This is a genomic window from Corynebacterium tuscaniense DNF00037 (genome assembly GCF_000759055.1).
Classification (GTDB): Bacteria; Actinomycetota; Actinomycetes; order Mycobacteriales; family Mycobacteriaceae; genus Corynebacterium; species Corynebacterium tuscaniense.
Genome location: NZ_JRNG01000021.1, coordinates 1 through 56,967, shown reverse-complemented (window position 1 = coordinate 56,967; position 56,967 = coordinate 1). Strand labels below are relative to the sequence as shown.

At 59.4% G+C, this 56,967-nt stretch carries 53 protein-coding genes and 2 tRNA genes (1 of these 55 only partly in view); 38 read left to right on the top strand and 17 right to left on the bottom strand.

Annotated elements, in window-relative coordinates:
* Both HMPREF2129_RS06255 and HMPREF2129_RS06250 read right to left on the bottom strand, forming a co-directional pair.
* Window positions 1–888 carry the 5' portion of an NAD(P)H-dependent flavin oxidoreductase gene (locus tag HMPREF2129_RS06255; protein ID WP_034664375.1) on the bottom strand. Its footprint begins 96 nt before the window's first position, so only the first 888 of its 984 coding nucleotides appear in the window; the start codon lies at window positions 886–888; the stop codon falls past the left edge of the window.
* Window positions 889–962: 74 nt separating this feature from the next.
* A complete protein-coding gene (locus tag HMPREF2129_RS06250) occupies window positions 963–1,706 on the bottom strand; it encodes a hypothetical protein (RefSeq protein ID WP_034664373.1) in 744 nt (247 codons plus the stop codon).
* 117 nt (window positions 1,707–1,823) lie between these two features.
* Here HMPREF2129_RS06250 and HMPREF2129_RS06245 point away from each other — a divergent pair.
* The 5 genes from HMPREF2129_RS06245 to HMPREF2129_RS06225 all read left to right on the top strand — a co-directional run bounded on the left by HMPREF2129_RS06245 (window position 1,824) and on the right by HMPREF2129_RS06225 (window position 4,998).
* Window positions 1,824–1,898 (top strand) — tRNA-Gly (locus HMPREF2129_RS06245).
* A 173-nt stretch (window positions 1,899–2,071) separates the two neighbouring features.
* Window positions 2,072–2,145 (top strand) — tRNA-Pro (locus tag HMPREF2129_RS06240).
* Window positions 2,146–2,215: 70 nt separating this feature from the next.
* Window positions 2,216–3,574 (top strand): trigger factor, encoded by a 1,359-nt coding sequence (gene tig, locus HMPREF2129_RS06235; RefSeq protein ID WP_034664371.1) that lies wholly within the window; start codon window positions 2,216–2,218, stop codon window positions 3,572–3,574.
* Window positions 3,575–3,764: 190 nt separating this feature from the next.
* Entirely contained in the window at window positions 3,765–4,346 is a 582-nt protein-coding gene (locus tag HMPREF2129_RS06230; protein WP_034664370.1) for an ATP-dependent Clp protease proteolytic subunit, read from the top strand.
* Between the two features lie 31 nt (window positions 4,347–4,377).
* Window positions 4,378–4,998, top strand: coding sequence for an ATP-dependent Clp protease proteolytic subunit (locus HMPREF2129_RS06225; protein ID WP_034664368.1), 621 nt, complete (start codon window positions 4,378–4,380; stop codon window positions 4,996–4,998).
* Window positions 4,999–5,074: 76 nt separating this feature from the next.
* Here HMPREF2129_RS06225 and HMPREF2129_RS06220 read toward each other — a convergent pair whose 3' ends face one another.
* Complete coding sequence (locus HMPREF2129_RS06220) at window positions 5,075–5,548, bottom strand: hypothetical protein (RefSeq protein ID WP_034664367.1); 474 nt, start codon at window positions 5,546–5,548, stop codon at window positions 5,075–5,077.
* 249 nt (window positions 5,549–5,797) lie between these two features.
* Here HMPREF2129_RS06220 and clpX point away from each other — a divergent pair, with 249 nt between their 5' ends.
* Complete coding sequence (gene clpX, locus HMPREF2129_RS06215) at window positions 5,798–7,069, top strand: ATP-dependent Clp protease ATP-binding subunit ClpX (protein ID WP_034664365.1); 1,272 nt, start codon at window positions 5,798–5,800, stop codon at window positions 7,067–7,069.
* 35 nt (window positions 7,070–7,104) lie between these two features.
* On the opposite strand, the gene HMPREF2129_RS06210 is transcribed toward clpX, so the two are convergent.
* Window positions 7,105–7,959, bottom strand: coding sequence for a TetR/AcrR family transcriptional regulator (locus HMPREF2129_RS06210; protein ID WP_084576609.1), 855 nt, complete (start codon window positions 7,957–7,959; stop codon window positions 7,105–7,107).
* A 257-nt stretch (window positions 7,960–8,216) separates the two neighbouring features.
* On the opposite strand from HMPREF2129_RS06210, the gene HMPREF2129_RS06205 reads away from it, so the two are divergent.
* From HMPREF2129_RS06205 to HMPREF2129_RS06165, 9 genes are all read left to right on the top strand, one after another.
* Entirely contained in the window at window positions 8,217–9,200 is a 984-nt protein-coding gene (locus HMPREF2129_RS06205; protein WP_034664363.1) for a malate dehydrogenase, read from the top strand.
* Window positions 9,201–9,256: 56 nt separating this feature from the next.
* Window positions 9,257–12,028 carry a valine--tRNA ligase gene (locus HMPREF2129_RS06200; protein WP_052092876.1) on the top strand — a complete coding sequence of 924 codons (2,772 nt, stop codon included), beginning with the start codon at window positions 9,257–9,259 and terminating at the stop codon, window positions 12,026–12,028.
* Window positions 12,029–12,065: 37 nt separating this feature from the next.
* The gene (gene folC / locus HMPREF2129_RS06195) at window positions 12,066–13,511 is read left to right on the top strand and encodes a bifunctional tetrahydrofolate synthase/dihydrofolate synthase (protein ID WP_034664403.1); all 1,446 of its coding nucleotides are present in this window, start codon (window positions 12,066–12,068) and stop codon (window positions 13,509–13,511) included.
* Window positions 13,511–13,960 (top strand): DUF4233 domain-containing protein, encoded by a 450-nt coding sequence (locus tag HMPREF2129_RS06190; RefSeq protein ID WP_034664362.1) that lies wholly within the window; start codon window positions 13,511–13,513, stop codon window positions 13,958–13,960. Before folC ends, HMPREF2129_RS06190 begins: the two co-directional genes overlap by 1 nt.
* Before the next feature lie 136 nt (window positions 13,961–14,096).
* A complete protein-coding gene (locus tag HMPREF2129_RS06185; RefSeq protein ID WP_034664360.1) occupies window positions 14,097–15,248 on the top strand; it encodes an acetyl-CoA C-acyltransferase in 1,152 nt (383 codons plus the stop codon).
* A gap of 3 nt (window positions 15,249–15,251) precedes the next feature.
* A complete protein-coding gene (locus HMPREF2129_RS06180) occupies window positions 15,252–17,459 on the top strand; it encodes a 3-hydroxyacyl-CoA dehydrogenase/enoyl-CoA hydratase family protein (RefSeq protein WP_034664358.1) in 2,208 nt (735 codons plus the stop codon).
* Between the two features lie 137 nt (window positions 17,460–17,596).
* On the top strand, window positions 17,597–18,511 hold the full coding sequence (locus HMPREF2129_RS06175) for a DUF2262 domain-containing protein (RefSeq protein WP_052092873.1): 915 nt from the start codon (window positions 17,597–17,599) through the stop codon (window positions 18,509–18,511).
* A gap of 61 nt (window positions 18,512–18,572) precedes the next feature.
* Window positions 18,573–19,067, top strand: a complete 495-nt coding sequence (locus HMPREF2129_RS06170) for a GNAT family N-acetyltransferase (RefSeq protein WP_052092871.1) — start codon at window positions 18,573–18,575, stop codon at window positions 19,065–19,067.
* A gap of 185 nt (window positions 19,068–19,252) precedes the next feature.
* Window positions 19,253–20,170: a hypothetical protein gene (locus HMPREF2129_RS06165; RefSeq protein WP_034664355.1), complete on the top strand. Its 918-nt coding sequence runs from the start codon at window positions 19,253–19,255 to the stop codon at window positions 20,168–20,170.
* A 233-nt stretch (window positions 20,171–20,403) separates the two neighbouring features.
* On the opposite strand, the gene HMPREF2129_RS06160 is transcribed toward HMPREF2129_RS06165, so the two are convergent.
* From HMPREF2129_RS06160 to HMPREF2129_RS06150, 3 genes are all read right to left on the bottom strand, one after another.
* Window positions 20,404–21,606, bottom strand: a complete 1,203-nt coding sequence (locus HMPREF2129_RS06160) for an acyl-CoA dehydrogenase family protein (protein ID WP_052092870.1) — start codon at window positions 21,604–21,606, stop codon at window positions 20,404–20,406.
* Between the two features lie 5 nt (window positions 21,607–21,611).
* The gene (locus tag HMPREF2129_RS06155; RefSeq protein ID WP_052092867.1) at window positions 21,612–22,805 is read right to left on the bottom strand and encodes an acyl-CoA dehydrogenase family protein; all 1,194 of its coding nucleotides are present in this window, start codon (window positions 22,803–22,805) and stop codon (window positions 21,612–21,614) included.
* Between the two features lie 178 nt (window positions 22,806–22,983).
* On the bottom strand, window positions 22,984–24,498 hold the full coding sequence (locus tag HMPREF2129_RS06150) for an AMP-binding protein (protein ID WP_034664353.1): 1,515 nt from the start codon (window positions 24,496–24,498) through the stop codon (window positions 22,984–22,986).
* A gap of 185 nt (window positions 24,499–24,683) precedes the next feature.
* Between HMPREF2129_RS06150 and HMPREF2129_RS06145 the strand changes: the two genes are divergently transcribed.
* The 19 genes from HMPREF2129_RS06145 to HMPREF2129_RS06055 all read left to right on the top strand — a co-directional run bounded on the left by HMPREF2129_RS06145 (window position 24,684) and on the right by HMPREF2129_RS06055 (window position 42,115).
* Window positions 24,684–24,989, top strand: a complete 306-nt coding sequence (locus tag HMPREF2129_RS06145; RefSeq protein ID WP_034664350.1) for a hypothetical protein — start codon at window positions 24,684–24,686, stop codon at window positions 24,987–24,989.
* 17 nt (window positions 24,990–25,006) lie between these two features.
* A complete protein-coding gene (gene ndk / locus HMPREF2129_RS06140) occupies window positions 25,007–25,417 on the top strand; it encodes a nucleoside-diphosphate kinase (RefSeq protein ID WP_015381795.1) in 411 nt (136 codons plus the stop codon).
* 270 nt (window positions 25,418–25,687) lie between these two features.
* Entirely contained in the window at window positions 25,688–28,525 is a 2,838-nt protein-coding gene (locus HMPREF2129_RS06135; protein WP_052092866.1) for a translation initiation factor IF-2 N-terminal domain-containing protein, read from the top strand.
* A gap of 211 nt (window positions 28,526–28,736) precedes the next feature.
* Window positions 28,737–29,042 carry a 50S ribosomal protein L21 gene (gene rplU / locus HMPREF2129_RS06130; RefSeq protein ID WP_034664346.1) on the top strand — a complete coding sequence of 102 codons (306 nt, stop codon included), beginning with the start codon at window positions 28,737–28,739 and terminating at the stop codon, window positions 29,040–29,042.
* 26 nt (window positions 29,043–29,068) lie between these two features.
* Window positions 29,069–29,401 carry a 50S ribosomal protein L27 gene (gene rpmA / locus HMPREF2129_RS06125; protein WP_034664344.1) on the top strand — a complete coding sequence of 111 codons (333 nt, stop codon included), beginning with the start codon at window positions 29,069–29,071 and terminating at the stop codon, window positions 29,399–29,401.
* Between the two features lie 337 nt (window positions 29,402–29,738).
* Window positions 29,739–31,253 (top strand): GTPase ObgE, encoded by a 1,515-nt coding sequence (gene obgE / locus HMPREF2129_RS06120; RefSeq protein WP_034664342.1) that lies wholly within the window; start codon window positions 29,739–29,741, stop codon window positions 31,251–31,253.
* 3 nt (window positions 31,254–31,256) lie between these two features.
* The gene (proB, locus tag HMPREF2129_RS06115) at window positions 31,257–32,369 is read left to right on the top strand and encodes a glutamate 5-kinase (RefSeq protein WP_034664340.1); all 1,113 of its coding nucleotides are present in this window, start codon (window positions 31,257–31,259) and stop codon (window positions 32,367–32,369) included.
* A gap of 3 nt (window positions 32,370–32,372) precedes the next feature.
* Window positions 32,373–33,293, top strand: a complete 921-nt coding sequence (locus HMPREF2129_RS06110; RefSeq protein ID WP_034664338.1) for a D-isomer specific 2-hydroxyacid dehydrogenase family protein — start codon at window positions 32,373–32,375, stop codon at window positions 33,291–33,293.
* An 18-nt stretch (window positions 33,294–33,311) separates the two neighbouring features.
* Window positions 33,312–34,604 (top strand): glutamate-5-semialdehyde dehydrogenase, encoded by a 1,293-nt coding sequence (locus HMPREF2129_RS06105; RefSeq protein ID WP_232218113.1) that lies wholly within the window; start codon window positions 33,312–33,314, stop codon window positions 34,602–34,604.
* Between the two features lie 143 nt (window positions 34,605–34,747).
* Complete coding sequence (locus HMPREF2129_RS06100) at window positions 34,748–35,212, top strand: hypothetical protein (RefSeq protein ID WP_034664336.1); 465 nt, start codon at window positions 34,748–34,750, stop codon at window positions 35,210–35,212.
* A gap of 14 nt (window positions 35,213–35,226) precedes the next feature.
* Window positions 35,227–35,850 (top strand): nicotinate-nucleotide adenylyltransferase, encoded by a 624-nt coding sequence (gene nadD, locus HMPREF2129_RS06095; protein ID WP_034664335.1) that lies wholly within the window; start codon window positions 35,227–35,229, stop codon window positions 35,848–35,850.
* A 94-nt stretch (window positions 35,851–35,944) separates the two neighbouring features.
* Entirely contained in the window at window positions 35,945–36,421 is a 477-nt protein-coding gene (gene rsfS, locus HMPREF2129_RS06090) for a ribosome silencing factor (protein ID WP_034664333.1), read from the top strand.
* 25 nt (window positions 36,422–36,446) lie between these two features.
* Window positions 36,447–37,088 carry a histidine phosphatase family protein gene (locus HMPREF2129_RS06085; protein WP_034664332.1) on the top strand — a complete coding sequence of 214 codons (642 nt, stop codon included), beginning with the start codon at window positions 36,447–36,449 and terminating at the stop codon, window positions 37,086–37,088.
* The gene (locus HMPREF2129_RS06080) at window positions 37,085–37,909 is read left to right on the top strand and encodes a DegV family protein (RefSeq protein WP_034664330.1); all 825 of its coding nucleotides are present in this window, start codon (window positions 37,085–37,087) and stop codon (window positions 37,907–37,909) included. The genes HMPREF2129_RS06085 and HMPREF2129_RS06080 overlap by 4 nt, the downstream gene beginning before the upstream one ends.
* 139 nt (window positions 37,910–38,048) lie before the next feature.
* Window positions 38,049–38,729, top strand: coding sequence for a ComEA family DNA-binding protein (locus HMPREF2129_RS06075; RefSeq protein WP_034664329.1), 681 nt, complete (start codon window positions 38,049–38,051; stop codon window positions 38,727–38,729).
* On the top strand, window positions 38,729–40,096 hold the full coding sequence (locus HMPREF2129_RS06070) for a ComEC/Rec2 family competence protein (RefSeq protein WP_034664327.1): 1,368 nt from the start codon (window positions 38,729–38,731) through the stop codon (window positions 40,094–40,096). Before HMPREF2129_RS06075 ends, HMPREF2129_RS06070 begins: the two co-directional genes overlap by 1 nt.
* A gap of 5 nt (window positions 40,097–40,101) precedes the next feature.
* The gene (gene holA, locus HMPREF2129_RS06065; RefSeq protein WP_408605826.1) at window positions 40,102–41,037 is read left to right on the top strand and encodes a DNA polymerase III subunit delta; all 936 of its coding nucleotides are present in this window, start codon (window positions 40,102–40,104) and stop codon (window positions 41,035–41,037) included.
* Between the two features lie 101 nt (window positions 41,038–41,138).
* Complete coding sequence (locus tag HMPREF2129_RS06060) at window positions 41,139–41,471, top strand: ankyrin repeat domain-containing protein (protein WP_146014923.1); 333 nt, start codon at window positions 41,139–41,141, stop codon at window positions 41,469–41,471.
* Window positions 41,468–42,115: a LysE family translocator gene (locus HMPREF2129_RS06055; RefSeq protein WP_034664323.1), complete on the top strand. Its 648-nt coding sequence runs from the start codon at window positions 41,468–41,470 to the stop codon at window positions 42,113–42,115. Before HMPREF2129_RS06060 ends, HMPREF2129_RS06055 begins: the two co-directional genes overlap by 4 nt.
* Here HMPREF2129_RS06055 and HMPREF2129_RS06050 read toward each other — a convergent pair.
* The 3 genes from HMPREF2129_RS06050 to HMPREF2129_RS06040 all read right to left on the bottom strand — a co-directional run bounded on the left by HMPREF2129_RS06050 (window position 42,112) and on the right by HMPREF2129_RS06040 (window position 44,146).
* On the bottom strand, window positions 42,112–43,047 hold the full coding sequence (locus HMPREF2129_RS06050) for an alpha/beta hydrolase family esterase (RefSeq protein ID WP_052092864.1): 936 nt from the start codon (window positions 43,045–43,047) through the stop codon (window positions 42,112–42,114). The genes HMPREF2129_RS06055 and HMPREF2129_RS06050 overlap by 4 nt on opposite strands.
* A 134-nt stretch (window positions 43,048–43,181) precedes the next feature.
* Window positions 43,182–43,448, bottom strand: a complete 267-nt coding sequence (gene rpsT, locus HMPREF2129_RS06045; protein WP_034664322.1) for a 30S ribosomal protein S20 — start codon at window positions 43,446–43,448, stop codon at window positions 43,182–43,184.
* A 179-nt stretch (window positions 43,449–43,627) separates the two neighbouring features.
* Entirely contained in the window at window positions 43,628–44,146 is a 519-nt protein-coding gene (locus HMPREF2129_RS06040) for a type II toxin-antitoxin system PemK/MazF family toxin (RefSeq protein ID WP_084576607.1), read from the bottom strand.
* Window positions 44,147–44,300: 154 nt separating this feature from the next.
* Between HMPREF2129_RS06040 and lepA the strand changes: the two genes are divergently transcribed.
* The 3 genes from lepA to HMPREF2129_RS11315 all read left to right on the top strand — a co-directional run bounded on the left by lepA (window position 44,301) and on the right by HMPREF2129_RS11315 (window position 47,705).
* On the top strand, window positions 44,301–46,172 hold the full coding sequence (gene lepA / locus HMPREF2129_RS06035; RefSeq protein WP_034664320.1) for a translation elongation factor 4: 1,872 nt from the start codon (window positions 44,301–44,303) through the stop codon (window positions 46,170–46,172).
* 79 nt (window positions 46,173–46,251) lie between these two features.
* Window positions 46,252–47,547: an alpha/beta fold hydrolase gene (locus HMPREF2129_RS06030; RefSeq protein WP_034664390.1), complete on the top strand. Its 1,296-nt coding sequence runs from the start codon at window positions 46,252–46,254 to the stop codon at window positions 47,545–47,547.
* Between the two features lie 23 nt (window positions 47,548–47,570).
* Window positions 47,571–47,705, top strand: coding sequence for a hypothetical protein (locus HMPREF2129_RS11315; protein WP_257997204.1), 135 nt, complete (start codon window positions 47,571–47,573; stop codon window positions 47,703–47,705).
* 17 nt (window positions 47,706–47,722) lie between these two features.
* Here HMPREF2129_RS11315 and HMPREF2129_RS06025 read toward each other — a convergent pair whose 3' ends face one another.
* Window positions 47,723–48,616, bottom strand: a complete 894-nt coding sequence (locus HMPREF2129_RS06025) for a ribokinase (protein ID WP_034664318.1) — start codon at window positions 48,614–48,616, stop codon at window positions 47,723–47,725.
* Window positions 48,617–48,714: 98 nt separating this feature from the next.
* On the opposite strand from HMPREF2129_RS06025, the gene HMPREF2129_RS06020 reads away from it, so the two are divergent.
* The gene (locus HMPREF2129_RS06020; RefSeq protein ID WP_034664316.1) at window positions 48,715–49,983 is read left to right on the top strand and encodes an acid phosphatase; all 1,269 of its coding nucleotides are present in this window, start codon (window positions 48,715–48,717) and stop codon (window positions 49,981–49,983) included.
* A gap of 6 nt (window positions 49,984–49,989) precedes the next feature.
* Here the strand turns inward: HMPREF2129_RS06020 and HMPREF2129_RS06015 are convergent, their stop codons facing one another.
* The 6 genes from HMPREF2129_RS06015 to HMPREF2129_RS05990 form a co-directional block, all read right to left on the bottom strand.
* Window positions 49,990–51,372: an ATP-binding cassette domain-containing protein gene (locus HMPREF2129_RS06015; protein WP_034664314.1), complete on the bottom strand. Its 1,383-nt coding sequence runs from the start codon at window positions 51,370–51,372 to the stop codon at window positions 49,990–49,992.
* Window positions 51,369–52,187: an ABC transporter permease gene (locus tag HMPREF2129_RS06010; protein WP_034664313.1), complete on the bottom strand. Its 819-nt coding sequence runs from the start codon at window positions 52,185–52,187 to the stop codon at window positions 51,369–51,371. Before HMPREF2129_RS06010 ends, HMPREF2129_RS06015 begins: the two co-directional genes overlap by 4 nt.
* Window positions 52,184–53,125 carry an ABC transporter permease gene (locus tag HMPREF2129_RS06005; RefSeq protein WP_156959246.1) on the bottom strand — a complete coding sequence of 314 codons (942 nt, stop codon included), beginning with the start codon at window positions 53,123–53,125 and terminating at the stop codon, window positions 52,184–52,186. The genes HMPREF2129_RS06010 and HMPREF2129_RS06005 overlap by 4 nt, the downstream gene beginning before the upstream one ends.
* A 5-nt stretch (window positions 53,126–53,130) precedes the next feature.
* Entirely contained in the window at window positions 53,131–54,636 is a 1,506-nt protein-coding gene (locus HMPREF2129_RS06000) for an ABC transporter substrate-binding protein (RefSeq protein ID WP_408605825.1), read from the bottom strand.
* A gap of 47 nt (window positions 54,637–54,683) precedes the next feature.
* The gene (locus HMPREF2129_RS05995; RefSeq protein ID WP_269544919.1) at window positions 54,684–55,412 is read right to left on the bottom strand and encodes a GntR family transcriptional regulator; all 729 of its coding nucleotides are present in this window, start codon (window positions 55,410–55,412) and stop codon (window positions 54,684–54,686) included.
* 136 nt (window positions 55,413–55,548) lie between these two features.
* The gene (locus tag HMPREF2129_RS05990; RefSeq protein ID WP_034664385.1) at window positions 55,549–56,529 is read right to left on the bottom strand and encodes an LLM class flavin-dependent oxidoreductase; all 981 of its coding nucleotides are present in this window, start codon (window positions 56,527–56,529) and stop codon (window positions 55,549–55,551) included.
* Between the last annotated feature and the right edge of the window lie 438 nt (window positions 56,530–56,967).

Here is a 56,967-nt window from a genome sequence, read left to right as displayed (position 1 = left end):
GATGATGCCCTGGACCGGACCTGCGGACCAGATGCCTGCGTCGATATCGCCGGTTTCGTAAACTTGTGCGCCACGCTTGCCGGCCACGAGGTCGCGGATCTCGGGGAAAGTTGCGCCAGCATTGAGCTTTTCGACGACCTCATCACTCACCGCGTTCTTCGCCACACGCGCGGTGTTGTTGAGCGTGCGCAGGATGAGATTGGTGTCCAGCTCGGAGCGCTCAACGATGGCTTCCTTCACATTCTGGTGAACTGGGGCCTCCTTCGTGGCCAGGAAGCGGGTGCCCATGTTGATGCCTTCGGCGCCGAGGGAGAGGGCGGCGGCCATGCCGCGGCCGTCGGCAATACCCCCGGAAGCGACGAACGGGATCTCTAGTTTGTCAGCTGCTGCCGGCAGGAGGATGAGGCCTGGAATGTCGTCCTCACCAGGGTGACCAGCGCACTCGAAGCCGTCGATAGAAAGAATGTCAACGCCCTTGTTCTGCGCGCTGATGGCGTGGCGCACAGAGGTGCACTTGTGGATGACGGTGACACCCGCAGCCTTCAGTGACGGCACGAGCTGAGCCGGGTTCGCACCTGCGGTTTCAACGATTCGGATGCCCTTTTCAATAGCCACGCGGAGGTATTCCTCGTACGGCGGGGGCGTGATCGTCGGCAGAATGGTCAGGTTCACGCCGAACGGCTTGTCCGTCATCTCACGGCAGCGATCAATTTCCTTGCCCAGATCCTCCGGGGTCGGCTGGGTCAGTGAGGTGATAATGCCCAGGCCACCCGCGTTGGACACGGCTGCTGCGAGCTCAGCCTTACCGACCCACTGCATGCCTCCCTGGATGATGGGGTGCTCGATGCCGAGCATCTCATTAATACGGGTATTGATCTTTGCTGCCATAATCGTGCTCTCCTTAAGTCTGAAGACGTAATGAGAGCTACATTACACCGGGGGACTCATTGTAGTGCGCGTTACTAGAAAAAGTCGAAGCCGTCACCACCGCCGAAATCACCGAAGTCTCCGAATCCGCCGAGGTCTTCGCCACCACTGTCAGCGCCACCGAGTTCATCGGCATTGCTGACGTCCCCGGCAGCAAACTGATCAGCACTGGGGGTGCCGGCCATTCCGGCGAACATTGTGGAGTAGAACATCATGGAACTTGCAGCCCACACGCCGGTCATAGCTGCCGGCGCCCACCAGGCGGTGGAGTACCAGCCGGCAGGGACTGGGCGGCCAGCAACGGCGCCGCCGGGGTAGTAGTGCGGGGTCTGAGAGCTGGCGTAGGGCGAGGCCTGGATGGTTTGGCCATCGAATTCTGCGGTGCGCGCTTCAGTGACCCGCCCCGCCTGACGTTGAGCTTCCAGCTCGGGCAGCTGCGGGCCTGGAGCCAGGCCGAGGATCTCGCGGGCGGCGTTCACGTAGTAGAGGCCTTCAAGAGCAGATTCGCGGGCGAGCTGAGCTTGGCGCACCGTCGTCGCCTGGGTGAGGGCGGAATGTGCGGCGTTATAGCGTTCCGACGCATCCGCCATCGCCTGCGTTGACGCAGCGTCCGTGCCAGAAATGGTGAGGACTTGGTGGCCGAGGCGATCGATCCACCGTCGGGCGTCGGCAAGCTCATCGTCGAGATTTGCGTCCTGACCTTTCTTTTGGGCATTTCCGATTGTCCTTATGGCACCGAGCAAAAGGGCACCGACAGCTAGCAAGATGACGAGTTCCACGTGCTCTCTTTTCTTTTGGATTTTCAACTACTTCCCCAACGAATCGTGGACAAGAAGAGTTCCTTTTTGGAGCGGACCGTGCAGTGGGATATGCTGTTGAGCGCGCTTTGCGCAGCTGGGAATGTCGTATAGTGGCTAATACCTCAGCCTTCCAAGCTGAAGACGCGGGTTCGATTCCCGTCATTCCCTCCAAGGGGGCCGGCTCCCACGAAAATGCGGGGCCGGCTTTTTATTGCACTAGCTGCGGTGATGGGTGTGTATTGCACCACTACTGGCCCCCAATGATGTGGCGTGTTTTCAGGTCACGCTAGAATCGTCTTCCGTGAGCAAGCCGGTGCTTCATCGGTAGGCTTGAGGTCACCTTACGGGGCGTGGCGCAGTTTGGTAGCGCACCTGCTTTGGGAGCAGGGGGTCGCAGGTTCAAATCCTGTCGCCCCGACAAAGGGACGCGGATGGCGTCCCTTTTAATTCTTAGAACGATTACGCAATCTAGCCAGGAGAGAATTTCCGTGAAGACTTCTGTGGACAAGCTCAGCGACACTCGCGTGAAGTTGAACGTGACCGTACCGTTTGAGGAGCTCGGCCCGGAAATTGACCAGGCGTACGCGGCAATTGCTCAGCAGGTAAATATTCCGGGTTTCCGTCGTGGCAAGGCTCCTCGCCAGCTTATTGACGCACGGTTTGGCCGTGGCCCGATTCTTGAGCAAGTTGTCAATGACATGCTGCCAACGCGTTATGAGGCTGCTGTGACTGAGCATGACCTGAAGGTTATTGGTCAGCCAGAGATTGACGTTACCAAGATTGAGGACAATGACGTTGTGGAGTTCACCGCTGAGGTGGACATCCGTCCGGAGATTGAGGTGCCGGACTTCTCCAAGATTAAGGTCACTGTGCCGGCATTGAAGGTTGACGATGAGGCAGTGGATGCTGAGCTCGACAACCTGCGTGCGCGTTTCGGTGAGCTGAAGGACACTCGACGTAAGTTGAAGAAGGGCGATTTCGCTGTTCTTGACCTTGAAGCCACGATCGATGGTGAGAAGGTTGAGGAGGCATCGACCGAGGGTATTTCTTACGAGATTGGCCGCGATGACTTGATCGAGGGATTGGACAAGGCTGTCAAGGGTCTCAAGACCGGTGAGGATGCTGAGTTCACCTCCGAGATCCAGTATGGCGACCATAAGGGCGAAGAGGCCACCATCAAGGTCACCGTTCAGCAGACCAAGGAGCGCAAGCTGCCGGAGCTGGATGAGGAATTCGTCCAGATGGCGTCTGAGTTTGACACGGTTGAGGAGCTACGCGAGTCCACTAAGACTCAGCTAGAGGAGTCCAAGAAGGCTGAGCAGGCAGCAGCCATCCGCGATGAGGTGCTCAAGGCTGCGCTGGAGGAGACTGAGTTCGAGCTGCCCACCTCTGTTGTGGATGAGCAGGTGCACAACCAGCTCCACCAGATCCTGGGCCAGCTGGCACACGACGAGAATGCTTTCGCTCAGCTGCTTGAAGCGCAGGGCACCACTCGTGAAGAATTTGAGAAGGAGTCCCGCGAGAACGCTGAGAACTCCGTACGCACCCAGCTTTTCCTCGATGCCGTTGCTGACCAGGAGCAGCCGGAGGTGTCCCAGCAGGAGCTGACGGACCACATCCTGTTCACCGCACAGTCCTACGGCATGGACCCGAATCAGTTCATCATGCAGCTGCAGCAGTCCGGCCAGGTTGCAAACCTGTTCGCCGATGTCCGTCGTGGCAAAGCTTTGGCCGCTGCTATTTCCCGCACTTCCGTTAAGGATGACGAGGGCAAGAAGGTTGACCCGAACGAATACTTCGGTGAGCTCGACGAGGACGAGAACGCTGAGGCAGCAGACGAGAGCTAGTCGCGTCAGCGCTTGAGAAACGCAACGACCCCGGATGGTCGGAGGAAACTCCCGCCCCGGGGTCGAATGCGTCAGTGTGGGCGCCATGCATGCTGTCAGCGAACACGCACCACAAGGCGGGAATCCGCGACTAGGGTGGGGCGTTATTAACAGAACAACGTAAAAGCATTGATGATAAGGAGCACACCGCATGACTACGCCAGCAGCCGGTATGAATTTGGGTGACTCGGTCTACGAGCGCCTGCTGCGCGAGCGCATTATCTTCCTGGGTCAGGAAGTGGACGACGAGATTGCTAATAAGCTCTGCGCGCAGATCTTGCTGCTATCTGCGGAGGATCCAACGCGGGACATTTCGCTGTACATTAACTCTCCGGGTGGCTCTGTCACGGCGGGTATGGCTATTTATGACACGATGAAGTACTCCCCGTGTGACATCGCTACGTACGGCATGGGTCTGGCTGCATCGATGGGCCAGTTCCTGCTTTCCGGCGGTACCAAGGGGAAGCGTTTCGCGTTGCCGCATGCGCGGATTATGATGCACCAGCCGTCTGCAGGCGTGGGCGGTACGGCGGCGGATATTGCTATTCAGGCTGAGCAGTTCGCGCAGACGAAGGAAGAGATGGCACGTCTCATTGCGGAGCACACGGGCCAGACCTTCGAACAGATCACCAAGGACTCGGACCGTGACCGCTGGTTCACGGCGGAGGAGGCACGTGAGTACGGCATCGTCGACCATGTGATCTCCAGCGCGCAGGGCAGCATCAGCAATTAACCGGCAGACACAGAGAATTAAGGAGAAAACAATGTCTTTCCAGATGCCTAACTCCCGTTACGTGCTGCCGAGCTTTATTGAGCAGTCCTCGTACGGCACAAAGGAAACGAACCCGTACTCCAAGTTGTTCGAGGAACGCATTATCTTCCTGGGCACCCAGGTGGATGACACGTCGGCGAATGACATTATGGCGCAGCTGCTCGTCCTTGAGTCTCAGGACCCGGACCGGGATATCACGATGTATATCAACTCCCCGGGTGGTTCTTTCACCTCGTTGATGGCTATTTACGACACGATGCAGTACGTCCGCCCGGATGTGCAGACGGTGTGCCTGGGCCAGGCGGCGTCTGCTGCAGCTGTGATTTTGGCTGCTGGTGCGCCGGGCAAGCGCGCAGCTCTGCCGAATTCCCGTGTGCTCATTCACCAGCCGGCAACGGAAGGCACCCGTGGTCAGGTCTCTGATCTGGAGATTCAGGCGAAGGAGATCGAGCGTATGCGTCGCCTCATGGAGGAGACGTTGGCGCGTCACTCTGGCCGCACCGCTGAGCAGGTGCGCATTGACACGGACCGTGACAAGATCCTTACCGCTGATGAGGCCGTTGAGTACGGCATCATTGACCAGGTGTTTGATTACCGCAAGCTCAACGCATAAAGCGTGTGCATTAACTAAGGCCAAGCTCGTCGTAGCTTGGCCTTTTTGCTACTTAACCCCTACACCATCTCACGGACTAGTCGCACGTAACCATGCGATCAATGATCTGTTTGGGGAACCCTTGGCGTTTGGCTTTGGCTGTGTCGTAGCAGGCGAATCCGGTGTATGTGGTGTCTGAGCTCTCGAAGAGCATCCAGTCTGTGCCGTCCCAGGAGAAGTATTGGACGTGGTCGGTGGCGTAGGTGCCGATGGAAGCGTGCTTGCCATCGCAGTACATGGACACGAGTTCGCCTGGTTGGCCCTGTTCGAAGGGTGTCCAGTCGCATGGCCCGGTGGGTTGGGTGTCGGGTTCGGGTGTTTCTTTCTTGGGCACCGTTTCTTCGGACACCGTTTCACTGACGGTGCTGACCGTGGTGGAGGGGTTTTCTGAGCTGCTGGCGGGGGGTTCCGCGGTCAACTCTGGTTCGGGGAGGGATTCAGAGCATGCGGAGAGTAGCAAGGGGAGGGTGATGGCGTGTGCAATGGCTCGCAGGGTGCGGTGTATGGTCACGTGTGTTTCCTAAAACTCATCGGCTTTGTTGGCGCCCACCTTGATGGTTGCCGGATCGTCGGGTTTCTCACCGCGCAGGTAGGCGGATAAAGTGGCCTATACAAGTTGAGGCACGTTCGAAGATAGCCTTTTTGCTTATCGACGAGCCGTTGCGCCCCGCCCCACCGGCCACTTAGCGGAAATATCGGGTGGGTGGGGTAGCGTTTATACAGTTAGAAATCCACCAAGCGAGGGTTGAAGAGACACACAATGGCGGTTACGCAAGATAGCTCCGATCTACTCAAGTGCTCCTTTTGTGGCAAGAGTCAAAAACAAGTGCGGAAGCTCATCGCTGGCGGCGGAGTGTACATCTGTGATGAGTGCATTGAGCTGTGTAACGAGATTATCGAGGAGGAGCTTGCTGGCAGCCAGACGCAGGAGTCGCAGGAGGATGCGAAGCTGCCTCGTCCGTCGGAGATCACGGCATTTCTGGATCAGTATGTGATTGGCCAAGATCAGGCTAAGCGCACTCTTGCTGTTGCGGTGTACAACCATTACAAGCGCGTTCGTACGGAGCTGGAGGGCATTCGGAAGAAGGACGAGGATGTTGAGATTGCTAAGTCCAACATCCTTCTGCTGGGGCCAACAGGGTCCGGTAAGACCTACTTGGCGCAGACCTTGGCGCGCATGTTGAATGTGCCTTTCGCCATCGCGGATGCAACCTCGCTGACGGAAGCCGGCTATGTGGGCGAAGATGTGGAGAATATCCTGCTCAAGCTCCTTCAGGCGGCTGATTTTGATGTAAATCGTGCGCAGAACGGCATTATTTATGTCGATGAGGTGGACAAGATTTCCCGTAAGTCAGAGAACCCGTCGATCACGCGTGATGTCTCGGGTGAGGGTGTTCAGCAGGCACTGTTGAAGATCCTGGAGGGAACCGTTGCCTCCGTTCCGCCGCAGGGCGGGCGTAAGCACCCGAACCAAGAGTTCATCCAGCTGGACACCACCAACATCTTGTTTGTTGTAGCTGGTGCGTTTGATGGCTTGGACAAGGTCATCGCTGAGCGCGTGGGCAAGAAGGGCATTGGTTTCGGGGCGGAGATTGATTCGGCTTCAGAGCGTGATGCGGCGAATCTGCTGTCCAAGGTGCAGCCAGAGGATTTGGTTAAGTTCGGTTTGATCCCTGAGTTCATTGGGCGTCTGCCTATCTTGGCTGCAGTGGAGAACTTGGATGAGGATTCGATGGTGAAGGTGCTCACGGAGCCGAAGAATTCTTTGGTGAAGCAGTACCAGCGCCTATTTGAAATGGATGGTGCGCAACTTCGTTTCACGGATGCCGCGTTGCATGCGGTGGCGAAGAAGGCTGCTGAGCGTGGCACTGGTGCGCGTGGCCTGCGGGCCATCATGGAAGAAACTCTCGTACCTATCATGTATGACTTGCCGGACCGTGATGATGTCCGTGAAGTGGTCATTGGCAAGGCGGTTATTGATTCGGGGGCCAACCCTGAATACGTGTTGCACGATACGAAGAAGACGGCTTAAAACGTCTTCACCGGCGGATGGTTATTCGCCGGTGTCTACTCGCCGGAGGGTTCGAGGTCGTCGTCGTAGATGTCGTCGATAAGCGGTTCGGCGATGGAGGTGCCTGAGAGGTAGTCCTTCGTGTAGCCATCATCATCAGAGTGGATAGCGTGCGGGGTGCCGGTGGTGTGGGTGAGGTAGGACTCATAGCCCGAATCCGGGATGTTGGACGTGAGGAATGTCAGCACAGCATCAATGGTCAGGCGCCGCATGCCTTCGGTGTTGGCGGGGCTGAGCAAGTTGATGGCGCTGAATTCATCCAGCGTGATGCTGTTGCTCGTGCGGAAGAAAGATAGGGAAGCGATGAGTACCACCACATCCGCAGCGCTGATACCTGGGCGGAAAGCGCCCACATCCTGCCCCATGAGCAGGAGGCGTTCGAGCTGCAAAATCACCTCGGATTCACTGCGTAGTGAGGTGGCTTCGCCGGGGGTGAGTACCGGATCGAGGTTCTCACGCAACAGCAGGCGGATGGCCTCAGGGTGCTGCACCATTCCGTGGTAGATAGCATCAACGAAACGACGAATGCCTTCCACCGGTGCGGCGTAGGAGCGTTCCAGGAAATCTTGAGGTGGGGAGAAACTCCACACGGCATGGACAAGACAGCGACGATACAGCTCTTTCTTATCCCCGAAGTGGTAGTGCAGCATGCGCTTAGACATGCCTACTTCCTTGGCTATCGCATCCAGCTTGGTGGCTGTATAGCCCTCTTGAGCAAAATGCGACAAGGCGACAGTGATGGCGCGGTCGAGGGTCGTTTTGTTTGCCCCTTCGGCCGCGCTAGTGGGGGCAGCTGGACCCGCGGGTGTATTCCCGTCGGGGTGGGCGCTGCCGACACTGGGTTCTGTCACGTCTGTGTCCTTTGTCCTTCTGCTTTTATTCCGTGGTCTTTTGTTCCATGGCCTTTAGTTGAACCAAAAACCACTCTTGTTCATCGTGCCTAACAGTGGGCCTTTTCGCCCGTTGCATCGCGCAAGATGGGGCATTGGTGGGGAAAAGTCCTAGAGGTTCGGGGGTAGCATGGGGCATGTAGATGGTCCGGATGCGCCTATTCGGGGGTATGCGGCCATGCACGTTACCCCAAGCGGCCCAATTCCTAGGAGGAGATATGACCACCACACCCAACAAGGTCAAAGTCACCGTCACCGGCGCTGCCGGCAACATTGCTTACTCGCTGCTGTGGCGAATCGGAGCAGGCGAGGTCTTCGGTCCTAATACCATCGTGGACTTGGCACTGCTGGAGGTGCCAGACCACGTGAGCAACGCTGAGGGTGTTGCCATGGAGCTGTCCGATTCCGCGTTGGAGCGCGTGGGCAACATCACCGTGACGGATGATGCGGCGAAGGCTTTTGACGGTGCGAATGCAGCGTTCCTTGTTGGTGCGAAGCCACGCGGTAAGGGTGAGTCCCGCGCTGACATGCTGCAGGCAAACGGCCAGATTTTCATTGGTCAGGGCCGTGCGATTAATGACCACGCGGCGGATGACGTGCGCGTCCTCGTGGTGGGCAACCCGGCGAATACGAATGCGTACATTGCTAACAAGGCAGCGCCGGATGTGTCGGCAGAGCACTTCAATGCGCTTATGCGCTTGGACCACAACCGCGCGATTTCGATGTTGTCACAGAAGCTGGGCAAGCACTCCAGCGAGTTTGAAAACATAGCGGTGTGGGGCAATCACTCGGACACCCAGTTCCCGGATATTGCGTATGCCACGGTGGGCGGCCAGCCGGTGAAGGATCTGGTGGATGAGGCCTGGTACGTCGATGAGTTCATCCCGCGTGTGGCCAAGCGTGGTGCGGAGATCATTGAGGTCCGTGGGCGTTCTTCTGCTGCCTCCGCGGCATCCGCAGCCGTTGATCACATGCGCGATTGGGTTGCTGGAACGGAAGGGAAGTGGGCGACGACGGCGGTGCCGTCGACAGGCATCTACGGCGTGGATGAGGGCCTGGTTTTCGGCTTCCCGGCTATCGCGCGTGATGGTCGCTGGACTGTTGTGGAAGGCCTTGAGCTGACTGATTTCCAGCGTGCGCGCATCAACGCGAATATTGAGGCGCTGCGCGAGGAAGCAGCGATCGCGGACCGTCTGTTCTAGAGAGCTTTGCTTATCGACGAGTCCCGGAAAACCAGCCCGCGTTAGACTATCTAACCGTGACTGACACTTCCGGGACTTTTAGCGCATTCAATGAGAGCCTCATCGGCGTCAACCGGGCAGATAGCCTGCCTAAGAGTTGGGAGCCACAAGAGCTTGAGCAAGGAATTTACGATGATTGGGTAGCCCGTGGTTACTTCACGGCGGACCCGTCTTCGGAAAAGCCTGCGTACTCGATCGTGCTGCCTCCGCCGAATGTAACGGGTCAGCTGCACATGGGGCACGCGTTGGACCACACGCTCATGGATTCTCTGGTGCGCCGTAAGCGTATGCAGGGCTATGAGGTCCTGTGGTTGCCGGGCATGGATCACGCGGGCATTGCCACTCAGACCAAGGTCGAGGCCATGCTCAAGGAGACCGAGGGGAAAGACCGCTACGACTACGGCCGTGAAGAGTTCATCTCGCGCGTGTGGGAGTGGAAAGAAAAGTACGGCGGCACCATCACCTCGCAGATGCGTGCGATTGGTGATTCCGTGGATTGGTCGCGTGAGCGGTTCACGCTCGATGAGGGTTTAAACCGCGCCGTTGTGACCATTTTCAAGCAGCTGTATGACGCGGGCATGATCTACCGCGATTACCGCCTGGTCAACTGGTCCCCGGTGTTGGAGACCGCGGTGTCAGACATCGAGGTTGTCTACAAGGATGTCGAGGGCGAATTCGTCTCCATCCGTTACGGCTCGTTGAACGACGATGAGCCGCACCTCATCGTCGCCACCACCCGTGTAGAAACGATGCTCGGTGACGTCGCTATTGCCGTCCACCCGGATGATGAGCGTTACCAGCACCTCATCGGTGAAAAGTTCCCGCACCCTTTCCGCGATGATCTGACCATTGAGGTCATCGCGGATGATTACGTGGACATGGAGCTGGGTACCGGTGCGGTGAAGATCACCCCAGCGCACGACCCGAATGACTATGAGATGGGCCTGCGCCACAACTTGGACATGCCGATCATCATGGACAAGACCGGGCACATTGCCAATACCGGTACCCAGTTCGATGGCATGGAGCGCTTTGAGGCGCGCGTGCGAGTTCGTGAATCACTGGCGGAGCAAGGGCGCATCGTCAAAGAAGTCCGCCCGTACGTCCACTCCGTTGGGCACTCTGAGCGCACCGGTGAGCCAATCGAGCCACGCTTGAGCCTGCAGTGGTTTGTCAAGGTGGATGAGCTCGCGCGCATGTCCGGTGAGGCTGTCCGTGAAGGCGATACCGTCATCCACCCGCAGTCCCTGGAGAAACGCTACTTCGACTGGGTGGACAATATGCACGACTGGACCATTTCACGCCAGCTGTGGTGGGGTCACCGCATCCCGATTTGGTACGGCCCGGAGGATGAAAACGGTGAGCGTGACATCATCTGCCTCGGCCCAGATGAGGAAGCACCGGCAGGATACGAGCAGGACCCGGATGTTCTGGACACCTGGTTCTCCTCTGCCCTGTGGCCGTTTTCCACGATGGGCTGGCCGGACAAGACCCCGGAGCTGGAAAAGTTCTACCCAACGACGGTACTGGTCACCGCCTACGACATTCTCTTCTTCTGGGTTGCCCGCATGATGATGTTTGGCACCTTCGCTGGAACTCAAACGCCAGAGATCCTTGGGGGCGGAGCGGATCGTAGACCCCAAGTTCCGTTCGACAATATCTTCCTCCATGGCCTCGTCCGCGATGAGAAGGGCCGGAAGATGTCCAAGTCCTTGGGCAACGGCATTGACCCGATGGATTGGGTGCGTGACTACGGCGCGGACGCTCTACGCTTTGCACTTGCGCGTGGCGCGAACCCGGGTATTGATCTACCGATCGGCGATGACAATGCCGCATCCGCCCGCAACTTTGCCACCAAGCTCTACAACGCCACCAAGTTCGCTCTCATGAACGGAGCTGCACCCGGGGCATTGCCCGAGCGCAGCGAATTGACGGATGCGGACAAGTGGATCCTCGATCGCCTGGAAACGGTCCGCGGCCACGTGGATAAGCTTCTCGACGACTACCAGTTCTCCAAAGCCAACGAAGAGCTCTACCACTTCGCGTGGGATGAGCTGTGTGACTGGTACTTGGAGATTGCCAAGACCCAGATCCCCCGTGATGCCGCTGAAGCATCATCCGAAGAGCAGAAGCGTGGTCGCACCACTCAGATCGTGCTTGGTCGCGTGCTTGATGTGGTCCTGCGACTGCTGCATCCGACGATGCCGTTTGTCACCGAGGTGCTGTGGAAGGCACTCACGGAGAAGGACTCTCTGTGCTTGGCACCGTGGCCGACGGCGGACGACACCAATGGTGCTGTGGAGGTGGATGAAACCGCGCAGCGCCGCATCGAGGATGCCGTGAAGCTCATCACCGAGTTGCGTCGTTTCCGTTCAGACCAGGGGGTGAAGCCGTCCCAGAAGGTTCCGGCTCAGATTGATTTCGCTGCGGCTGATTTGGCTGGTCAGGAAGATATGGTTCGCTCCATCGCGAAGGTGGAAGCACCGGACGATGACTTCACGTCGTCCGCGAGCGTAGAAATGCGTTTGAGTACGGTCACCCTGGACGTGGCGCTGGATACCTCAGGCACCGTCGATATTGCGGCAGAGCGCAAGCGCCTGGAAAAGGAACTCGCTGCAGCTCAGAAGGAACTGAATACCACCGGTAAGCAGCTTGGCAATGAGAACTTCCTGGCCAATGCACCGGCTGAGGTTGTGGAGAAGATCAAGGCCCGCCAGCAGATTGCACAGGAAGAGGCAGCCCGTCTCACCGCACGCCTGGAGTCCTTGCCTGCTCAAGGAGCGAAGTAGCGTGGCCCACGAAGATGACGCGAACTACGAGGTCCGGATGGACGAGGACGGCTTCGTGTTGGACTTGGGTGGGGGAGAGGCCACGGGGGCGCGTATAAGCGAAGATACAGTCGAACGCCCCGTGTCCGACAGTGACCTTGCGGAGCTTGCTCGCGTTGAGGCGGAGCTGCTCGCGCGCTGGCCGGAGACGAAGATTGATCCGAGCCTGGAGCGCATTGAGCTGCTCATGGACCTGCTGGGGCACCCCGAGCAGACTTACAAAGTCATCCATGTGGCGGGCACGAACGGCAAGACCTCCACGGTGCGGATGATCGAATCCCTGCTGCGTGCTTTTGGTGCACGCGTGGGACGAACAACGAGCCCGCACCTGCAATCCATCACCGAACGCGTGGGCATTGATGGTGAGCCGATCCACCCGGCGGACTTCGTGCGCATCTACGAAGAGATCAAGCCGTTCGTGGAGATGGTGGACGCGCAAAGTGATCACCCGATGTCCTATTTCGAGGTCACTGTGGCAATCGCATTTGCCGCTTTTGCCGACGCCCCCGTGGACATCGCAGTTGTTGAAGTCGGCATGGGAGGCCGCTGGGATGCAACCAACGTGGTGCACGCGGAGGTGGATGTGATCACTCCCATTGGGCTTGATCACACGGACTACCTGGGTGACACCCTGGAGGAAATTGCCGGGGAGAAAGCAGGTATCATCACCAACCCGGAATCTGTCACCGTGGTGGCTAACCAGGAACCTGAAGCGATGCGCGTGATCCTGGAACGCACCGTGGAGCTAGGCACTGCTGTCGCGCGCCTCGACCAAGAATTTGGTGTGGAATCCGCAAACGTTGCCGTCGGCGGACAAACCGTGACGCTACGCGGACTCTCCGGCACATTTGAGGAAGTCTTCCTGCCACTATCGGGACCACACCAAGCGCGGAATGCGGCCGTAGCCCTAGCCGCAGTCGAAGCATTCTTCGGCGCTGGTAGCGGACGCCAACTCGACGCCGAGATTGTGCGCGCTGGGTTTGCTAACGCAATTTCGCCTGGCCGGTTGGAGCGCGTGCGATCCACGCCCACGACCTTCATCGATGCCACCCACAACCCCCAGGGAGCACAGGCTCTGGCGGCCGCATTGGCCAATGACTTTGATTTCACCCGCCTCATTGGTGTGCTGGGCATCCTCGGGGACAAGGATGCCTTGGGCGTGCTCCAGGCGCTGGAGCCGGTATTGAGCGAAGTGGTGATCACGCAGAACTCATCACCGCGGGCGAAAGATGCCTACGAATTGGCCGAAATCGCTCGCGACGTCTTCGGTGAGGAGCGCGTCCACGTAGAAGAACACCTCCCGTCGGCGTATACGCTGGCAGTAGAACTAGCTGAAGAGGCACTTGAGGCTGTTGGCGTGCAATCCGGCTCCGGTGTGATCATCACCGGCTCTGTTGTCACCGCTGGCGAGGCCCGCGCGATGTTTGGAAAGGACCCTGAGTAATGGCCCGCACATCCCGTACCGATAAAAACGGTCCGGCAGAATACGGACCCCTCGGCCCCGGATCAGAACCGGTTAAGGACCCGATAAAGGGCTTATCCGGTGTGTTGGTTGGCACGTTGGTGATGGAATCCATCACCATCCTGCTGTGCCTCACCGTGATCCTGAAAATTAATGACGGTGAACTCTGGACCACCTTCAACTGGGTGTTCATCACCGTGATGGGTTTGGTGCACTTCTTCGTCGCTTTCATGCAGCGCCGCCCGTGGGCGCTGTGGCTTGATCTTGCGCTGCAGGTCCCACTGATCATTCCCGGATTTTTTATTCACTGGTCCGTCGGCGCGGTGGGCGTGATGTTCGGAATCGTTTGGTTCCTCATTGTGAAGATGCGCGCCGACATACTTGAACGCCAGCGACGTGGCCTGCTGGTTACTCAGCATTTGGGGACGTAATTGGATCGTGGGGGCACCCAAAAAATGTGATCGAGGATACGTGGCCTAAGAAAAGTGATTTAGGTTGGATACTCCAGTGTGATCTTCCCTATAATTGTGGAGATGTGTAATCCAGCACAATTAATGAAGGAGATCCATGTCTGAGCCGATCTACATCACCCAGGCCAAGCGCACCCCGGTTGGTACCTTCGGAGGTTCGCTATCCCAGATGGCCACGATCGACCTTGGTGCCCACCTTGCTAAGTCCGTGATCGAATCTTCCGGCGTTTCGGCCGACCAATTTGATTCCGCTGTGTGGGCCAACGTTGTCACCACCATTCCGCGCGATAACTACACCTCCCGGGCCGTTTCGCTTGAGGCCGGCATGCCACAAAGTTCTCACGCATATGGTGTGAACCGTTTGTGCGGTTCCGGTGTTCAGGCGATCATTTCCGCTGCCCAACAACTGATCACGGGTGATGCGAAGCTGTCCATCGCCGGTGGCGTTGAGGTGATGAGCCAGGCGCCGTACTCCGTTGAAGGCATGCGTCAGGGCCGCAAGATGGGCGACGGCCGCCTGATTGACTGGCTGACCGGCGCGCTGACGGATCCGATGGGCAACGGCGGCATGGGCATTACTGCGGAGAACATCGCTGAGAAGTTCGGCATTTCCCGCGAGCGCCAGGACGAGTACGCGCTGCAGTCCCAGGAGCGCGCAGCGGCTGCTATTGCCAATGGCGAGTTCGTGGACCAGATCGTTCCGGTCGGCGAGTTCACCACCGATGAGCACCCGCGTCAGACCACGCTGGAGAAGCTCGCTGGTCTGCGCCCGACCTTCAAGAAGGACGGCACAGTCACCGCTGGTAACGCGTCCGGTATTAACGACGCGGCGGCGGCCACCGTCATGACCACCGAGTCTGGCCTGAAGGAGTTCGGCCTGGAGCCACTGGCCAAGGTTGTCTCCTGGGGTCTTGCTGGCTGCGACCCGGCCACGATGGGCCTTGGCCCGGTTGGCGCTGTGCCGAAGGCACTGGCTAAGGCTGGTCTGGACCTGAAAGACATCAAGCTCATCGAGTCCAACGAGGCATTCGCTGCCCAGTGCATCGCTGTTGCTGATCAGCTCGGCTTCGACAATGAGAAGACCAATATTCAGGGTGGAGCTATCGCACTTGGCCACCCCATCGGCGCCACCGGCGTCATTTTGACCACCAAGCTCATCCACCAGCTGAAGAACGCTGGTGGCGGCTATGGCCTTGTCACCGCGTGCATCGGTGGCGGCCAGGGCATCGCACTCGTACTGGAGGTTTAAAACATGGCAGTAAATGACATCAAGACCGCAGCTGTTCTCGGCGCCGGCTCCATGGGTGCCGGCATCGCCGCACACATGGCTAACGCTGGCATCAAGGTTCACCTCCTTGATCTGCCGGTGGAGGGGGCTGAAAGAGACGAGCGTAACGCTCGCGCCCAAAAAGGCATTGACACCCAGCTCAAGCGCTACGGTTTCCAGCGCCCTGAGTACGCCAAGCTGGTCACCCCGGGTAACACCGAGGACCACCTGGACCGTCTCGGCGAGGTTGATTGGATCGTTGAGGCCGTCTTCGAGGACATCAACGTCAAGCGCGACACCTTCGCCAAGGTCGACGCGCACCGTAAGCCGGGCACCCCGGTGTCGTCCAACACCTCCACCATCCCGCTCGAGGTTCTGCTCGGCGAGGCATCGGATGAGTTCAAGCGCGACTTTTCCATCACCCACTTCTTCAACCCACCACGCGTGATGCGTCTGGTGGAGTACGTCGAGGGCCCGGACACCTCCGCTGAAGTCAACGAGAAGATGCACCACGTGCTGGAGCGTCAGTTGGGCAAGGTCGTGGTGGATTGCCGCGATACCCCGGGCTTCATTGCCAACCGAATTGGTAACTTCTGGATGGCAGCTGGTGCCAAAACCGCTTTCGACCAGGGTATTAAGCCGGAGCAGGCAGACGTCGCATTTGGCCGCCCGTTTGGCGTTCCGCGCACCGGTATCTTCGGCCTGTTCGACTACGTGGGTATCCAGCTCGTCCCCGGTATCTGGGGCTCCCTGCTGAAGGCGCTGCCACAGTCGGATGCGTACCACGATTACAACATCGTGGAGCGCGATGAGTTCAAGACCTTGCTGGACAAGGGCTTTACTGGCCGCACGGCCGAGTCCGGCTTCTTCCGCGGCCGCGATGAGGTCTACGACTTCGCCGCCGGCGATTACCGCCCGAAGGAGTCCTTCGAGGTTCCCAAGGATGCCAAGGAGCTCATGGAATCCGGCACTCCTGAGGGCAACTACGCTAAGGAAGTCTTCAAGGTCTTCATCAAGTACTGCTGCGACACCGCACCGGAAATCGCGGATTCCGTCGACCAGATCGACATCGCCATGCAGCTCGGCTACGGCTGGAAGCAGGGCCCATTCCAGCTCGCGGATTCCATCGGGCTGGACTATGTTGCATCGCTTTTCGACGATGCCCCTGAGCTGCTCAAGGCAGCCCAGGAAGCAGGTGGTTTCTACGCCGATGGCAAGGTGCTGGGTACCGACGGCAAGCTGACGGACCTGCCGGCCCGCGAAGGTGTCATCCGTGTTGCTGACCTGGTTGCTGGTGCCGAGGAGATCGCTGGCAACGCCGACGTTTCGGTGTACAAGCTCACCGACGGTGATTACGCAGGCTTCGGTGTCTTTGTGTACAAGACTCCGATGAACTCCAACTCCAACAACGTCACTGAGCTACTCACCCACGCCGGTGAGTGGGACCTCAAGGGCCTGGTCATTGCTAACGACGAGGAGCGTGCCTTCTCCGCCGGCGCTGACCTGGGCACCTTGGCCAAGCTCTCCGGCCCGGAGGGCGACAATGAGGAGCTGGCCCGCACCATCAAGCAGGGCATCGACGGCTTCCGCGCACTGCGTGGCGCACCGTTCCCGGTCGTTGGTGCTGTCCGCGGTGTCGCCCTGGGTGGTGGCATGGAGCTCCTCCTGCATACCGATGCTTCCGTGATCCATGCGGAGGCCCGTGTTGGCTTCCCGGAGCGCAACGTCGGCCTGTTCCCGGCATGGTCGGGCCCGGTGCGCCTTTTGGAGCGCCTGGTGGACTTGGGTGTGCCGAACCCGCACAAGGTCGCTTTCGACGCACTGCTGGGCACCGTCAAGCCGGTTCCGGCCATCAACATCGACTTCTGGCGCAAGGATGACCAGCTGATCCAGTCCCCGGACCACGTTGTTGAAGGCGCACTGGCGCTGGTGAAGAAGCTCGCTGAGGGCTACTCCGCCCCGGCTGAGGCACAGCTGCCGCTGACCACCGAGACCCTCGAGTACACCGATGGTTCTGACACTGACAAGGCAATCGGTGAGGCCCTTGCCTCCGTCTACACCGGTGAAGGCACCGCGGACGAGGACGAGTTGGGCAACCGCCAGGTTGTCGCCGCGGCCAAGGTTCTGGCACGCCAGGAGAACCATGACCGCGCCGTGGCTATGGCCACCACGCGTCGCCCGCTGAACAACTAACGTTCACCGGCCTAAGGCCGGCCCCGGATTTCTTCGGGAGCCGGCTTTCTTTTTAAGTAGTGGCAGAGGACGGCGCTCCATACTGTGATCAGTAGAGGCAGCGAGGGGTAAGAACTACCGCGTTTATAATCGGCGCCATGCTTTCGTTTTATCAAGAGTTCCCCGATGAATCTACTGTTAAAACACTGTTGGAGGGGGATGCGAAGGAATTTCTCTTTGTGCTCGCGCGGGTGCCTGAGCGGTACACGGTAGATAATCCTTTCGGTAAGGAAGAGATTTCAGTCTCCCAAGAGCGACTTGATGGGCTCGCTGTGAGACTGCTTCCTGACGGTGCGGTAACCACAGGCCGAATTAGGATCGTGTATCCGCATGTGAGGCGCTCGGAAAACGGAGAAGTCACGTTTGACCCCGGTGAAATCGCTGATCTGAAGCCGTTTACGGTGTACCGGACGAGGGGGACAGAGTCTTCTTTCTTGCCCTACTCGGGAAGCGGTACTGAGCCAATTTTTGCAGTGTGGGACGTTCCCTCCCTTCTGTCAGATCCGGAATTGGAGGAGCTCGCTGCGTTCGCCCGAAAGAATCAAGTGATCAACACAGATTTAGGTGATCTAACCATCCATCGCGACATTGAGTCTTTCCTAGGCCGCGCAGAATCGCTCGGGGTCAACATCAGCATCAGTTATGAAGGGAAGGATCCCCTGCTGCAGGAACCGGTTGAGCGAGAGGAACGCTTCGCTCCGGCAGTGGATGTTATGAATCGCGTTGTCACACAAGAGATGCTTGATAATGCCTGCAGGTTTGCGGCTAAGGAGGCGTTGCCCACCGCGAACGAATGGCGCCACGATGTCGCTGAGGCTGAGGGCCGCCCAACTCCTGCCCCGGAGTGGACCGTCGAGGATGTGGTTGAGCGCTTCCGTGCGGTGTACGTATCGGTTATGGAAAGTGGTGAGATTTGCATCGAACTCGACGATGGTTACCTGTTCGGTGGACATCCAGTCACGGTTTTCGCAGATGAGGACGGTATGTCCACGGAGGTTGAGCTCGACGTTTAACTGAGACGCGACTTTCGCTTATCTAAGCCCCGGATGACTTCAGCCTGTTACCGTTGCCCCCATGAAGGTTGTGCCTTGGGACCAGGTCGCGCAGATACCTCACGTTGAAGAAGACATCTTGAAGTCAGTCACAGATGAACAGACAGTGCGCTTCACTCATGTTCCGGATCCATATACAGAAGACCATCTGCGTGAGTTTCTGGCAGCGCCACCCACAGGGGTGAGACGCTACGCCATCGTTCTTGATGGGCGCTACGCCGGAAATGTCGAGTTAAGAAGCATGTCGGATGATGTGGCCGATCTCGGATATACAACTGCGCCGTGGGCGCGGGGGCGTGGCATCATGACACAGGCGGTCCGTATCGTGACGCAGGGAGCACACGAGGAAGGCGTCCACCGTGTCGAACTTCGCGCAGCTGTACACAACCATGCTTCGCGTCGAGTTGCCCAGCGCGCCGGCTTCACTTTCGAAGGGATTAGCAGGCACGCTGAGTTGCTGCGCGGCACATACAACGACGTGGCGGTGTACTCGCACCTCGCTACAGACAACAACTAGAGGATAGGCAGATGCACGTCGATCTGCTCTGAGCATGAAAAACCGGACCATGTCTTCGGGTTCTTATGATGGGAGCCGCTTCTTGTGTGTTCCTGTTTGTATCTCAGGCCCTTGAGTAGTCCTCTTAGTTTCTTCTCAGATACTATTATGCGACCGATCCGAACCGACTAAAGGAGCACACGAGCATGCAGATTCCCTTCACCCTTAATGCGTGCGCTATAGCGTTAGCGAATCTTGGGCAGCACGTTCTCATTGGCGACGAGAGGGCTCAGGCCACCGGGTCATATCCGGTGGACGGGATGGCGGCGTTTATCGCGGTCAAAGATGAGCACGCGTCGATCGAAGCGACCTTTTTGCTGCCGGGTGTGGTCTCCCAGGAATCTGATGTTCTTATGCGCAGCAATGCTCTACAAATGTCCGCCTTGGGGGTGTGCCGGTTCGTCTTCTATGAGGACCGGGTGATGGCAAAATCGACGATGTTCGCCAGCGAAAGCCTCACGGCGGGGCAGGTGCAGTCGTGGTGGAACACCTGCCTCCGCGAGATTGACACGTGGTACCGCGAGATCGCTGAGCAGGGATTCATCGATGTCACGGTTCCCGTCACTATCCCTGAACAGTTCGCGCTGAACACCGATATTTATGACGTGTATAAGGATGAATGTTCTCCCGACGACGAGTTCGGCCCCCTGGTAACTACGGCCCGTGTGGTGCACAGCATGACGCAGCTAACCGGGGCGATTCCGCAGGTACGCACCACAAACATCGGGGAAGTCGTCGAAGCCAGTATCGGCGGCCAGAAGATGGACATCGAAGTTATCGACGGTGCGCTGCGGTTTATCATCGGATCTTCACTACAGTCTTTGCCCGGTTTGGGGGAGGCGCTTGCGCACTCGATTAACTGGCTGAGCATGCAAGCGGCGGCTCCCTCAGCTTGTATTTACGATTATGGTGACCACATCGAGATGTTCACGCGCGGGGTCGTGGACACCAGCACAGGTTTAGATGATGGTGCTTTGACCACCGCTATTAAAAAATGGGGTCCTTATGTTTACGATTTCAACGAGCAGATTTTCAATGATCTGCAAGGCCTGCAAAGCAAGTAAGCGATGCCCCCGTTGATCGTCGCAGATCATTTTGGCGACGGGTTGCGCAGCGCGCTAGTTTCATTTTCGAAGGAATGAGCAGGTATGCTGAGTTTCTTCGCGGCGCATATTAGGATCTGGCGGTGTACTCGCACCTCGCTACAGACATCGACGAAGATAAGGCGACGCACTTCGATCTGTTCGGAGCATGAAAAACCGGGCCCAGCACGTTGCCAGGCCCGGTGTTCGTGTTCTTATGAGCGGTACGCGCTCACGCCGGTGATCGACTTGCCCACGATGAGGGACTGCATGGTGTCCGTGCCCTCGTAGGTGTGCAGGGATTCGATGTCGGCGTGGTGGCGCGCAACGTCGTTCTCGAGCAGGATGCCGACGCCGCCGAACATGTCGCGCGCGTCGGCGGACACCTTGCGTGCGCCGCGGGTGTTGTGCACTTTAGCCAGGGCTGCCTGCTTCTCGTTGAGCTCTCCGGCTTCCTCCAGTTCGAGGAGGCGACGGCAGTACAGCGCCATGGAGGTGACTTCCTGCAGCATGTCAGCGAGGCGCTGCTGGATGACCTGGTTCTTCACCAGTGGGCGGCCGAACTGGACGCGGCGCTGGGCGTAGTCAAGAGCCTTCTCGTAGCAGTCGATCGCCATGCCGAGGGCCACCCACGCGACCGCGATGCGGGTGCCGGTGAGCACCTTCGCGGTGTCGCGGAAGGAGTGGGAGTTGGGCAGACGGCGGTCGTCGGACACGCGGACGTCGTTAAGCTTGATGTGCGCTTGCGGAATGCCGCGCAACGATGCCTTACCGACGATCGTTTCCGCCTCATACCCCTCCTGGTCCTGGTCAACGATAAAGCCCTTGACTTCACCGTCTTCCTCATCACGTGCCCAGACGATGGAGATGTGGCCCACGGAGCCGTGGCCGATCCACTTCTTCTCACCGTTGATGACCCACTCGTCGCCCTCGCGGCGAGCAGAGGTCTCCAGTCCGATGGAATCGGAACCGTGATCTGGCTCAGTCAAGGCGAAGGCGCCGCGGATCTCCATGCGGGACATCGGGCCCAGGTACTTGGCCTTCTGCTCCTCGGAGCCGCACATGTCGATCGAGCGCATCGCCAGGCCGGACTGAACGATGTGCGCGGTGGCCGTTGATGCGTCGGTGCGCGCGAATTCCATCTGGATCAGGCGGTTTGCACGAATGGAAATGCCGGGCTGGCCGTCGATAGAAATGCCGTCGGTGACAAGGCCGCGGCGTGCCGCTTCCTCAACACCGGGGATGTTGTACTCGGCCTTCTCCCACGCCTCATTGATGGAGGGGCGGGCGAATTCCATGAACTCGCGGGCCTTCTTCCACCACTCAAGGTCCTCACCATCAACATCGGCGAAGACCTGGTAGTAGTCCGTCTTCGGGTCCAGCAGTGCTGCGACCTCATTCACATTCTGATCTGCCATGGCGATTAACCTGCGAATGCGCCGACACCGGTGATGGACTTGCCCACGATGAGGGACTGCATGGTGTCCGTGCCCTCGTAGGTGTGCAGTGCCTCGATGTCGGCGTGGTGGCGTGCCACATCGTTCTCGAGCAGGATGCCCACGCCGCCGAACATGTCGCGCGCGTCAGCGGAGATCTTGCGTGCTGCACGGGTGCAGTGAACCTTCGCCAGAGCTGCCTGCTGCTCGGTGAGCTGGCCGGACTCCTCGAGCTCAAGGAGGCGACGGCAGTACAGGAACATGGAGGTCAAATCCTGCAGCATGTCAGCGAGACGCTGTTGGATGATCTGGTTCTTCACCAGCGGGCGACCGAACTGGACGCGGCGCTGGGCGTAGTCAAGAGCCTTCTCATAGCAGTCGGTGGCAAGACCGAGGGATGCCCATGCGACGGACACACGCGTACCGGTGAGCACCTTCGCGCAGTCGCGGAAGGAGTTCGCGCCCGGCAGACGGCGGTCATCAGAAACGCGGACGTTGTTCAGCTTGATGTGTGCCTGCGGGATGCCGCGCAGCGATGCCTTACCGACGATCGTCTCCGCCTCATAGCCCTCCTGGTCCTGGTCCACGATGAAGCCCTTGACCTGACCATCGGCGGTGTCGCGTGCCCAGACGATGGCGATGTGGCCGACGGAGCCGTGGCCGATCCACTTCTTCTCGCCGTTGATGACCCACTCGTCACCATTCTTCTCAGCGGTGGTCTCCAGAGCAATGGAGTCGGAGCCGTGATCCGGCTCAGTCAGAGCGAATGCACCGCGGATCTCCAGGTGGCACATCGGCTTCAGGTACTTAGCCTTCTGCTCCTCAGAACCACACATGGCGATGGACTGCATAGCCAGGCCAGCCTGAACGCCGAATGCGGTGCCCATGGAGGCATCCGTACGTGCGTACTCGAAAGCCATTAGGCGGGCAGCACGCACGGACATGTGTGGCTCACCCTCGATGTCGATGCCATCACGGAACAGGCCACGCTTGCCTGCTTCTTCTACGACCGGGATCTGGTACTCGGCAGTTTCCCAACCCTCGTTGATATAGGGGCGGGCGAATTCGCCGAACTCGCGGGCCTTCTTCCACCACTCCAAGTCCTCACCGTCAACATCGGCGAATACCTGGTAGTAGTCGGTTTTCGGATCGAGCAGTTCGTGGACTGGGTTGTCAGCCATGAGTTCCTCTTTCTTGGATTCCGGGGAGGTTCCGCCCCGTGAATGTGGAGCAAAACCATAACGCCTTTAATTGTGACTTATGTCGCAGGTGTTTACAAATGTTTTTGAGGCGATTTTTCTAGGATTTCTCGCACTCATTGCCCCTCATCTGTACCCCGGGTGAAAGAGGGAGTTCTGACTACGCTTCCAAGGGGATAAGGCGCAGGTCTTTGCGCAGAATCTTCCCGGTGGGATTTTTGGGAATTTCGTCGATAAATGTCACGGCACGCACCTTCTTATAGGGGGTGACGCGCTCGGCAACCCAGTCCATGAGTTGCTCTTCGGTGAGATCAGCGCCCTGTTGCCGGACGACGAATGCGCGCGGGATTTCCAAACCGTCGCGGTTGACGCCGACCACTCCTGCGTCGGCAATTGCTTCGTGGGTGAGGAGCAGTGCCTCGAGCTCCGCTGGTGCAACCTGGTAGCCCTTGTACTTGATCACTTCTTTTGCGCGATCGACGATGTAGAAGAACCCGGCCTCATCTACGCGCGCCACGTCACCTGTGCGCAACCAACCACCGTCGACAAATGTTTCATTGGTGGCTTCCTCATTATTCAGGTAGCCCCGCATCACCTGTGGGCCGCGGACGAGGAGTTCGCCCGCCTCTCCTTGGGGCACGTCTTCGAGGGTTTCAATATCAACGATGCGACACTCCGTGTTCGGAACTGGGTGTCCAATAGAGCCTGGGTTGTTCTCGCTTTTGATGCCAATGTTGACGGCCGGGGAGGTCTCCGTCATGCCGTAGCCCTGCACACAATCGGTATTGATGCGGAGTTCAACGGCGCGTGCAACCTCCTCGTCCAATGGGGCGGCGCCGGAGAACATGAGCCTGCTTGCGGCGAAGCCCTCGGCAGTGACAGCGGGATGCTTTGCTAGTGCGACGGCCATGGGCGGAGCGATGAATGTCATCTCAATGTCGTGTTCGCCGTGTGCACGCAGGAACATATCGAGGTCGAACTTCGGCATCGTGAAGATGTGTGCGCGCTGCAGCAACGGGGTGAGTAGTAGCGCGGTCATGCCGTAAATGTGGGAGAAAGGAAGAGGTGACAGGGTCTTTGTATGCGGCCCAATGTCGTTCTTTTCCAGCATGTAACGTGCCTGAAGCACATTAGAAGTGAGATTGCTATGGGTGAGCATCACTCCTTTTGGCATGCCCGTCGTGCCCGAGGAGAAAGGGACAGATGCCAAAGTGTTTCCGTCGACGTGAATATCAGGTGCGGGCAAGCGCTTCTCGGCGATCCGCTCCACCTCGTAATGCCACAAATGCTGCTCACTTCCAACATCGGACACGCCGATGAAGAAGTCTGCACCGGCCATTCCTGCGATCCTTTCAACGTCTTTTGGATTCATCAGGACACCGATGGGGTTCACGGTTGCCCCGGCGCGGAAGATGCCAAAGAGTGCTACAGCAAAGTCGATGCAGTTAGGGATCTGTAGGGAGACAACACTCCCGGGGCCAATGTCGTGCGCGGCAAGGTATCCAGCCATGGCATCAGCCTCCTCCTTCAATTCGGTATAGGTGATGCTGTTGCCCGTAGTCAGTTCTGTAATCGCAGGACGGCCGGCGTCGGCTGCGGTCAGGTTGTGGAAGATCAGGTCGTAAACGGAGCCGTCGAAAAGCTCGAGATCTGGATACGGGCTTTGATAGATCATGGTGGTCCTTTCGGTATTCCGGACGAGAAAAATCACAAACCAAGAAAGGTTAGGCTTGTGAAGTCTGCAGACCATTGTGACCTGCACCTCATTAACGTGTGCTAAAAATCGGCTTAATTTTTACTTTGGGTTTTACTAAGGGGGAGCTGTGAAGAATTCTGCTGCCTCCACTAATGTGAGACATCATGAAAGCCCTTTATCTCATTGCCGCTGCGCTTGGTTCGGTGGTGGCAATTGCTGGCGTCTATCTGGATTTTCCGCGCGCAATCAATATCGCTGCCGTTGTGTTTGCTGCGGTGTGCTTAGTTCTGTGGCTCGCGAAGAACTATGTCTCGATGGAAAGTGCTCCCATCGACTTAGACGAGGAGCAGCGCGAGATTATTGCGGGGATGAAAGCCGCAGGCGATATGGATAAGGCAGCGCGTCAGGTTCAGTTGTGGTTTCGCAACACCAGCTACGGCGAGGCCGCGGACATCGTTAGAGAGCTCTAGACGCTAAGGTTGGAAACATGACTGAACGTACTCTGATTCTGATTAAGCCGGACGGCGTCAAGAACGGCCACGTGGGGGAAATCATCTCCCGTATTGAGCGCAAAGGCCTGAAACTCGTTGAGATGGATCTGCGCACCGCTGATCGCGCAACCGCTGAGAAGCACTACGAGGAACACAAGGACAAGCCTTTCTTCGGTGAACTCGTTGATTTCATCACCTCTGCACCGCTGGTAGCTGGCATCGTCGAGGGCGAGTCTGCTATCGCTGCGTGGCGTCAGCTGGCCGGTGGCACCCACCCTGTTGAGGCAGCAACGCCTGGTACGATCCGCGGTGATTTTGCTCTGACCGTTGGTGAGAATGTTGTTCATGGTTCGGACTCCCCAGAGTCCGCTGAGCGTGAGATTGCTATCTGGTTCCCGAACCTCTAAGTGCGCGCCGTACTGTCTTAGTCCCCACAACATAGTGGGGACTTTTTGTGTTTGAACACCGGGCTTTTTCTCTCTTTGCCCGTGCGTCTCCGCGTGCGTCCCACAGTCTCCGCGCAAGCTGTGACACAATAGGTGTCAAGCTTTATACACACCCGTATCACCGTGTGGGCGTGGACGCGCAGCTGTGCGGCGGCGGTGGTTTTCTTTCCACCAGCGCCCGGCTGGTAGGCGTGGACGTACCCTGCACGGTCAATTCAATAGGAGATTTCCGTGTCGGATAAGGACGACATTGCAACCCCCGACAAGTCGCGTCGCCGGGCAACAACCAAGAAAACCGCTAGAAAGTCGAACAAAAAGGCCGCGAAGAAAACGACTAAGAAGTCTGCGTCGAAACAGTTGATGGATCGTTCCCAGATTCAGGACAAGACCCGTGTGTTCGCGTTGGCGAAGATGCTGGGGATGCAGTCAAAGGAACTGATCATTGCTCTCAGCGATCTGGGGCTAGTCAAGGTAGCGCAGTCCACCCTGACGCGTGCAGAAACTGAGCAGCTTCTCGACGCTTTGGAGCAAGCCCCTGCAACCCCAACCGCAGCGCAGGACAGTGCTGACACGAAGAGTGCTGCAGATGATGCGGACGAAAAGATCCGGCATCGCGTGCGCAAGGACGTGGAAAACGAGATTAACCAGATCACGGAAAAGGTTGAGGCGGACCTCGAACAGGTCCTAGCTGAAGATGCGGAGGGCGCCCCGCAGGACACCGAAGATACCCCGATTGACGTGGAGGATCTCGTCGAAGAAATCTCCGCCGAAGAAGCTGCCGAAGCCGAAGCGCATGCCACTGAAGTAGAAGAAGCTACGGAGGTGTACGCGCCGATCTTCAAGGCACCAACTGGTTCCCGTAGACGTGTGCGGCGATCGGGGAGTGCGGCGAAAGGGGACGCGGATAAGCAAGAAGAAAAGCGCGAGGAAAAGCAAGAGCCTGCCGCAGATCAGATTCAAGAACCTAAAGCGATCAAGGGCTCCTCACGCTTGGAGGCGCAGCGCCGTCGTCGCACTGAGCGGCGCGAGGAAGAGCGCAAGCGTTCGCGGGTTGTCTCGCAGGCTGAGTTTCTAGCGCGGCGCGAGTCAGTGGAACGCACCATGGTTGTGCGTGAACGTGCGCGCCACGATGGTCCGGGCAAGCTGACCCAGGTCGGTGTTCTGGAAGATGGTCTGTTGGTCGAGCACTTCGTGGATTCAGACGAGAGTGCCTCCATGATTGGCAACATCTACCTCGGCCGCGTGCAGAACGTGCTGCCAAGTATGGAAGCTGCCTTCATTGACATCGGGCAGGGCCGCAATGGCGTGTTGTATGCCGGCGAGGTGGATTGGAAGTCCGCTGGTTTGGGTGGCCGTTCCCGCCGCATTGAGCAGGCTCTGAAATCCGGTGACCAGGTGCTGGTTCAGGTGACCAAGGATCCGGTAGGCCACAAGGGTGCCCGGCTGACCACCCAGATTTCCTTGGCGGGGCGCTTCCTTGTATATGTCCCGGGTGGTCGCAGTGCTGGTATTTCGCGCAAGCTGCCCGCCCCGGAGCGTAAGCGCCTCAAGGACATCCTGGTCAAGGTTGTGCCGGGCAAGGGTGGCGCCATCATTCGCACCGCCGCGGAAGGCGCCTCGGAGGAAGCTATTGGTGCGGACGTTGCTCGTCTGCACACCCAGTGGGAGGCCATCCAGGAACAGGCGGAGAAGGAAAAGAACTCCCCGGGTTCCAAGCCTGTCACGCTGTATGAGGAGCCGAAGCTTTTGGTCAAGGTTGTGCGTGACCTGTTCAACGAGGACTTTGATGCCCTTGTCGTGGACGGCAAGAAGTCCTGGAACGTGGTGCATAACTACGTCCAGTCAGTTGCGCCTGATCTGCTGGACCGAGTGGAGAAATTCGACCGCAGTGAACACGACGGCAAGGACGCCTTCGAGGTCTATCGCATCGACGAGCAGATCCAGAAAGCGCTGTCCCGTATCGTGTGGCTGCCGTCCGGTGGCACCCTGGTCATTGACCGCACCGAAGCAATGACTGTCATTGACGTCAACACCGGCAAATTCACCGGCTCCGGCGGTTCCTTGGAGGAGACCGTGACCGCCAACAACATGGAAGCCGCGGAAGAAATCGTGCGTCAACTGCGTCTGCGTGACATCGGCGGCATGATCATCATCGATTTCATCGATATGATCCTCCCTGAAAACCAGGAGCTCGTTCTGCGTCGTCTCAAGGAAGCCCTCGGCCGCGATCGCACGCGCCACCAGGTTTCGGAGGTGACCTCGCTTGGCCTGGTTCAGCTCACGCGCAAGCGTTTGGGCACCGGTCTCGTGGAGACGTTCTCCACCAAGTGTGAGCACTGCGATGGTCGCGGCATCGTGCTTAGCGACGACCCAGTGACCACCACCGACACCTCCCACCACGCCGACTCATCTGGGGCGGAGAACAGCCACAGCCGTTCCTCTCGTCGCCATAAACCGGCGCAGAATCCGGGCAACCACCCGACCGCTTTGGCGATGAACTCCCACGAGGACTCTCAGGAAGACTCCAACGGATCTTCCAGCATCGAGGCACTCGCCGACGCGGTGGTATCCGCTGAGGACGCTGAGGAACAGCCCAAGCGTCGTTCATCCCGTCGTCGCGGACGCCGCGGCAGCGGCCGTGGCCGCGGCCGAAGCGAAAGTCAGCAGCAGGAGCAGAAGCGAGACACTACCGCTGAGGAAACAACCCAGACCACTTCCCAGACCTACGAAGAGGCACTGGAAGAGTTTGAGAACTCCCCGCGCCGCAAGCGCAACACGCGTGGCAACTCCAAGTCTGATCACCGTCCGCGCCGAGAGGACTTCGCAAAGGACACCCCAGCTAAGACCGAGCACACATCTGAGGCGCAAAGCGAGGTTTCAATCGAGGTCAAGGAGAAAGCACCAGTCACTCGAACTACTGGGGGCAGGGGTAGGAGGCGTGCGACGCGGAAGACGTCGACAAGCGTGCATAAGGTGCCTGAACCGAAGCAACGGCAAGAGGCCAAAGAGGCGACATCACGCACTCCTACTCGTGGCCGGCGACGCGCTACGCGGAGGCGCACCACCTAAACACACACGAACTGCGCCCACGCATAAGAGCAGTTTGGTCTTTGCGGGGGCGCCGGTGTAGTCTTTGACAGTCGCTGTTTTGGGGCGCGCCTTTTGTGATCAAGCATGCGGGCGAGGCTGCCGTTAACAAACCCCGAAACACAAGCAAGAATGAAATAGTGGTGTCGTGGCATGCCGGCGCCGTGCGAGAAGAAGAAAGGGGTAACCCGCTATGTACGCAATCGTCAAGACCGGCGGAAAGCAGTACAAGGTTGCCGAAGGCGACCTCGTTCGGGTCGAGAAGATCGAGGGTGAAGCTGGCGATTCTGTGGCGCTCACCCCTGTTCTGCTTGTCGACGGTGCCAAGGTAACCGCCACCTCCGACGACCTGGCCAAGGTCAACGTTTCCGCTGAGATCGTTGAGCATGGCAAGGGTCCGAAGATCAACATCATGAAGTACAAGAACAAGACCGGTTACAAAAAGCGTCAGGGCCACCGCCAGCAGCTGACCACCGTCAAGATCACCGGCATCAAGTAAACCGAGACGTTTAGAGAGGAACCACAATGGCAACCAAGAAGGGTGCATCCAGCACCTCGAACGGCCGCGACTCTGAGTCCAAGCGCCTCGGTGTGAAGCGCTTCGGCGGCCAGCAGGTGAAGGCAGGCGAGATCCTCGTCCGCCAGCGCGGAACCAAGTTCCACCCGGGCGACAACGTCGGCCGCGGCGGCGACGATACGCTCTTCGCACTCGCAGCTGGCTCCGTCCAGTTCGGCATCAAGAAGAAGCGTCGCATTGTCAACATCGTCCCCGCTGACGGCGAGGGCGTGGCTTCCGAGGTTATCGAGGCTGGCCTAGTCGATGACGCAGTGGTTGAGGAGAAGACCGCTACCGCGTAAGCCAGCGGGGAGTGCGTTCAGTGCTCCCACGGCCACGCTTCTTAAGCGCGCCGCGATCCCCGGGCGGGGGTTGCCGGCGCGTTTTTGTGTGGGTGGGGGGGTACTGGCCCGTGGTCCGTCCGTCCCGGTCCACTGGCTCGCTCTGGCTCGCTCACCGGCGCGGTCGTTGAAAGATATTACATTTCACCGGTAACTATCACAGTTTAGAAATCTCTGACCTGCAGGTTTAATTTTGGCCTTCAGTTGGGGTGCAAAATCTTTCACCGACGCCGGTATTTTCATGGTTAGACCCGCCCACTGAACCCCCATTTGACCCCAGCAGGAGAGGAGACCCACCATGGCTCAGTTCGTTGATCAGGCTGTCTTGCATCTACAGGCCGGCGATGGTGGCCACGGCTGTGTTTCCGTGCACCGTGAAAAGTTCAAGCCGCTAGGTGGGCCGGATGGGGGCAACGGTGGCCATGGTGGGGACATCATCCTGGTGGTTTCACCGCAGGTACACACACTGTTGGACTTCCAGTACCGCCCGCACTTGAAGGCAAAGCGCGGCGGCAACGGTGAGGGGGATCACCGGAATGGAGCACGCGGTGAGGACTTGGTAGTGGAGGTCCCCGTGGGCACGGTGGTGCGCAGTGCGGAGGGGGAGATTCTCGCTGACCTGGTCACGCCCGGTACCCGGTTCATCGCGGCCGAAGGTGGTTTTGGCGGCTTGGGTAACGCAGCCCTCGCCACGGCGAAGCGCAAGGCTCCTGGTTTCGCGCTGAAGGGCGAGGCCGGCCAGGCGCATGACCTGATCCTTGAGCTGAAGTCCATGGCGGACGTGGGGCTGGTGGGCTTCCCATCGGCCGGTAAGTCCTCGTTGATTTCCGTCCTGTCGGCAGCGAAGCCGAAGATCGCTGACTACCCATTCACTACTCTGCAGCCGAACCTTGGTGTGGTGGACGTAGGCAATGACACGTTCACTATTGCGGATGTGCCTGGCCTTATTCCGGGTGCGAGCCAGGGCAAGGGCCTTGGCCTGGACTTTTTGCGCCACATTGAGCGCACCGCGGTGCTCGTCCACGTGGTGGATTGCGCCACGATGGAGCCGGGCCGTGACCCGCAGTCGGATATTGAGGCCTTGGAGGCAGAGCTGGATTCCTACGCGGAGCAACTTGAAGCGGATGAGACTGGGCTGGGTGATCTGCGCGAGCGCCCCCGAATCATTGTTCTGAACAAGGTGGATATTCCGGAGGCGAAGGAGCTGGCGGAGTTCCTCGAATCAGATTTGGCGGAGCGTTTTGGTTGGCCGATTTTCATGATTTCTACGGCGACGCGCGCGGGCTTGGATGAGTTGAAGTGGGCGTTGTGGGATGTGGTTCAGGCTGCCCGCAAGGCGCATCCGAAGGTCAAGGAGCAGGTGGAGCGCCAGGTCATTCGGCCGAAGGCGGTGGATCGTGGGGATGATGTTCGGGTGATCCCGGATCCGGAACTGCCTGGCGCATGGATGGTCGTGGGGGAGAAGGCGGAGCGTTGGATCCGCCAGACGGACTTTGAAAATGATGAGGCAGTGGGGTATCTCTCTGATCGCCTGAATAAGGCGGGCGTGGAGGATCAGCTGCGTAAGCTCGGTGCGCACGAGGGGGACACGGTGATAATCGGGGAGATCTCCTTCGATTGGGAGCCGTCGATTGGCGGTGATCCCACGATGGCTGGACGTGGACAGGACGCGCGCCTGGGTGGCACGGATCGTATGTCCGCGGCGGAGCGTAAGCGTGCGTCGCAAGCTCGTAGGGGGCTTATCGACGAATACGATTTCGGCGACGACCTCCTGGGCCGCACCGAGGCCGACCGAGAACGTTGGCAGGGATAAGGCATGGATCTCCGGGAACAGATTGCTGGCGCGAAGCGCATCGTGGTGAAGCTGGGTACGAGTTCGTTGGTGGATGAGTCCTCGGCGGTGTCGCAGGACAAGATCGACCGGATCGTGGACGCGCTGGAGGCGCGGATGGGGCGCGGGAGTGACGTGATCGTGGTGTCCTCCGGTGCTATCGCGGCGGGCATGGCGCCGCTGGGCTTGAAGTCACGGCCGAAAGACTTAGCGACGAAGCAGGCCGCAGCCGCTGTCGGTCAGATTCACCTGGCACAGTCGTGGGGGCAGTCGTTCGCCCGGTATGAGCGCGCAATTGGGCAGGTGTTGTTGACTCAGTCCGATGCCGGCGTACGGGAGCGTGCCCGGAATGCGCAGCGCACCATTGATCGGCTGCGGCAGATGGGGTCGGTGCCGATTGTCAATGAGAATGACACGGTGGCCACCACGGAGATGAGGTTTGGGGATAACGATAGGTTGTCGGCGATCGTCGCCACGCTTATTTCTGCTGATGCTCTGATCTTGCTGTCAGATGTGGATGGCTTGTACGACCGGAACCCGGCTGACCCGGCGGCGCGCTTCGTGGATGAGGTGCGTAGCGGCAAGGATTTGGAGGGGATCGTCGCGGGTGATGGCGGGCGCTTTGGCACCGGTGGCATGGCGTCGAAGGTGTCGGCGGCGCGTTTGGCTACTCGTGGTGGTGTGCCGGTGTTGTTGACGTCGGCGGAGAAGATCGAGGAGGCACTGGGGGACGCCCAGGTGGGCACCGTCTTTCATACGCGACCGGAGTCAAAGCTGTCAGCGTGGAAGTTCTGGGCGCTGTATGCGGCGGATGCAGAAGGCACGTTGTATCTCGACGAGGGGGCGGTGCAGGCCGTGACCCGCGGTGGGACTTCGCTTCTAGCGGTGGGCATCACGGACACGGAAGGCGACTTCCAGGCCGGGGACATCGTGGAGATTCTGGGGCCGAATGGGCAAGCGATCGGCCGCGGAGAAACTGCCTACGGCTCAGCGGAATTGGCGGGCATGCTGGGCAAACATACGGATGAGTTGCCGGCGCATCAGCGCCGCTCAGTGGTGCACGCGGACTATCTGTCCAATTACGCATCTAGGCTCTAGGGCATGAAGTTTGCTATTTTGCCTAAACCCTGGACCCAGACCGTCACCGAGTTGGAGGCGGAAGGCCACGAACACGTAAGCCTTGAGGGGAATCCGGATGTGCTCATCTATCACGGTGGCGCTGCGGATTTTCCAGAGGAGATTCCGGAGTCAGTGCAGTTTGCTCAGTTCGCCTGGGCGGGAATCGATGCGCTGGATGAGGCTGGGATTCTCAAGCGTTCGGGTTTGCGCTGGGCGAATGCTGCGGGGCTTTACGACGACAATGTGGCCGAATCCACCCTCGCCCTCATCCTGGGTGCACTGCACCAGTACCGGCGCGTGACGCGGGATGGGTCGACGACGCGGGAAATTGCGCATGAGACCCAGTACCTGGTTGAGGATAAGACGGTGGCGATTGTGGGGGCAGGGGGCATCGGGAAGAAACTCCTGTCCTTCTTGGTGCCGTTTGGGGTGCACACGATCGCTGTGAACCGTTCCGGCCGCCCGGTGGAGGGCGCTGATGAGACGGTCCGGATGGCGGAGATTGAGTCCAAGAACGTGTGGGGCCGCGCGGACGTGGTGGTGTTGTTGGCACCATTGACGGAATCCACCCGCGGCATGGTTAATGCGGACGTGCTGGCGCAGATGAAGCAGACCGCAGTGCTGGTCAATGTTGCCCGCGGGCCACTCGTGGTCACGGACGACCTAGTGGAGGCACTCAACAACGGCACGATCGCGGGCGCGGCTTTAGACGTCACGGCCCCAGAACCACTGCCGGCGGATCACCCACTGTGGGACTGTGAACGCTGCTTGATGACACCGCATACGGCCAGCACCCCACGTTTTGGCAAGCAGCGTATCGGTGGGTTGACCCTGCGGAACTGGGAGGCGTTACAGCGCGGGGAAGCACTGCCCACTGAAGTTGATGTGGAGCAGGGGTATTAGGCGCTAGGATCAGGCCCCATGAGTGACGCAATGAGTGCCGCTGACCGTGAAGAGGAACGCGCTGAGGTTCTGGCCAAGGCGCGCGCAGCAAAAGATGTGGCTCCGATCGTGGCCACGCTGGCGACCTCCGCGAAGAATGAAGTGCTGCTTGCTGCCGCCGAGGAGTTAGTGGCTCGCACGGAGGAGATCATCGCGGCGAATCAGCGGGATATTGAGGCTGGGCGTGAGGCGGGGCTCACGGACTCCCTCATTGACCGGTTGGCGCTCGATGCCGACCGTGTTGAGGGGATCGCGGGGGGTCTGCGCCAGGTGGCGTCACTGGAGGACCCGGTGGGGGAGGTGCTGCGTGGTTCGGTGATGCCGAATGGCATCAGGATGAAACAGGTCCGCGTGCCTTTAGGTGTGATGGGCATGGTTTATGAGGCGCGCCCGAATGTCACGGTGGATGCGTTCGGCCTCGCATTGAAATCCGGCAACGTGGCTCTGCTGCGTGGCTCGAAGTCGGCGCGGCATTCGAATGCCCAGCTCGTGGAGATCCTCCAGGATGTTGCCGCTGCGCATGGTCTGCCGCGTGAGGTTGTCCAGCTGTTGCCGTGTGAGACGCATGACTCCGTGCAGGATCTCATTACCGCGCGCGGTCTCGTCGACGTGGTCATTCCTCGCGGCTCTGCACGGCTTATCGACGTGGTGGTGACCGGCGCCACCGTCCCCGCTATCGAAACCGGCACGGGCAATTGTCACTTCTACATCGACCGGGATGCGCAGCTGGATTCTGCGATTGAGATGCTTCTCAATGGCAAGACCCGCCGGTGCTCCGTGTGCAATGCGACGGAGACGGCACTCATTGATGCCGGACTGGATGTGGCGGATCAGTTGCGTGTGGTGGAGGCGTTGCAGGGGGCGGGGGTGAGGGTGCACGGGGACGTCGATAAGCTTGCTGCGATTGGCGCGCAAAATGTGGAGCCCGCAACCGAAGCTGACTGGTCCGATGAATACCTGTCCATGGATATTGCCGTGGACATCGTGGACGGTGTGGACGGGGCAATCGCGCACATCGCGCGCTACACGTCCGGGCACACGGAGGCGATTGCCTCGCTGAATGCTTATACGTTGCAGGAATTTGCGGACCAGGTAGATGCGGCTGCGGTGATGCTCAATGCGTCGACGGCGTTTACAGATGGGGAGCAATACGGAATGGGCGCGGAGATCGGTATCTCCACGCAGAAACTGCATGCACGTGGACCGATGGCGCTGCCGGAATTGACTAGTACGAAGTGGATTCTTGAAGGGAACGGGCAGACCCGTCCTTGATGTTGTGTGATCGATCACTCAATGTTTCAAATGGAGTAGCGACTGAGTATGATGGGCAGTAATTAGAATTAGTTGAGATGTCCACGACCTGTTGGGGTTGTGGGATGGCTGCACCACCAGCTTGAACATGAAGGATAAAGGTCATGCGCCCTGCAAAGATCGTTACTGTTGCAGCAGTAGCGTTCGCCACCACCCTCAGTCTTTTACCCGTCGAGCCTGTAGCTCCTGTAGCTGATGCACAGACTGAGGCGGAGGTAACCAAAGAAGATGGGTGGAAAGCCGTCGAGCGCCCGCCTGCGTACATGAAGGATGGCTCTTATTACCTCCTCATTAACGGCGTTTATGTGCGAGTAGACCAGGCTCCAGGGCAGCCGTTTCCCCCTGTTGATCGTGGGGATGAAGACGACAACGCTAAACCTGATCCGGGCTCCGGTGATGATGGCTCCTCATCAGGCAACGTTGGCAAAGTCATGGCATGGTTAGCGCCCCTGCTGATCATCGGTGGAGTTGTGGCCACCATTGCTGCTGTCATCCGCCACCAGTTCCCCACCGGCCGATTAATGGTGTACTTCCAGCCGAGTGATCACGTGGGGCACACATTCGGCTAACTAGGGTTGAGCTCATGTCTGATCAGCCTGTTGCATCCACCCATGGCCCCCGTCGCATTGGCATCATGGGTGGAACTTTTGATCCCATTCACAATGGGCACCTGGTTGCCGCGAGTGAAGTAGCGGATATCTTCCAGCTCGATGAAGTGGTTTTTGTGCCCACTGGCCAACCATGGCAGAAGGCAGGCAAGAAAGTCTCCGATGCGGAAGACCGCTATTTGATGACGGTGATTGCTACCGCCTCCAATCCCCGCTTCAACGTCTCTCGTGTTGACATTGACCGCCCTGGTGCCACCTACACGGTGGACACGTTGCGGGACATGCGCCAGAAGTACCCGAAGGACGATCTGTTCTTCATTACTGGTGCAGATGCACTGGCCTCCATCATGTCCTGGCATGACTGGGAAGCCATGTTCGATCTAGCAGAGTTCGTTGGCGTGACCCGGCCCGGGTATGAACTCGCTGAAGACATGCTGCCCGTGGAGCATCAGGAACGCACCCATTTGATTGAGATCCCGGCGATGGCGATCTCCTCCACCAACTGCCGTGAGCGCGCTGCCGCCGGCCGCCCGGTGTGGTATCTCGTGCCGGATGGAGTTGTCCAGTACATCGCTAAAAACAAGATGTACCGCCAATAAGTGGCATATTCCCTGTGTTTCATGGGAGTATAGGACGGTTGAGTCTCTTAGGCCCTATGAATTGAAAAGTATTGAAGAAAAGGATTGCGCCAGCTTGACTGCTTCGGACACCGCTCGCGACCTCGCCGTTATCGCCGCTAAAGCCGCCGATGAAAAACTCGGCGCCAACATTGCTGTGATTGACGTTTCTGACGTCTTGGCTATCACGGATATCTTCGTGGTTGTCTCCGCCGACAACGAGCGCCAAGTTGCCTCCATCGTTGAGGAGGTTGAGGACCAGTTGACCAAGGCTGGTGCTGAGCCAAAGCGCCGTGAAGGCAACCGTGAATTCCGCTGGGTCCTGCTGGACTACGGCCTGTTCGTCGTGCACATTCAGCGTGAAGCCGAGCGTGAATTCTACGGTTTGGACCGCCTGTACGCTGATTGTCCACGCATTGAGGTGGAGGGCGTGGAGCCGTATGTGCTTCCCGGCGATTTCTCCACGAGTGCGGATGGCGCCAACGTGCGCACCTTGGACAATATTGAGGACCTGCCTCTGGCGGGTGAGAGCCCCAGCAATAACGACGAATAGCCACGACTAGCCACGGATGACCACAATGACGCGACGACTGATCATGCTGCGCCACGGCCAGACTACGTACAACGCTGGCCGTCGTATGCAAGGGCAGCTTGATACGGAGCTGTCGGAGACCGGAGTCGCGCAGGCACGCGCTGCAGCACAATGGGCGAAAGACTATGGGATCATCCGTATCATCTCCTCCGATTTGGGGCGTGCGAGCCACACCGCGGAGATCATTGCTACTGAACTGGGGTTGGATGTGGAGCTGGAGCCACGGCTACGTGAAACCCATTTGGGTACGTGGCAGGGAATGACTCACCATGAGGTGGACGCTGAGTTCCCGGGGGCGCGCGCAGCGTGGCGCCACAGTCCGGCGTGGGCACCACCGGGTGGGGAATCGCGTTTGGATGTGGCGAAGAGGGCGCGGCCTGTCGTGGACAAGCTCATGCAGGATTTCGACGACTGGGATGACAACGCCGTGCTTTTTGTCGCGCATGGTGGCACGATTTCGGCACTGACCTCAAACTTGCTTGAATTGGATGAGGCACAATACCCGCTGCTAAAAGGTCTGCACAATACAAATACTTCACAGCTTTTGGCGCGGCCAGCGTTCGATGGCACACCAGGTAAAACCCAGTGGTACCTGGAGGCCTGGAACCAGGGGCTGGGTACGCCATGACCATACGTATTATCACTGACAGCTCCGCGGGAATCCCACCGCATATTGCGGAAGAGTTGGAGATCACTGTTCTTGACCTTCATGTCACGCGAGAGGAATCAGAGGATGCGGACAGTAAGAAGGGTGAGACCCAAGGAACTTCGGGTTTAAGCGCGCTCGAACTTGCCGCGGCCTACGCCCGGCAATTGGAGCGCTGCCATGATGAGGGCATTGTTGTGCTTCACTTGTCCAAGCGGTTGTCTTCAACATGGTCGGCTGCGGTGAGTGCTTCAGCAGTTTTCGACGACACCGTGCGGGTCATAGACACCTCCGCCGTCGGCATGTCCCTTGGCTTTGCTGCCATCGTCGCAGCTTCGTTTGCACGTTCAGGCGCGGATCTCGATGGTTGCGTGAACGCGGCGAAAGGCGCGCTTGCTCTGTCGGAGACGTGGCTGTACCTCTCCCAGCTCGATGACATCCGTAAATCGGGCCGTATTTCCGCCACAACAGCGGTCCTGTCGGCAGCACTGCTGGCCACAAAGCCGATTCTGCGCGTGCACGACGGCAAACTGGAGCTGGCCATCAAGACGCGTACGCAGAAGAAAGCCTTCAGCAAGCTCGTCGAGCATGTTGTTAAGCGCGCTGATGGGATGCCCGGCTACGCCGCCGTGCAGTACGCGGGCGACAGGGAAGGCGCTGACGTACTCAAAGGCATGCTGGAGGAAGCGTTGCCGGAAGGGTCCACCGTGGGCGTGTACCCCCTGGATGAAGTACTCACGGTCCACACGGGTGAAGGCGCACTTGGCCTGTCCGTGTTCTTTGCCACCCCAACGGTGGATTAGCTTCGCTTGTCCACTTCAGTGGGCATATTTTCCTGTTTCTGTGGAGAAAACCGTGTTTAGATGACGTGTCACTACGGTTATCCACATCTCTGGCCGTGAGTCCTTTTCGCCGATGCCAATGCCCATTAGCGTGGCGGGCATGGCACCACCAAGCGCAGTTGACCGGCTCAAAGAGCTCACTCGTCCAACAGGCGAAGAGGATCTCATGCGGGTCACCTACCCAACACCACGTCTGAACATCGCTCCGCGAACAGCGGCAGCCGCGGTCGGGTGCGTGGCTGCGGTGTGTCTCGCAGCTGTTGGCTGGTCCAGCCTGCGCAGCCCTGATTCAACTACCGACGCACCAGAGCCGCTGTGGAGCACCGCCGCCGAAGCCAACGAACTTTCGGATCAAGTTGTCGTTGCGGTGGTGGGGGCCGTCGAGCAGCCGGGTCTGGTCACGCTTGATCAGGGCTCCCGTGTTGCCGATGCTCTGGATAAAGCCCAACCATTGCCTAATGCGGACCTGATTAGCGTGAATCTGGCCCAACTCCTGGTTGATGGGCAACAGATCCACGTTCTCGCCCAGGGGGAAGCACCCGCCCCAGGTGTGGCGCAGCAGCCGGGGCCACAAGGGCCGTCGGACGGGGCGGGGATTTCACTCAACTCGGCCACGGCAGCGGAACTCACCGAGCTGCCGGGGGTGGGGGAGGCAACCGCAGCCGCGATTGTGGCGCACCGGGAATCCAATGGGCCGTTCACGGCGTTGGAGCAGCTCATGGATGTGAAAGGAATTGGACCAGCCAAGTTCGAGGCCGTGAAGGATCTGGTGACACTCTGATGCGTGAGCTCCGTCTCGTTCCCGCAGCGTTGTGCGCATGGGGTGCAGCAATTGCTGTGATCGTGGCGGGGCCGTGGGCGGCACTCATTGTGGCCAGTGTTGTCATGCTCGCACTTTTTGTGTGGCGTGAGCCCGGTCAAGCGATCTTGGCAGGTGGGATCGGAGCGTGTTCGCTGGCGCTGTCGTGGTGGCGCGTGGCAGTTGCGCAGGCATTCAACCCATATGCAGGCATCACGGGAAAAATCAGTGGGATGCCCAAGGAGATGGACTCTGGAAGCTGGCTGGTGCGCGTGCGGGTAGAGGGGTATCCCTCATCGGTGCCCGTTTTCGCCGGGTCGCTGCCGGAGGGTGCTGTGCCAGGCGCCATGGTGGCGGCAACGGGGCAGGTGACAGATTCCACGCGGCCAGGGATCGGTGCCTTTGTGCTCAACGGTGAAGTGTCGCTGCTGAGTCCGCCCGAAGGGTTCGCTGCTTTTGCTGCTGGTGTGAGGGAACGGTTTGCCACCGCGGTAGTGGAGCATGTTGGGCCACACGCCCAAGGCATCATTCCGGGGATGGTGCTGGGGGATGTGTCCTTCCAATCGCCGGAGGAACAGCAGGCGTACGTTGATACGGGTCTGAGTCACTTGAGTGCGGTCAGTGGTGCGAATTGCATGTATGTGGCCACAGCAGCACTCGTCGTGGCGCGCCTTGCACGTGGTGGGTTGCGGGTGCAATTAGCGGCAGCCGGGGTGGCTCTGCTGGTCTACGCCGGGCTCATCGGCCCGGAACCAAGTGTTTTAAGAGCAACCGTGTCCGGGCTAGTTGGGTTGGTAGCAGTGATTAGCTCCAGCCGCGTGGAGCCAATCCATGCTTTGAGCCTGGCCATCATCGGGCTCATCTTGGTGGATTCAGATCTGGCGGTGAATTACGCCTTTGCGCTATCGGTGGCGGCCACCGGCAGCATCGTGGCGTTGTCGCCTCTGATCTATCAGGCACTAGGGCGCACGGGATGGCCGGATATTCTCGTGCGCGTGCTCTCAGTAGCCATTGCGGCGGACATGGCCACTGCACCTCTCATCGCTGCGATGGCGGGACGAGTACCGGTGGCATCCGTCTTGGCTAATGTGGCGGTGAGTCCAGTGACGGGGATCGTCACAGTGCTGGGCATGGCCGCCGCGATCTTGGCGCAGATCAGTCATGTCCTGGCGGCGCCATTGTTGTGGGTGATCGCACCCTTGGCTGGGTGGGTGCGTACGGTGGCGGAGGTGGTGTCACGTAACCCGCATGCCACGGTGCAGGTGGGGCCTGCGCTCGTCGTGGTGTGTTATGGCTGGATCCTCGCTGCTTTCATCGTTGCACGCGGGAGAATGCGGCGAATAGAATGAGCCGCATGTCCAGCCACAGTCCCGTGCATTTTGTGGTTGGCGAGGATGAATTTCTCGCCGAACGCGCAACGCAGGCCATCATTGACCAAGCAAGCCCCGCGGCTGAGGTCACCGTTTTGCGCGCCGGGGATGTGACGGAAGGGGAGTTGCTGCAAGTCACGAGCCCGTCGTTGTTCGCGCAGGAGCGCGTGGTGGTGATCAAGGACACTGAACTTGCCGGTAAGGATCCTACGGAGCTGCTACTTCAGGCAGCGGTTGATCCCGCGCCGGGGATGACGTTGGTGGTCGTGCACAGTGGTAAGGGCCGGAATAAGTCATATGTGGCGAAGTTCCGCAAAGCCGCGGAGGTACATGAGGTGGGCACGCTCAATCAGCGTGAGCGCCAGACGTGGGTGCAAAATGAGTTCCGGCGCCGCGGGGTGCGCCCCACGCCAGACGTTGTTGGGGCATTGTTGGAGTCCGTCGGTTCGGATCTGCGCGAGTTGGCATCCGCAATTGAGCAGCTTATCGACGACACTTCTGGCGACCTCACCGTCGCCGATGTCCGCGCCTACTACACCGGTGTGGCGGAAGTCTCGGGCTTTGATATCGCTGACCAGGCGGTGACAGGCCGAATTGATCGTGCTTTGGCTAGTACGCGCCGGGCATTGCAGCTAGGAATTAGCCCGGTGGCGATTACGGCGGCGCTGGCCAACAAGATCGGTGATATTGCGAAGCTCTACCAAACTCGCGGTAACCCGGACCAGATTGCGCGTGAGATTGGCATGCACCCCTTCGTAGCCAAGAAGACGATGCAGATCGCCCGCAACTGGTCGGGCGATGCCGTGAGCCGCGCGGTCATCATCGTTGCCCGGCTTGATGCGGAGGTCAAAGGGCAAGGCGGTGATCCGGAGTTCGCCGTGGAGGACGCGGTCCGGCGGATTGCCACCCTTGCCCGGTAGCCGCGCGGGCGCCTTATGTCTCATGCGTGATAGGGTGCCTCTCCGTGAACGACCACAACATTCCGGATGATGTCCGGGACTTTGCCACGCGCCTTTTCACCATGGCCCGCGAAGGCGACATGACGTTGCTTGAATACATCGACCACGGTGTGGATGTGGACCTAACCAACCAGGACGGTAACAGTTTTCTGATGCTCGCGGCGTACGCCGGCCAGGAGGAGTTGGTGCGGGGATTGGTGGGGCGTGGGGCGGACGTCGATAAGCAAAATGCGCGCGGACAGTCCCCTTTGGCCGGGGTGGTGTTCAAGAAAGAGGACGCCATCGTGGACATTCTTTTGGCAGCGGGGGCCGACCCGCATGCGGGGACTCCTGATGCGATTGCAACGGCGCAGATGTTCAACCGAGCGGACCTCGTGGAAAAGATGCAGCAGTGAACCCCGCCGACCTTGCGGCGATCATCGCCGTGAATGTGGTAGGTGCCGCATCCCCCGGGCCGGACGTGGTGCTGCTCACACGGATGGCCACGCGCTCACGCAAACACGCTATGGCCGCGAACCTTGGCATCCACGTTGGGGTGCTCATGTGGACATCCCTCACCGTCTTCGGGGCGGCGGCACTACTTACTGCTTTCCCATGGATGCTGGAACTGATTCAGGTGATTGGCGGCAGCTGGATCATGTACATGGGCATTTCCGCAGTGCGACAAGGGTGGCGTGACCGCCTCAATCCACCCTTGGACCTTGAGGAGGCAGTGCAACGCCTTGGCTCAGTCCGCTCCGCCTTCACAACAGGTGTAGCCACGAACCTATCCAACCCGAAGATCGTGCTCTTCCTCGCCGCGCTCGTTGCACCGCTGCTGCCGACGTCCCCAACAGTGGGGGTCGCGCTCACGGTGATCGCTGCGCTGTGGCTGTCCTCGTTCCTGCTGTTTGTCGCGTACTGTCTGCTCGTGTCGACCGACCGGGTGCGCCGCAAACTGTTCCATGCGGGACCCTACATCGACATGGGTGCCGGCACGTTCTTCATCATCGCCGGCACCGTGCTGATTCTTCGCGGCTTGCTGGGTTTGGCTGGTTAGCCCAGGAAGAACGTAACAACCCAGTTGGTCGCGCTGGGGTTGGTAAACCAGGTGTGGCCGCCGCCGGCAATTTTCACGATTTCGGTCTGGGTCTGGCAGTGGTTCGGGGCGAACACGGTGGCATTACCTTGCTGGCGGGAGCTCACCGCGCTCATAGTGCAGCCGTTACGCACGCCTTGGTCATAGAAAAGGGAGCGCACGGACTTGTATGGGGCGCCGTGGCGTACACCGCCGTCATAGTGCACAACATCGTCATTATCGGCGTGCATGAGCAGGGTACGCACCGACCCATTGGCGCAGCCGGACACCGTGGGATTGTAGTAGGCGCCGGCGACGCTCGCCACGGCAGCAACCAGGTCAGGGGCGTGGCAGGCAAGAGCAGCAGCCATCCCGCCACCATTGGACAGCCCCGCGGCGTACACACGATCCCGGTCAATGTTGTGGCTTGCGCCGAGATCATCGATGATGGCGCGGACGTAAGCAATGTCCGACTGCAGTGGCGCTGCCGCATAGGGGGCGCCACCCCACGCATTGTTGATGCCCTGGGCATACACGATGATGGCTCGGCTCTGCGCTGCCTGCTCAAGGCGCTCATAAGACTGCGTTAGCGTGGCATCATGCTGCCAGCCACCAAAACCGATGATCACCGGGTAGGTGCGCGCCGGGTCATAGTCATCTGGCAATACGAGTGTGTACTCACGGTTCATGCCGGCGGCCTGTACGTGGCGTTTGCCACCGTTTTGTGCAGGACCATCGGGTGGAAGCTGCTGCAGCAAAGCGGAGGACAATTCAAGGAGTTCGCGCCCGCTCAGGGAGGACAGGGAGGAGGAGTCCTTGTTCTGTGCCTGTGCTGGAGATTGCGACACGGAAACGCTGACGGTGAGCGCAGCGGCAGTGAGAGCGGCTACGGCACCGCGGCGAAATTTTTGCATGCGCGAGATCTTAAACCTACGAGAGAACTTTTGTCACTCTAGCTAAAAGGGGGGTGCCCCCGCCCCGCACAACAACAAAACCCTGCCCCGCGGCGACGCGGAACAGGGTGGATAACGGCAGAGCTTTAGAAGTCTTACTTGCCCAGCTTGTTGAAGGCCTTGGCCATGTTGGACTTCTTGTTAGCCGCGTTGTTGCGGTGGAAGACACCCTTGCTCACGGCCTTGTCCAGCTTGCGGGAAGCAACGCGCAGCTGTGCCTCAGCTGCAGTGGCGTCGCCAGCCTCGATCGCTGCGTTGAACTTACGGATCTCGGTGCGCACTGCGGAGCGGATGCTCTTGTTGCGCATGCGACGCTTCTCGTTGGTGATAACGCGCTTCTGCTGCTGCTTGATATTTGCCATGATGTACCTCTTGACGTATTTGAAGTTCGAAAAATTACCGTATCCGCCCGTTTATGCGCCACAACTTGTTGAGAGGCCACAAACCCAAGGTCCTGTCTGTGGCGTGTGACGCACCAGCGTGTATACCGGAGCGAATAACGGGTAAACCCTAGCAGGTGATACGCATACGGTCCAAAACGCTAGGCCCAGTCGAAGTGCCTGCGTAGGTGATCCGCAATCCGGTCGAAGCGCCGTGGCGGGAAGAGTGCACCGCGTCGGCGGAGGTCAGTTTCGGGGATGGACAGTGTTTTATCCAGGCGCACCCAGCAAGGTTCGCCGGTGGTTTTCCATTCACCACTGCCGATGGGCAGCCATGCGTCATCATCGGCGTGGTCGTCGTTAGAGGAGATGAGCAGCCCGAGCACGTCCTGGCGGTCGCGGCCGACGACCAGCATGGAGCGTTCCCGCAGGGGGGTGGCGGGAACGTAGAACCACACCACTTCGCCGGGTTCGGCCTGCCCATCCATATCGGGCGCGTAGAAAATGCTGCGCGGAATGTCAGCGGTGGGGAATACCTTGGTGCGTGCTGGGCGACGGTGGTGCTGGGTGGGGGAGTTTCCCAGGCGCTCATTGAGCAGCTTCAGGCCTTCATCCAGCGGGGTGTGTTTCCGCCGGAGTTTGCCCTTTCCCGCCCATTTGGGGCGCCGCCACATAGTCATGGTTTATAGCCTAGAACTTTCGCCGAATGTGTGACAGTTATCGGGGCAACTAAGTGGGGTTGGGATTGGTTGGGGGTAACCGAAATGGCGCTGGAGTGGGGGCGTCGTTAAGCATTTGCCTGCTTATAACAAGGCCACGGTAGAGTGAGGCGCGATGGCCAAGAACACCAATTTTGCATTGCAGACCTTCACGGATCCGGCGCGGATCCGGAACTTCTGCATCATTGCGCACATTGATCACGGTAAGTCGACGTTGGCGGACCGCATTTTGCAGTTGTCCAATGTTGTTGATGAGCGTGAGATGCGCGACCAGTACCTCGACAGCATGGACATTGAGCGTGAGCGCGGCATCACCATTAAGGCGCAGAACGTGCGTCTGCCGTGGGTGCCTAAGACCGGCGCGCATGCGGGTGAAGAGATAGTCCTGCAGATGATTGACACACCGGGCCACGTGGACTTCTCCTATGAGGTATCACGTTCGCTCGATGCGTGTGAGGGCGCAATTTTGCTTGTCGACGCCGCACAGGGCATCGAAGCCCAAACCCTGGCCAACCTGTACATGGCTATGGAGAATGACCTGGAGATCATCCCGGTTTTGAACAAGATTGACTTGCCGGCAGCTGATCCGGATAAGTACGCCGAGGAAATTGCCCACATCATTGGCTGTGAGGTTGATGATGTCCTGCGCGTATCCGGCAAGACGGGCCAGGGTGTGCCGGAGCTGTTGGACCGCGTGGTGGAGCTCATCCCGCCGCCGACTGCCCCGGGTGCTGCCAATGGTGGCGTTGGTTCGGATCTTCCGGCACGTGCGCTGGTTTTTGACTCGGTCTATGACACCTACCGTGGCGTGGTCACCTACATCCGCATGATGGACGGCAAGCTGGAGTCCGGCCAAAAGGTTCAGATGATGAACACGGGCGTGACCCACGAGATCCTGGAAATCGGCATTGTGTCCCCGACGATGCAGAAGACCAAGGGTCTTGGCCCGGGTGAGGTGGGCTACCTCATCACCGGTGTGAAGGATGTCCGTGAGACGCGTGTGGGCGATACGGTCACGTGGGCGTCGAAGGGTGCGGAAGAGCCTCTCGCGGGCTTCGAAGAAGTCAAGCCGATGGTGTACTCGGGCCTGTTCCCTGTGTCCCAGGAGGACTTCCCGGCATTGCGTGAGAGCTTGGAAAAGCTCCAGCTTAACGACGCCTCCTTGACCTGGGAGCCCGAAACCTCCGTCGCCCTAGGCTTCGGTTTCCGCTGTGGCTTCCTGGGGCTGCTGCACATGGAGATCACCCGTGACCGTCTGGAGCGCGAATTCGACCTGGACTTGATCTCCACCGCGCCGAGCGTGACCTACCGCGTGATCGCGGAAGATGGCACGGAGTCGATGGTGCATAACCCGTCTGATTGGCCAAGCGGCAAGATCCCTGAAGTGTATGAGCCGACGGTGAACATGACCATCATCGTGCCGCAGGAATTCGTGGGCACGACGATGGAGCTGTGCCAGTCCAAGCGCGGCCAGATGAAGAACATGGAGTACCTCTCCGAGGACCGCGTGGAACTGCGCTACATCATGCCGCTCGGTGAAATCATCTTTGATTTCTTTGACATGCTGAAGTCCCGCACCAAGGGCTATGCCTCCCTCAACTATGAGGAAGCCGGTGAGCAGGAAGCGGACCTGGTCAAGGTGGACATCCTCCTCCAGGGTGAGCCGGTGGATGCGTTCTCTGCAATCGTGCACCGTGACTCGGCGCAGTGGTACGGCAACAAGATGACTAAGAAGCTCAAGGAGCTCATCCCACGCCAACAGTTCGAGGTGCCTGTTCAGGCGGCGATCGGCTCGAAGATCATCGCGCGTGAGAACATCCGCGCCCTGCGCAAGGACGTGTTGTCCAAGTGCTACGGCGGCGATATCTCCCGTAAGCGCAAGCTGCTGGAGAAGCAGAAGGCCGGTAAGAAACGCATGAAGTCCATCGGTTCGGTCACCGTGCCGCAGGAAGCATTCGTCGCGGCCTTGTCCACGGACGAAGATTAGGTCGGCAGTAGGTGGGCAGAGTGCGGGGTAGAAGCTGCCCCGCCTCGGGGGCCAAACGCATGACGTTATGCTCGTGGGCATGGTGTCTACGATCATTCCGCCCGGAGTTCGCGTTACTGAACATGTTCTGGACGTGCCGTGGGACCGCGAAAAAGCTGAACTAGGCACGTTTGAACTCTTTGCGCGCGAACTTTCATCACCTGAAGGTGATGAAAGGAGTGGAAAGGGTGGGAAGAAGCCGCCGTTGCTGTTCCTCCAGGGCGGCCCCGGTAACCCAGCACCGCGCGTGATGCAGGGGTGGATCCCGGAAGCATTGAAGCACTACACGGTGTACCTGTTGGATGAGCGTGGGACGGGGCGGTCTGGGAAGATTGATCGGACAACGCCGGAACTCATCCGCACGGACATTATTTCTAAGCTGCGGTGCCCAGATGTGGTAGCGGATGCGGAGGCATTGCGCGAACACTTGGGGTTTGAACAGTGGGACGTGCTGGGTAATTCCTTCGGGGCGCTGTGCACCGCCAGCTACCTGTCGTACTACCCGGAGGCGATTGGGCAGGCGTATCTCACGGGTGCTGTGCCCCAGATCGGTTGGACCCCGGTGGAGTACAACACGACCAGCCTGGACTTGTTAGAAAAGCGCGTGCAGGAGTTCTACGCTGCGGTACCGTACGCGGAGCGCACCGTGCGGGAGATCTGCCACCACCTGGACAACGCAGAGGAGATTCTGCCCACAGGGGAGCGGCTGAGTTCGCAGCGCTTCCGTTTCATCGGTGTGGCGTTGGGGGAGGAGCTTGGCTTCCACCACCTGGCTGTGCTGTTGGAGTCACCTTTCATCCGCCGTGGCGGTGAGAAGCATTTGCGCGGAGACTTCCTGGCTTTGATCAGCCAGTACGTTGGCTTGCAGAGCAACCCGCTGTGGGCGGTACTCCATGAAACGCTCTTCGGTGCGCCGGGACGGAGCACGAACTGGGCAGCACACCAGGCGGTGGAAGGCCGAGCCGGGTTCGCCCTCGATGCGGACCCAACGGATGAGAGCGAGCCGTTTTACCTCCTGGGCAACCACTTCTTCCGGCACCACTTTGAGGAAGACCCGGCGCTGCGCCCCTTCCGCGATGTGGTGCATGAGATGCACGAGAAAACGGACTGGTCGCGCGTGTTCAATGAGGAACAGTTGCGGGCAAACACTGTTCCGGCGGTCGTTGCCCTTTACGAGCGTGACATGTTTATTCACTACGACCGCGCCGTGAACGTGGCGAAGCAGATCGGAGGAATGAAGGTCTGGTCCCACCCAACTTGGGACCATGACGCGATTTATCTCCACGGGCAGGAGCTCTTCCAGGGCGTTTTTGATACGGCCCATAGCGTGCGGTAACTCGGGGGCCTATGATCATGCCTATGGATGCGTTCCCTCATGAGCAGATCCAGCTAAGCACGGCTGAGCTCGAAGTGTTCCAAGGTCTCACGGAGATTTTTGAGGTGCGTCAGGAGCATGTGTTAAACCCCGCGTTGATGCTGTACATCACGCGTTAAAACCCCCACCATTTTTGTTACGGCAGCTCCGGCAGGGCATCCGTCGGCCATGGGTAAGAAGGCTGGGCGCCCGGGCGGGTGACGGCGAAGGCGCCGACGCGGGAGGCGTACCGGGCGGCGTCGATAAGCAATTCCCCTTCGCGCAGCTTGTGGCACAGCGCGCCAGTGAACGCATCGCCCGCGCCGACCGTATCAACGGGTTCCACAGAAGCTGCGGGGATGTGGGTGGAGCCGTGCTCATCGGCGATGGTTGCGCCGTCCGCACCGTACGTGATCACCACGGAAGGCACACCCGCATGGACGAGATCAGTGGCGGTGACCTGATCATTCAGGCCGATTTGCCGAGCAACGAGGACCGCTTCATGCTCATTGAGCACCAGCGGATCCGCCGCGAACAGGACCGAGGGGTCCACAGGAATCACCGGCGCAAGGTTGACCACCACCCGCACGCCGGCGGTCTGAGCGATCTCCACTGCGCGCTCGCAGCCCGCCGCGGGAATCTCGCCCTGCAACAACAGGATCTCTGCGCGCCCAATAAGATCCGCATTCTTATCGACGATCTCACGCCCCACCCGCGCATTCGCCCCCGAAATGACCAGCACAGTGTTCTCCCCGTCCGCGGCCACGGTGATGACGGCCAGACCGGTGACATCATCGAGGGGTTCCACCGCGGTGAGATACACCCCGGCATCGGCAAGAAGCGCGGTCGCAGGCGCCGCATTTGCATCACGGCCAACAGCGCCGACGAAGGCGACGGGGGAGCCCAGACGGGCTGCCGCGACGGCCTGGTTAGCACCTTTCCCGCCGGCGGTGATGCCGCCACCATTGCCCAAAAGTGTCTCCCCGGGCTGCGGGTGACGTGGGACATTAACGGTGAGGTCAGCGTTGATGGATCCAACAACCACGATCATGCGCACAAGAGTAGCGGGGTTGTTGCATTGGGGTTAGTCTGAGCGAGGATTTTCCCGTCTCACGTTATGCGACACGCATCTTCACTTTTGGAGCTCTTATGAAGCGCGCTCTCATCGCCACTGTCGTTGCCGTAACCACTGCGTCGAGCACGCTGTTTGGTGTGGCAGCTGCACCCGCCGCAACAGCACAAGACGTGCCGTTTTCTGTCCCACAGCTGCGTGACCCGGCTACCGGGTGGTACAGCGGTCAGGTGCCCACCCACATTCACGGAGCACCAGTGCCTGTGCCGTTTAGTCCGGACTACTTGGTGGGCTACATCTCCGATAGGTCGGCCTACGAGCACGGCATCTACGCGGAGGTCAACCGCTTGTTCCCCGAGGTGCGCGATACACGCCCGGATGTGATGGATTCCAACCGTGCGCAGGTTGTGGCCATCAACAATGCAGCCGAGTCGGACCCAGCACGAATTCGCAGCGCCCAGATTGACGCATCCGCATCCTCGGAGGAATTGCTCTTCGCTCTGTCAGAGGGGCTTGGTGAGGAGTTTGGTAAGCACTTCCGCACCGCGTTGACGGAGGGGCGTCTGCCTAAGACGCAGTTCCTGCTGGGCAACGGCTACTTGGCCCGCACCGGTGGTCTTGCTAGCTCCACCTTTGTGGAGAAGGAAATTTTCAACTACCCGCGCCCGTATGTGGTGATGCCGGACAAGATCAAGCGCTACAACCCGCCAGGCAAAGAGCTCTATCTAGCATCCAAGGCTTTCCCGTCCGGTCACACCAACCAGGCGGCGTTGATGACGTCGCTGCTGGCATACATGCTGCCGGAGGTTGCTCCGCAGCTGCACTACCGTGGTGCGCTGGCTGGGAATAGTCGCGTGGTGCTGGGTGTGCATTACCCGTTGGATGTGATCGGTGGCCGTATGTCCGGTCAGGCCGCAGCGGCGGATCGCCTCAACGATCCGAAGATGCGTGACGCACTGAACCAGGCCGCTGTTGAGCTTCGCGCCGAAATCGAGTGGCGTGCGGGCAAACCCATCAAGGACCTGGTGGCGTCGGATAAGCCCTTCGTACCTACTTCAACCGCAGTGTCGCAGGCAACCGCGTGGAATAGCTACGAGTTTGAGCCGATCTACCACCGTGATGCACCGATGATCGTGCCGCAGGCAGCGCCGACCTTGATCGCGGCTTCCTTCCCGGAGCTGAACCACCACCAGCGTGCCCAGATCATCGCGCAGACCGCCTCCGCGGCGGGTATCCCGCTGGACTGGCAGGGGCCGGGCGGATCCTGGCAGCGTGTGAACCTCGCGGCGGCATCCGCAGCGAAGATTAGTGTTGCGCCGGATGGTTCCGTCACCGTGCAGAGGTAAGAACGTTTACAGCGTCGGTATAGCCCGAAGCAGCGAGCGAGTGTACTCATGCTGCGGGTTTTCCCATACCTGCTCCGTGGGGCCCGTTTCCACTAGGCGCCCCTCGTGCAAGACAGCGATGGTGGGGCAGACCTGTCGCACAACGGAGAGGTCGTGGGAAACGAAGATTAAGGTGAGGTCGTCGTTGACCACCAGGTCGTCGATAAGCTCAAGCACCTGTGCGCGGACAGAGACGTCGAGTGCGGAGACCGGTTCATCCGCGATGAGAATCTCCGGGCGTGGTGCGGCGGCGCGCGCGATGGAGATGCGTTGACGCTGGCCACCGGAGAATTCATGTGGGTAGCGCGCGCCCACTCCGTCTAGGCCTACCTGGGCGAGTGCCTCATCCGCGCGGGTGCGTGACACGCCTGCTTCCCGGATGGAATCGGCTACGCGACGGCGCGGGTTGAGCGAGGAGTAGGGGTCCTGGAACACCATTTGAATCCCGCCGTCTACCGTGACGGTGCCCGAATCAGGCTCGTTGAGGCCCGCGATGAGGCGCAGCATAGAGGTCTTGCCGGAACCCGAACCGCCCACGAGGCCGATGCGTTCACCACGCCGAACAGTGAGGGAGACATCATCGAGCGCCAACGTATCGCCGCGCTGCCACGAGACATTCTCAAGGCGAATGATGGGCTCCCCAACGGGGCGAACGGCGGCGGGTGCGCCGGGCAGTGAGGCGGCCACGAGTTGCGCGGTGTAGTCCGTGGCTGGTGCGTCCAAGTTCGCGTCCGGGTCCACGATCTCGCCTTTGCGCAACACGAGGATGCGGTCTGTCATCTGCCGGATCACACCAAGATCATGGGTGATGAACAGCAGCGCCATGCCGCGCTCACGCACCAGCCGATCCAGCAGCTCCAGAATCTGACGCTGCACCGTCACGTCGAGGGCGGTGGTGGGCTCATCACAAATGAGCAGGTCCGGGTCACCCGCAATGGCGAGCGCGATGAGCACACGCTGCCGCTGACCGCCGGACAACTCGTGTGGGTAGGCGCCCGTGCGCGTGATCCCCACCTCATGGAGCAACTCGCGGGCACGTGCCAAACCGCATGCTTCAGCCACTTGCTTCTCGACGCTCATCAGCGGATCCAGCGCCGTCATCGGCTCCTGAAAAATCATGGCCACTGTGTTGCCCCGCAGTGCGCGTGAGGGTTCTTGGCCTTTGACCAAGACAGTGCCCTGCACATCCAGTGATGGGTGGAGTAGTCCCATGATGGTCATTGCTGTCATGGACTTCCCGGAGCCAGATTCACCGATGAGCCCTACGCGCTCGCCGGGGGCGATGGCAAAGCTGATGTTGTTCAAAATGCCGGGGATGGTCAGGTTGTCCACGGTGACGAGGTTGCTCATCGTGCCCTCCTTGGGTTGAGCGCATCACGCAGCGCATCGCCCAGCAGATTGAAGCCGAGGACCGCAGCGGCGATAGCCAAGCCTGGCCATAGCGCCAGGTGTGGGGCGGTGGCCAGATATGCCTGGGAGGATTGCAACATCCGGCCCCAGGAGGCGTACGGCGCCGGTGTTCCCAATCCCAGGAAGGACAGGCCCGCTTCCGCCAAGATGGCCAAAGCCAGCGCCACGGAGACCTGCACGGTGAGGGTGGCAGTGATGTTGGGCAGCACATGCCGCCACGCGATGACAGGCCCTGGCACTTGGGATACGCGCGCGGACAAAATGTAGTCCTGGGACATCACCTGCATGGCACCCACCCGGGCCACGCGGGCAAAACCGGGGATTCCGGCGATGCCAATGGCCAGAACCACGATCCACATGGAGGCACCAAACACTGCCGTGAACACGATGGCGAGCAACAACGCCGGAAACGCCAGCAGAAGGTCATTGCTACGCATGATCACCTGATCCACCCAGCCACGCGACATACCAGCCCAGATTCCCAGAGGCACACCAATGAGAGCGGAGAGTGCCACGGACGCCACAGCGACAAGCAAGGAGATACGCGCACCATCCATAATCCGGCTGAGCATGTCCCGCCCATACTGGTCAGTGCCCAACCAATGCTGGGCGCTGATACCTTCCAAACGGTGCTCCGGGATCGCATGTACCGGGTCATAGGGGGTCCACACGAACGCGAGCACAGCCATGACGGCAACAAGTCCTACGAGTAGCGCGCCAACACCAAATTGCGCCTGCAGCCGAGCCTTTTTCATGCTTGCCTCCTCAAACGCGGATCAATGATGCGGTACAGCACATCCACCAGCAGGGTCACCGCCAAGGTGAACACCACCAGCAACATCATGAGAGTTTGCACAGTGGTCAGGTCACGCGTAGCCACGGCATCCAGCAACATCGAGCCAATCCCGGGGATAGCAAACACTCGCTCAATAACCACCGCGCCCACGATGAGGGAGGTCAACTGCAAACCAGTGACGGTGAGAACCGGCAAGGCGGCATTACGCAACGCATGGCGGTACATCACCTTGCGGGTAGACAATCCCATCGCGCGGGCAGTGCGCACATAGTCCTTACCCATTTCTTCCAAAAGTGCGGAGCGTACGTACCTGGTCAAAATCGCTGCCTGGACCAAAGTGAGTGCCACCACCGGCAGAATCAAGTGCGCAACAAACCCACCAAAATCCGCATTCGGCGGCACCCACCCATTGGCCGGCAGCCAGCCCAGCCACACAGAAAACACCGCGACGGCCAAGATGCCCACGAGGAAGCTCGGCACCGCGATACCCACCTGAGTCAGTGCAGACACCACCGCAGCATCAGCCTTACGGTTCCGCCGCGCTAAATACGTGCCCACTGGAACGGCGATGAGCAGGGACAGAACCATGGCGCTGACCGTCAAGATGAGGGAGACCTGCACGCGGTCCCACACCAATGGCGTGATGTCCTGCTTACTGGCCAAAGACACACCAAAATCACCGGTGAGAAGACCACGTATCCAGTCGAGGTACTGCACAACCAAGGGGCGGTCAGTGCCCAGCTGTTGAGCCAACTTGGCCACATCTTCATCCGACGCAGTAACACCCAGCGCAATGCGCGCCGGGTCACCGGGGACAGCACGCAGAAGCACGAAGATGAGGATGCTGGCAGCAGCGAGCATCACCACAAAGCGGAGGAGGGATCGTGCAATATTCATCATGGTCACGGTGTGCCTTCTTTCCTCACATGGGAAAGCACAAGTCCGTCGGTGATCACATTCGGGTCAACACCGCTTACCCCTGGTGCGGTGACAACGATATTGGGCATATTCACCAGTGTGAGCGCACCAGCATCCGCCATGATGGTGTCCACGGCCGCGCGCATGTGGGTTACCTGATCTTCCGGCGTCCCTTCGTCGGCAAGCGCGAAGCTTTTTCGGACACTCGCCGAGTCATAACCTAGGTAGTACTCCGGATTCCCAAACAGCGTCTGCATATCTCGCGGTTCCACATGTGCGATGAGGGAAGCCTGGTAATCACCCTGCTTGAGTACCTGGCTGAGCCACACGGCCGGGAACTCCACCGTTTCCAGTTTCACCTTGAAACCAACGTCCTTGAGTTGGGAGTAGATCAGTTCCGCCGCGTCCTGGGCGTAGGGCAACGACGGGATGGTCAGGGTGACTTCAGGTTCGCGGCCAGCCAGAAGCTCACGGGCAGTGTCCGGGTTGAAGGGGTAGTAGTCCTTTTCCTCAGCCCACGGATCCGTTGGCGGGACGGGCGCACCACCGGTGTCGGTAGCCAGGCCGGACCAGACAACGTCATCTAATGCGCCGCGGTCAATGGCGTAGGCAACGGCTTGGCGCACCGTCGGGTCGTCGAAGGGCGCGCGCTTATTGTTCAAGCTGAGCAGGACTTCACCGTTGGTGGTGCCCACCTGTACGTCGAAAGCCTCCGGCACGGTGCGCAGCAGTTCCGGTGCTTGGAGTGCCCACACCATGTCCACATCCCCAACGCGCAGGGCGTTGACACTCGACACTGCGTCGGCGAAATAACGGATTGCCGCATCTTGGGCGGCGGGTGTGCCCCAATAGTCCTCACGGGCATCAAAGGAAATAGATTCCCCCACGGCAAAATGCTTCACCGTGAACGGACCCGTGCCCACCGGATTCGTGGCCAGGGTGTCTATCCCGCCCGGCGTCATCATCGCGCCAGTCAACGTGCCCATGGACCACAGCCAGCTATTCGACGGCGCCTTCAACCGCACCTTCAACGTCAACGGGCCCAGGACTTCCACGTGCTCAACGGGAGCCATCTGCTTAGCCAAGCCGTTCGTCCAGGACTCCAACACGTACCGAATGGAAAACGCCGCCGTATCAGCAGTGAAAGCATCCCCGTTGGAGAAGGTTACGCCGTCTTTCAGGTGGAACGTATACTCCAGCCGGTCATCGCTCACGTCCCAGCTCTTAGCCAGGAAAGGCTCGGGCTGCCCAGCGTCGCTGATACGCACGAGCGTTTCATACACATTGCCCATGAGCGCCTGCGGAATGGCAGCGCCGGAGGTGGTGGTGAAATCCAGTGAGGCAGGCGCGGCAGTTGTAGCAACGATCACACTGCCCGGTGCGATCCGGCCGATATTCGTGGATGTGCTACCAGCGGAACAGCTGGCCAAAAGCCCTGCGCTTAAAACTGCGCCGATACGCACGCCAACTGTCGTGCCGTGTTGCTTCATGAGCATTCAGGCTAGCCGGTGTGGTGGGGGCGAACCAATTAATATGCTTAATTCTTTGGGTTTTTCAGCCCGAGTTTTACGGGCACCGACCCTCCACGCACGTTGGACTGATCAATGGTGATTACGTCACCGCGTACGTAATACTCAGCGAATTCAACAGGTTCACCCTGATATGTCGAGGCCCGTAGTGTGAGGTGGATCAGTGGCACGCCTTCGGCGATACCCAGCAACTCGGCTTGCTCAGAATCAGCCTGGGTGATCAGCGCAGTGCGCACGATGTTATCCACATGCGCCCCCATCTCTCGCAGCTGCTTGTGCACGGACGGGCTGTGTGGCGTCAACGTCATCAACGGTTCACCCCACTTGGTGGGGAACACGAGCTTTTCCACCATCACTGGAAGATCATCCGCGGTGCGAACGCGCATAATCTCAACAACCGGATCGTCCTGCTTAAGGTCCAAAGCGTCCGCGACGGTTTCAGATGCGAGTTCACGTGCGATGCGGATGATCTTCGCTCCAGCTTTGTGGCCCTCTTCCTCAAAGAAAGTGGTGGCGGACAAAAGTGCGTCGAAACTATTGGATATTTGTGTGGACAGCACCATCGACCGGCGTCCGCGGCCAGAGGACACCAAACCTTCAGCACGCAGGGTGGCCACTGCTTGGCGGACGGGGCCGCGCGAGGAGCCGAATTTTTCACACAGCTCCGCTTCAGAAGGGAGCTGATCACCAGGAGCGAGATCGCCGGAATGAATTAGATTCTGCAGGTATTCCGCGATTTCAACATGCTGCTGGCGGGACCGTGACGTTGAAATGTCTCGTACTCCTCAAACCTCGTAGTGTGTTTAGTTCCCGTGCGAGATTAACACGAACTTAAACATTAAGTATGGGAGTACGGTCACAGTGAGGAACTTGCTATGTGTTAGCCAGGATTTCCATAGATCTCATTGCCTCTTTGTGGGTAGGGGCTTGCAAAGAGATCATCAATTCATCTGCCTGGGCCAGTTCCTTGAACTCCTCAAGGTAGGCCACGACCTCTGGCCCTTCGCCTTGTGCTGTGTAGCGCAACATGCTGATAATCTGCCGGCCCTGCGGGGCCGCAAGGATAGTTTCCAGTTGCTCATCATTAATGTTCCGGCCTTGTTGCCCCAGGAAGGCACGCACGCGTTGGCGGTGAACCAATTCAGTTTGGCGTTGTGCATCTTCCGCCGAATCAGATGCGGTGACGTTCACAGCTGCGATGACGTATGGCTCCTCGCAGTACTGGGAGGGCTGAAAGTTTGCGCGGTAATACGCGGTGGCTTCTTCTAAATGTGTGGGCGCGAAGTGAGAGGCGAAAGAATAGGGCAAACCCAGTTGTGCAGCCAGCGATGCGCCGAACATGGAGGAACCCAAGATATAGATAGGCACATTCGTCCCCGCACCCGGAACAGCTTTCACACCCGGGATGATCGGATCGCCCGCTAGATACGCCTGGAGCTCCAGAACATCATTGGGGAAATTCTCTGCTGAACGCGGGTCACGCCGCAAAGCGCGCCCCAGCGTTTGCTGATCTGTGCCCGGAGCGCGTCCAACACCGAGATCGATACGCCCCGGATACAGCTCCGCCAAAGTGCCAAACTGCTCCGCGATGACATAGGGCGCGTGGTTGGGCAACATCACGCCGCCGGCACCCAGCTTGATCTTCTCCGTCTTCGCACCAATGTGGGCAATGAGGACGGCGGGGGAGGAAGACGCAATGGTGGACATGTTGTGGTGCTCGGAGTACCAGATCCGGTCAAAGCCGAGCCTTTCCGCGTTCTGGGCTAGCTCCACGGAGCGTTCCATGGACTGTCCGGGAGTTTCGCCTTTGCGGACAAGGCAGAAGTCCAACAATGACAACGGTGTGCGTGACATGAATGTGGAAGCCATATTCCTTACAACGTTTTTGCGCCATGGTCATTCCGGGTTAAATGCCAGATGGGGATGTGGCCTCGGTGATGTGCGCTAGCTGTTCTGAGGTGATGCCGAGTTGAGCCGTGTGGGGCGTGGCTGCGGTGTCGTTGCCCGAAGCAATATCGGAATCAGCCCCTTGAAGCCTTAACCGCCGAGAATTAAACCAGTCCAACTTTCGGGGGCTAGTTCATCGGCGATTTGGAGTTTTGCAAAGTGTTCACCGTCATCGTCAAACCAGCTGTTTTTAGGCATGGCGAAAGACCAGCTGTTGCTGGCTTTCGACATGGGGAGTGTCGCTTACCTGCCGTAAAGCAGTGTCATGGCTCCGTAGGGGTGGACGGTGTTGGGGGTGAGGTGTCCCCGGGGTGATCGCCACATGGGGGCACCCCGGATGTTTTT

Bases quoted from the DNA above. Each gene is read 5' to 3' on its own strand.
- HMPREF2129_RS06230 (WP_034664370.1), top strand. From the start codon at position 3,765: ATGACTACGCCAGCAGCCGGTATGAATTTGGGTGACTCGGTCTACGAG.
- HMPREF2129_RS06225 (WP_034664368.1), top strand. From the start codon at position 4,378: ATGTCTTTCCAGATGCCTAACTCCCGTTACGTGCTGCCGAGCTTTATT.
- clpX (WP_034664365.1), top strand. From the start codon at position 5,798: ATGGCGGTTACGCAAGATAGCTCCGATCTACTCAAGTGCTCCTTTTGT.
- HMPREF2129_RS06205 (WP_034664363.1), top strand. From the start codon at position 8,217: ATGACCACCACACCCAACAAGGTCAAAGTCACCGTCACCGGCGCTGCC.
- folC (WP_034664403.1), top strand. From the start codon at position 12,066: ATGGACGAGGACGGCTTCGTGTTGGACTTGGGTGGGGGAGAGGCCACG.
- HMPREF2129_RS06190 (WP_034664362.1), top strand. From the start codon at position 13,511: ATGGCCCGCACATCCCGTACCGATAAAAACGGTCCGGCAGAATACGGA.
- HMPREF2129_RS06185 (WP_034664360.1), top strand. From the start codon at position 14,097: ATGTCTGAGCCGATCTACATCACCCAGGCCAAGCGCACCCCGGTTGGT.
- HMPREF2129_RS06180 (WP_034664358.1), top strand. From the start codon at position 15,252: ATGGCAGTAAATGACATCAAGACCGCAGCTGTTCTCGGCGCCGGCTCC.
- HMPREF2129_RS06175 (WP_052092873.1), top strand. From the start codon at position 17,597: ATGCTTTCGTTTTATCAAGAGTTCCCCGATGAATCTACTGTTAAAACA.
- HMPREF2129_RS06170 (WP_052092871.1), top strand. From the start codon at position 18,573: ATGAAGGTTGTGCCTTGGGACCAGGTCGCGCAGATACCTCACGTTGAA.
- HMPREF2129_RS06165 (WP_034664355.1), top strand. From the start codon at position 19,253: ATGCAGATTCCCTTCACCCTTAATGCGTGCGCTATAGCGTTAGCGAAT.
- HMPREF2129_RS06160 (WP_052092870.1), bottom strand. From the start codon at position 21,606: ATGGCAGATCAGAATGTGAATGAGGTCGCAGCACTGCTGGACCCGAAG.
- HMPREF2129_RS06155 (WP_052092867.1), bottom strand. From the start codon at position 22,805: ATGGCTGACAACCCAGTCCACGAACTGCTCGATCCGAAAACCGACTAC.
- HMPREF2129_RS06150 (WP_034664353.1), bottom strand. From the start codon at position 24,498: ATGATCTATCAAAGCCCGTATCCAGATCTCGAGCTTTTCGACGGCTCC.
- HMPREF2129_RS06145 (WP_034664350.1), top strand. From the start codon at position 24,684: ATGAAAGCCCTTTATCTCATTGCCGCTGCGCTTGGTTCGGTGGTGGCA.
- ndk (WP_015381795.1), top strand. From the start codon at position 25,007: ATGACTGAACGTACTCTGATTCTGATTAAGCCGGACGGCGTCAAGAAC.
- rplU (WP_034664346.1), top strand. From the start codon at position 28,737: ATGTACGCAATCGTCAAGACCGGCGGAAAGCAGTACAAGGTTGCCGAA.
- rpmA (WP_034664344.1), top strand. From the start codon at position 29,069: ATGGCAACCAAGAAGGGTGCATCCAGCACCTCGAACGGCCGCGACTCT.
- obgE (WP_034664342.1), top strand. From the start codon at position 29,739: ATGGCTCAGTTCGTTGATCAGGCTGTCTTGCATCTACAGGCCGGCGAT.
- proB (WP_034664340.1), top strand. From the start codon at position 31,257: ATGGATCTCCGGGAACAGATTGCTGGCGCGAAGCGCATCGTGGTGAAG.
- HMPREF2129_RS06110 (WP_034664338.1), top strand. From the start codon at position 32,373: ATGAAGTTTGCTATTTTGCCTAAACCCTGGACCCAGACCGTCACCGAG.
- HMPREF2129_RS06105 (WP_232218113.1), top strand. From the start codon at position 33,312: ATGAGTGACGCAATGAGTGCCGCTGACCGTGAAGAGGAACGCGCTGAG.
- HMPREF2129_RS06100 (WP_034664336.1), top strand. From the start codon at position 34,748: ATGCGCCCTGCAAAGATCGTTACTGTTGCAGCAGTAGCGTTCGCCACC.
- nadD (WP_034664335.1), top strand. From the start codon at position 35,227: ATGTCTGATCAGCCTGTTGCATCCACCCATGGCCCCCGTCGCATTGGC.
- HMPREF2129_RS06085 (WP_034664332.1), top strand. From the start codon at position 36,447: ATGACGCGACGACTGATCATGCTGCGCCACGGCCAGACTACGTACAAC.
- HMPREF2129_RS06080 (WP_034664330.1), top strand. From the start codon at position 37,085: ATGACCATACGTATTATCACTGACAGCTCCGCGGGAATCCCACCGCAT.
- HMPREF2129_RS06075 (WP_034664329.1), top strand. From the start codon at position 38,049: ATGGCACCACCAAGCGCAGTTGACCGGCTCAAAGAGCTCACTCGTCCA.
- HMPREF2129_RS06070 (WP_034664327.1), top strand. From the start codon at position 38,729: ATGCGTGAGCTCCGTCTCGTTCCCGCAGCGTTGTGCGCATGGGGTGCA.
- holA (WP_408605826.1), top strand. From the start codon at position 40,102: ATGTCCAGCCACAGTCCCGTGCATTTTGTGGTTGGCGAGGATGAATTT.
- HMPREF2129_RS06060 (WP_146014923.1), top strand. From the start codon at position 41,139: ATGGCCCGCGAAGGCGACATGACGTTGCTTGAATACATCGACCACGGT.
- HMPREF2129_RS06050 (WP_052092864.1), bottom strand. From the start codon at position 43,047: ATGCAAAAATTTCGCCGCGGTGCCGTAGCCGCTCTCACTGCCGCTGCG.
- rpsT (WP_034664322.1), bottom strand. From the start codon at position 43,448: ATGGCAAATATCAAGCAGCAGCAGAAGCGCGTTATCACCAACGAGAAG.
- HMPREF2129_RS06040 (WP_084576607.1), bottom strand. From the start codon at position 44,146: ATGACTATGTGGCGGCGCCCCAAATGGGCGGGAAAGGGCAAACTCCGG.
- lepA (WP_034664320.1), top strand. From the start codon at position 44,301: ATGGCCAAGAACACCAATTTTGCATTGCAGACCTTCACGGATCCGGCG.
- HMPREF2129_RS06030 (WP_034664390.1), top strand. From the start codon at position 46,252: ATGGTGTCTACGATCATTCCGCCCGGAGTTCGCGTTACTGAACATGTT.
- HMPREF2129_RS11315 (WP_257997204.1), top strand. From the start codon at position 47,571: ATGGATGCGTTCCCTCATGAGCAGATCCAGCTAAGCACGGCTGAGCTC.
- HMPREF2129_RS06025 (WP_034664318.1), bottom strand. From the start codon at position 48,616: ATGATCGTGGTTGTTGGATCCATCAACGCTGACCTCACCGTTAATGTC.
- HMPREF2129_RS06020 (WP_034664316.1), top strand. From the start codon at position 48,715: ATGAAGCGCGCTCTCATCGCCACTGTCGTTGCCGTAACCACTGCGTCG.
- HMPREF2129_RS06015 (WP_034664314.1), bottom strand. From the start codon at position 51,372: ATGAGCAACCTCGTCACCGTGGACAACCTGACCATCCCCGGCATTTTG.
- HMPREF2129_RS06010 (WP_034664313.1), bottom strand. From the start codon at position 52,187: ATGAAAAAGGCTCGGCTGCAGGCGCAATTTGGTGTTGGCGCGCTACTC.
- HMPREF2129_RS06005 (WP_156959246.1), bottom strand. From the start codon at position 53,125: ATGAATATTGCACGATCCCTCCTCCGCTTTGTGGTGATGCTCGCTGCT.
- HMPREF2129_RS06000 (WP_408605825.1), bottom strand. From the start codon at position 54,636: ATGAAGCAACACGGCACGACAGTTGGCGTGCGTATCGGCGCAGTTTTA.
- HMPREF2129_RS05990 (WP_034664385.1), bottom strand. From the start codon at position 56,529: ATGTCACGCACACCGTTGTCATTGTTGGACTTCTGCCTTGTCCGCAAA.